This window comes from Halanaerobium salsuginis (assembly GCF_900114545.1).
Taxonomy (GTDB): Bacteria; Bacillota; Halanaerobiia; order Halanaerobiales; family Halanaerobiaceae; genus Halanaerobium; species Halanaerobium salsuginis.
Map to the genome: position 1 here is coordinate 1 of NZ_FOTI01000012.1, position 57,671 is coordinate 57,671.

Sequence of the window (57,671 nt, forward strand, 5' to 3'; positions counted from 1 at the left end):
TTATGAGGGGATTGAAGAATCTTTTGCAGGCAGTAGCATTCCCAGGACCAGCCAGTATTATTGTGATGCATATTGCAGCTGGCAGAGAGGCTCAAATGAGGTAGCTAACAGGTTTATCCGAAGATTCTTACCTAAAGGCACAAGTTTCAGAGGAATCAAAAGAACCCTGGTAAAAAAGATTCAGGAATTCATAAATACTTACCCCAGAAAAATGTTTGATTATGGGAATTCAGATGAAATATTCAGAGAAAAATTAAGTTTTAGTATGTAAAAACATTGAAGGTACAGGTAATTTTAAAAAAATCAAAAAAACCGTGCATTGCAACTTGCAATTCACCTATTTCTGTTAAAACAGATAAATTCCTTTCTTTAAGGACAAATTTTTGTTATAATAATAAAGTAGGTTGTTATTTTACATAGTGTTTCGAAATAGAAGTTTAAATTCAAATTAGGTAATTTATTTGAATAAAAATATTAAATTTAATTAAGGTGGAATTTAGATGCAGCGTAGAGAGAGATTAACTGGATTTTTTATTATCTTTATCTTACTTACTTTTTCTGCTTATAGTAATTCGATGAATGTTGGTGGTGGCATGGGAAATGAAATTAATCAGGCAAAATTTACATATCAGACATCAAACTCAGCAGTTACCACTAATAAAAACTTTGTTACATCTCCAGAAGCTAGAAATATTTCCACAAATAAAAATACTGCTGTTTCTAATTCAGCTGTGCAAGCAACTAAAAAATCTAAGTCTGGCCAGACTTTTAATGGTAACCAGCAGTCTGTAACAGATAATCAGCTGAATAGTTCACGTAATTTTACTACTGATAATAAAACAAGAGAAAAAACAAGGGAAAATGTTTTTCCACAGCAGCAGAAACCTTTGATTGAGCAAATTACAGTCCATAAAGTAAAAAGTGGAGAAACTCTCTGGGAAATAGCTCATCAACATGGTTTGAATATTGATTCTCTAATTGGAGCAAATAACATAAGTAATATGAATAGCATTAAACCAGGTCAGGAATTTAAAATACTGCCTATTAAAGGTATTTTATATCGTGTTTCACCTGGAGAAAGCCTGGCCAGTATAGCTGCTAAATTTAATCTTAAAGTTAGCACAGTAATGAAAGATAATAATATTAGTGATTCTAGTAAATTAAGAATTGATCAGAAGCTAATTCTCAGAAATGCTAAACCAGAATTTAGTTATCAAGATCGTCTTGATCAGAAGTTTATGTATCCAATTCAAAGTAGAATTACATCTTATTATGGACCGCGGTGGGGTAGAATGCATGAAGGCTTAGATTTTGCAGCACCAATGGGTAGTCCGATTAGAGCAGTTAGTTCAGGGAGAGTTGTTTATAGTGGCTGGGCAACTGGCTATGGTAAAGTTGTTATTATTGAACATCAAAAAGGTTTACGGACTTTATATGCTCATAACTCAAAGCTACTTGTTAGAGCAGGACAGTCAGTAGTTAAGGGTCAGACAATTACTCGTTCTGGTAGTACAGGTAATTCAACAGGGCCTCATCTTCACTTCGAAGTTCAGGTTAATGGTAGACCGGAAAATCCACTTAACTACTTAAATAAATAATGAGATATTTAAGATTAGTTGATTTTAAAGCTAACTCAATTGAGTTAGCTTTTTTTATCTTGACAGTGTAAACTATTTAGGGTAAAATGTATTTAACAAACATTTGAATAATTGTTCATACATAACTATAATAACTTATTAGGGAGGTTACAGAATGACAACTGGACTATCAGAAAAAGCTAAAGTAAAAGAAGAATATGAGCTGGAAGGATTAAATTGCTCCAACTGTGCTCTTAAAATTGAGAATAAGGTAAAAGAGTTAGATGGATTAGAAGAAGTTGAACTTAATTTTGCAACATCTACTTTAAAATTAGTTGCACCTGAGACTGAAATTGCTAGTATGGAGCACAAATTACAGAGTATTTCGGACCGAATTGAACCAGGAGTTAAAGTAAAAAAAAGAGGGGATGAGTCTCCTGAAAAAGATTCAGCTGCTTCTAAATTTTCTTTTATCTGGGCTAAAAAAGAAATATTTATTGGGGCAATAATTTTTGCTTTAATAATGTTATTTACAAAAACTAATTTATTTGCAGTCCAACTGCCAACTCCTGTTGTAATAATATCTTTTTTAACTGCTTACATTTTAATTGGCTGGCCAGTTTTAAAAGCTGCATTTTTTAATATTGGCCAGGGTCAAATTTTTGATGAAAATTTTTTAATGGTAATTGCAACTTTTGGCGCTTTTGCAATTCAGGAATATCCAGAAGCGGTAGCAGTTATGTTATTTTATATGATTGGTGAACTTTTTCAGGAAAGAGCTGTTAATAGTTCACGCCGTTCAATCAAAGAGCTTATGGACATTAAAGCTGATTATGCTAATTTATTTGTTGCTGGTCAGACTAAACAAGTTAAGCCGGAAGATTTAGAAATTGATGATTTAATAATTATCAAGGCGGGAGAAAAAGTTCCGGTTGATGGAGAAGTTATCAGTGGAAATTCTGCTCTGGAAACATCTGCTTTAACTGGTGAATCAATCCCAAGAGATGTTGAACCTGGTTCAGCGGTTTTAAGTGGAATGATTAATTTAAATTCTCTATTAAAAGTTAAAGTTAAGCGTCCTTACAAAGATTCTACAGTTAAAAAGATTCTTGATTTAGTAGAAAATGCCAGTTCTAAAAAAGCAAATACTGAGAAATTCATTACTAAATTTGCTCGCTATTATACGCCAGCAGTTGTTGCAGCTGCAGCAGCAGTTTCTGTTTTACCTCCAGTATTTGGTTTAGGAACATTCAGTACCTGGTTTTACCGGGCTTTAATATTTCTAGTAGTTTCTTGTCCCTGTGCACTGGTAGTTTCTATTCCACTTGGCTTTTTTGGTGGAATTGGCTTAGCTTCTCGGAATGGTATTCTAATCAAAGGAGGTAATTATTTAGAAGCTTTAAATTCTGTTACTGGAGTAGTTTTTGATAAAACAGGCACTCTAACTGAAGGAAATTTTGCTGTGCGAGAAATTAAAAGCCTAAGTCAATATTCTCAAGCAGAATTATTAAGTTTAGCTGCTGAGGTAGAACAATTTTCTAATCATCCTATTGCTACTTCTATTTTAGAAAAATCGCAAAAATATCAAAAACATGATCCGGAAAGTAATTATCAAGAAATTTCTGGGGGTGGAATTAAAGCAATTTTAGCTGGAAGAGAGATTTTAGCAGGAAATGAACGTTTAATGAAGAATAATAATATTAAGTTTGAAAAAGTTGATCAGCCTGGAACAGTAGTTTATTTAGCTGAAAATGGCAGCTATCTGGGGTATATCTTAATTTCAGATAAATTAAAAGCAGATGCTGAACAGGCAATTAGCGGTTTAAAGAAATTAGGTTTAAGTAATATCGCAATGCTAACTGGTGATAATAAAAATGCTGCTCATCAAATAGCAGAGCAATTAGGTTTAGATAGCTATTATGCTAATTTATTACCTGACCAGAAAGTAGCTAAAGTAGAAGAATTACTGGCTAATAGTCAGGGAAAGTTAGCTTTTGTTGGTGATGGAATTAATGATGCACCTGTGCTAGCTCGTTCTGATCTCGGGATTGCAATGGGAGGGCTTGGTTCTGATGCTGCTATCGAAGCTGCTGATATAGTTTTGATGACTGATGAACCAAATAAATTAGTAACTGCGCTTGAAATTGCAGCAGAAACTAAAAAACTAATCTGGCAAAATATAGTAATGGCCCTGGGAATTAAGGCAATTGTTATGATTTTATCAATTTTAGGTATGGCTTCTATGTGGCTGGCTGTTTTTGCAGATGTTGGAGTTGCACTGCTAGCTGTCTTTAATGTAATGAGAATTTTAAAGAGATAATTATCAGATATAATTGTCGAAAGAATTGGAGTGTTTTAAAATGGTTAAAGATGCAGGAGCATTGAAAATTTGTGATATTTGTGAAGCTTTTGATCCAGATAATCAGATTGTAGAGATCATGAAAAAAGATAGTCTGGAAGCTGAAGTTGTTTATAATTTAGCTGAACTTTTTAAGACAATTGGTGATCCAACTAGAATTAAGATCCTTTATGCTTTAAAAGAAAGAGAACTTTGTGTCTGTGATCTATCTGAATTACTTGAAATGAGTTCTTCAGCTATTTCGCATCAATTAAGAGTATTAAGAAATAATAAGTTAGTTAAATATAGAAAAGAAGGCCGCTCGGTCTATTATTCTCTAGATGATGATCATGTTCTTTGCTTATTTGGTCAGGGGCTAGAACATGTTCTCGAAGAAAGATAAATACTACAATTAAAGTTCGGCTATAGCCGAACTTTAATTATATAAATCTAATTTATTAAATGAGGAGGTTTTTAATTTGCAAAGTAATTTTAAAAAGTTTTTTAAAAACAATCATATGTTTAATTTAATTTTTATGATAGCAGTACTGTTAATGATTTTATTAGGCAGTATTAATATCTTAGCTGCTGATCTAACTATTCCTGACGTTGATTACCAGAGCTTTGAACTTGGCAATGGTCTGCAGATTATGGTTTTTCCTGATCATAGCATTCCTTCTTTAAAATTAGCTGTTTATTATAAAGTAGGAGCAATTGATGAACAGCAGGGACAAACAGGAATTTCTCATTTTCTGGAACATTCTATGTTTTTAGGAACAGAGTCAGTCCCAGAAGGGAAAATTGATGATTTAATTTCACATGTAGGTGGCCAGCTAAATGCAGCTACTAATTTTGATTATACATATTATTATTATCAAGTTCCGTCATCAATGTTAGAGTTAGTTATGGCTCTTGAAGCAGATAGAATGCGAAACTTAAAATTTGACCCAGCTGAGATTGAACGGGAAAGAAAAGTAGTTATGCAGGAAAGAAGATTACGGACTGAAAATAATATTTTTAGTAATGGTTTTGAAAAAATAAAAGCTTATGCTTTAAAAGATTCCTATCTTGAACATAATGTTGTTGGCTGGATGAAAGATATTAGCAAAATTACAGTACCACAATTAAAATCTTATTATCAAAGTTATTATGCACCTAATAACGCAATTTTAGTTGTTAGTGGTGATGTAAACTATAAACAGGTTAAAAGACTAGCGAAAAAATATTATGGTGATTATCAACCCCAAAAAATTAGTCGGCCGCAATTTAACCTGCCAGTTCAGAAACAGGAAAAAGTTATTAAGCTGCATTTACCGACTAAAATACCTTATGCTTTAATGCTTTATCAGATACCAGCTGGAGATAGCAAAGATCTACCTGCAATTAATATTTTCCTTGATATTCTGGCCAATAATCAAAGTTCTCGCTTAAAAGAAAAGCTTCAACAGCAGGATAAACTAATTTTAGAGAGTGGAGCTTTTTTGTATCAATTAAGAGAGCCTTCTTTTGCTTTAGTTTATTTTATTCCGAGCAGTGAAAATTTAGTAGATCAAGCCCAGCTAGCTTTTGATCAAGAATTAAATAATGTTTTGGAAAATGGAATTACTGAAGCAGAATTTGAATTAGTTAAAAAGCAATATCAAAAATCTTTAATCTTTTCTCAGCGTGATATTGATTCTATTGCAGCTAGTAAAGCACTGGCAAAATTGAGATATAATAAACCTGATTTAGAGAATGAAAAAATTGCTATTATTAATCAATTAACTAAAGAAGATGTAATTAGAATAGCTAAACATTATTTTCAGCCTGAACAGAGAACAAGAGGTTATATTCTACCTGCAAAAGAAGGTGAACAAAAGTGAAAAAAAATAAAAAGTATTTTTTAATTATTTGTTTAATGATTTTATTTTGTTTTATTTTCAAACCTGCTTTAGCTTTTGAATTTAAGCCAGCCTTATTTACTAAATTAGCCAATTCTAAAAATGAAGTACCAGAGATAAACTTTCCTGAGCATTCAATTTTACAGTTAGACAATGGAATGATTGTTTATTTAGCACCAGATCACAGTCTGCCTTTGATTGAAATTAAAGGTTATCTAGCCCGGGGGAAAATTATCGAAAGCAAATCTGAAACAGGTATGACTGATCTAGTAACTAATTTAATGTTAACAGCAAGTGAAAATTATTCCGAACAAGAAATGGCTCGTTATCAAGAAAGTAATGGTCTAGCAGTTAAGCTTAGTGCTGGAATGGATCGAGTGACTATAACAGCTAATGCTCTAAAAAGTGATCAAGGAAGACTAATTGATTTGCTGGCTGAAATTTTGCGCAGACCAAGTTTTAAAGGGCCTCAATTTAATCGTACTGTTGCAGAATATAAGCAGCTTTATCAACAGCAATTTTATGATGATTCTGCTTTGCTTGATATGTATTTCTTTAAAAATATTTATACTAATCATCCTTATGGTTATAATTATGATTATAATTTAAATCTAAAAGTTTTAAAAACAATTACTCCAAAACAGACAGCTGATTTTTACCATAAATTAGTTCAACCTGATCAGCTTGTTCTGGCAATCAGTGGTGATTTCAAAACAAATCAATTAGAGCAGATAATTAAAGCAGATTTTGCTGATTGGAAAAATACTAAGATAAAGTTAAATGAAAAACAGGTTAGTGTTAATCCTACTAATCAAAATAAAATTATCTTAGTTAACAAGCCAGATGCAACTCAAGCCAAGTTAAGAATGGGCTATAATTTTTATACAGATCAATTTGCTAAAAAAGTACCTTTTATGATGGGGAATAGAATTTTTGGCAGTGGCAGCTTTAATAGCCGTTTAATGAAAGAATTACGCAGTAAAAAGGGCTATGTTTATGGTATTAATTCAGTTACTAGTTATCATGACTATGGAGGAGCTTATTATATTAATTTAAGTGTGAAACCAGCAAATACTTTAGCCAGTATCAGAGCAGTAAAAAAAGAAATGCAGCAGGTTAAATCAGGATCTAAACCATTTAGTAAAGCAGAATTATTTGAAAACATTAATCTTTATAATGCTGTTTTTCCCAGAGCTTACCAAAAACAGCTAGATCGGTTAGATCAATTAGTTTATCAGGTAGAAATTATGGGAAGATCTCGTAATTATCTAAAAAATTATATCAAACAATATAATGGGTTAACAGCAGCTGAAGTTCAGGAAATATTTGCTGCTGATCTATATCCCGATATCATGTTAACTGTTATTGTTGGCCCTGAAGCAAAAATATTACCATCACTTAAAGCTGCAGGACTAAAGGTAGAAGTTATTAATTAGTTAGTATTGATTGGGAGATGTTCTTGACAAATAATAGTTAAATAAGATATTATAATAAAAGATTATACAAGTTTATATTTAAAAGCTGAGAAGAGAAGGAGTAATTTTTTAAATCTGCCAGAGAAAAGAATCCAGCGGCTGAAAGATTCTTTCAGATAGAGAAAAATGAAGTCGTCTCTGAGCTTTATCACTGAAATTTAAATTAACTAGGTGATAACGGTTAGCAAATCGTTAACAAATTTGAGTGTTTTTCTGGAAACAGGAAAAAACTAAGGTGGTACCGCGAATTTAAAGCTTTTTCGTCCTTATGCTGACGAAAAAGCTTTTTTTTATTTTAAATAAACATTTATGGAGGGATTAGTTTGGAAAATTTAGCTAAAACATATGATCCAGCTCAAACAGAAGATAAATGGTATGAATATTGGCTGGAAAATAATTATTTTGCACCTCGTTCCGAGTCAGAAGTGGGAAATTTTAGTATTGTAATGCCTCCCCCAAATATTACGGGGCAGCTTCATATGGGACATGCACTTGATAACACTTTACAAGATATTTTGACTCGCTGGAAAAGAATGCAGGGTTATCGTACTCTCTGGCTGCCAGGAACAGATCATGCTAGTATTGCAACCGAAGTTAAAGTTGTTGATAAACTGCGTCAAGCAGGAATTAATAAAGATGAATTAACTCGTGAACAATTTCTGGAAAAAGCCTGGGAATGGAAAGCAGAATATGGTAATCGAATAACTAATCAACTAAAAAAGATGGGATCTTCTTGTGACTGGAGTCGTGAACGTTTTACTCTTGATGAAGGTTGCTCAGAAGCAGTTACTGAAGTATTTATTCGTCTTTACGAAGAAGGGCTAATTTATCAGGGAGATTATATAGTAAACTGGTGTCCCAGCTGTCATACTACCTTAAGTGATATTGAAGTTGAACATCAGGAAACAGCCGGTAAGTTCTATCACTTTAAATATCCTTATAAAAATAAAGATGGTCATATTATAATTGCTACAACCAGACCAGAAACTATGTTAGGAGATACGGCAATTGCTGTTCATCCAGCTGATGAAAGATACAAAGATTTAATTGGTGAAAAAGTAATTGTACCATTGGTTAATCGGGAAATTGAAATTATTGCTGATGAATATGTTGATCGTGAATTTGGAACTGGAATGGTAAAAATTACTCCTGCTCACGATCCAAATGACTTTGAAATTGGCAGACGTAATAATCTAGAAACAATTACTGTAATTGATGAAGACGCTAAAATGACTGAATTGGCCGGAGCAGATTATGCAGGTCTGGATCGCTACCAGGCTAGAAAAAAAGTAGTATCTGCAATGAAAGCAGCTGGTTTATTGGCAGAAATTGAAGATCATCAGCATAACGTTGGTGAATGTTATCGTTGTGGAACAGTAATCGAACCTTTAATATCAAAACAGTGGTTTGTTAAAATGAAACCGTTAGCTGAACCAGCAATTAAAGCAGTTCTTGACCAGGATATAAATTTTGTTCCAGACAGATTTAGTAAAGTCTATATGAACTGGATGAATAATATCAGAGATTGGTGTATTTCCCGTCAGCTCTGGTGGGGACATAGAATACCGGTCTATTATTGTAATGATTGTGCTGAAGTAGTTGTTGCTAAGGAAAAACCTACTAGCTGTCCTGCATGTGGAAGTCATAATTTACATCAGGATGAAGATGTACTTGATACCTGGTTTTCTTCCGGTCTCTGGCCTTTTTCAACTTTGGGATGGCCCGAAAATAATGCCGATCTGGAGAGTTTTTATCCAACAGATGTTTTAGTAACTGGAAGAGATATTATCTTTTTCTGGGTTGCCAGAATGATATTTATGGGATTAAAATTTCAGTCAGAACGTCCTTTTAAAGATGTCTATATTCATGGATTAATTCGTGATGCTCAGGGTAGAAAAATGAGTAAATCTTTAGGAAATGGAATTGATCCCCTTGAAATTATTGAAAAGTATGGTGCAGATGCTCTGCGTTTTACTTTAATTACAGGCAATACACCAGGTAATGATATGCGTTTTCGGGAAGAAAGATTGGAAGCAAGCCGAAATTTTGCCAATAAAATCTGGAATGCAGCTCGCTTTATGTTAATGAATTTGGAAGATTTTGCAGTTGATCAGGTTGTAGAGAAAGATCTGAAACCAACTTTAGCTGATAAATGGATGCAGAGTCGTCTCAACACAGTAGCTGGAGAGATTAAAGCTGCTCTCGAGGATTATAATTTTGGTGAAATGGCAAGTAGTTTATATGATTTTATCTGGAATGAATTTTGTGATTGGTATTTAGAGCTGCTTAAAGCAAGATTTTACCAGGATCAAGATCCAGCTGCTAAATTAACAGCACAATATTATGGTCTGCAGACTTTAGAAAGTTTACTGCGTTTATTACACCCAGTTATGCCTTTTATAACCGAAGAGATCTGGCAAAAACTACCTGGAACTAACGAAACAATTATGCGGGCCAGCTATCCAGTTCAAGATCAAACAAAAATCAATAAAAAAGCTGAAGCAAAAATGGAGCTTTTAATGAATATTATTAAAGCAGTTCGCAATATTAGAAATGAGATGAAAGTTAATCCTGGGAGAAGAATTAAAGCACTGCTGTCCGCTCCAGAAGAAAAAATTGATATTTTACAAGAAGGTAGCGAATATTTAAAAAATCTAGCCCGGATTAAAGAGTTAGAAATAGGGGGCAGTAAGCTTAATAGACCAGCTAAAGTATCTACCACAATTGTTAATGAAGTTGAAGTTATTTTACCCTTAGCTGGTATGATTGATCTTGATAAAGAAGTGGAGCGATTGGCTAAAGAAATTGAAAATGTAGAATTTGAAATTAAAAGGGCTGCTGGCAAACTGGAAAATCAAGGTTTTGTTAATAATGCACCAGCAGATTTAGTTGCTGCTGAACAGGAAAAATTAACTGAATATAAGGCTACCCGGGAAAAACTAATTAGCAGAAAAGCTGAATTAGAAGCTTAACTTGGTTTAACTTACTTGCAAAATATAGCTCTAATCCTCCTGCTTAAAAAGTAGGGGGATTTTTTATTAGAATTTTGTTTTGGTGAAAATATACACAATTAAAAAGGATTTTGTTATTTTTAAGCGAATATGAGTACTAGAGAGTTGCTTATTTTAAATAGTAAAATTATTTAATTATTCAAAGGAGGCAGCAAAATGGAAATGATAGGAGTCAGTGCATCTGCCAGTAAAGCTGGTAAGACGACTTTGATTTCCTTAATGTTAAAAAATAGTCGCTATCGAACTGGGGTTATTAAGACAACTGTCAATAATGAACTAGATCAATATAAGGTAATCAATGATCCCAAAATAATTAATAAAAATGGAACTGATACAGCAAGGGTTGTTGAGCATGGTGCTGATAAAGTTATTTTATTGGAAAGTCCAGCTGCTGAATTACCAAGCGCTTATCAGCTGGCTCAAACTTTATTAGGTGATGGTATTGAAAGGCTATTTATTGAAGGAAACACTATTATTAATTTTTTGAATCCAGACTTATTATTTTATTTAGAGAGTCAATCTGAACCAGAAAAAGAATCTTCTAAAATGGTAAAAAATAGAGCAAATATAAAAATTAAGACTAATCCCTTACTGCAGACTAACCAATTGGCAACAGTCCCTTTCCTTATTCAACCAGATAAAATGACCTGTTATCAAGCTTTTTTATTGGCTGATCTTTTTCAGTTAGATATACGTCAGCTGGGACGAATTATGCGAGAACAGGAAGTGGAACTTGTTAAATGTCAGCTGGGATTATTATAAAAAGATTTGACTATAATTTAGTTGCTTTTAGCAGTAATCTTTTTTAAATAGGAAAGGAGTTAATAAAAGCTCTTTTCTTTTTTTTAGAAAACTTGACTAAGAGTCGAAAAAATGATATAAATTTATATAGACAAACTAAGGAAGGTGAATATATTGCGAAGAGCAACTATAACCGGACTGGGAAAATACCTCCCAGAAAAAATTATGACAAATCATGACTTAGAAAAAATTGTAGATACAAGTGATGAATGGATTAAAACTAGAACTGGAATTGAAAAAAGAAGAATTGCAGCAGATGATCAGGCTGCATCTGATTTAGGTGTTAAGGCAGCTCAAGCTGCTCTGGAAAATGCTAATCTACAGCCGGAAGCTGTTGACTTAATTATTGTCGCCACAATTACTCCGGATATGATGTTTCCAGCAACTGCCTGCTTGATTCAGGATAGAATTGGGGCTAAAAAGGCAGCAGCTTTTGATCTGGAAGCTGGCTGCTCAGGCTTTGTTTACGGAATTAGTGTTGCAAGTAATTTTATTGAATCAGGAATGTATGATACGGTAATGGTAATCGGTACAGAAGTCCTTTCCAAGATCATGAATTGGGAAGATCGAGGAACTTGTGTACTTTTTGGAGATGGAGCAGGTGCTGCAATTTTACAGGCAACTGAGCAGGGAGGTATTTTGGCAACTGATCTTGGTTCAGATGGTTCAGGAGCTGATACTCTTTATATGCCAGCTGGTGGTTCTTTAAAACCTGCCTCACCAACAACAGTAAAAAATAAAGAACATTTTTTATATATGGAAGGTAATCAAGTTTTTAAGTTTGCTGTCAAAACAATGGGAAGAGCTTCATTAAAAGTTTTAAAGAAAGCAGGTTTGAAAAAAGAAGAAGTAGATTTATTGGTACCTCATCAGGCAAATACAAGAATAATTGCTGCTGCTGCTAAGAGATTAAAACTATCAGAGGATAAAGTCTATGTTAATTTACCTGAGTATGGTAATACATCAGCTGCATCTGTTCCAATTGCTCTGGCTGAAGCACAAGAAAAAGGGCTTTTAAAAAATGGTGATAAGATTGTTTTAGTTGCTTTTGGAGCAGGTTTAACCTGGTCATCAGCGGTTATGGAGTGGAATGATCTAAAAGATTAACTGATTTTTAAAACAGCTATCAGATAAGCTATAAATTACTAAATTGGAGGCTTAGCAATGAATAATAAATTAGTTTTTATGTTTTCAGGACAGGGTTCTCAGTATGTAGGAATGGGTAAAGAACTATTTGAAAATTATCCAGCTGCAGCAGAAATTTTAAATCAGGCTCAACAAATATTAAATTTTGATCTGCAAAAATTAATGTTTACTGGTCCAGAAGTAGAACTAAATAATACTAAAAATACTCAACCAGCAATCTATACAGTTAGTGCAATGATTGCTGCTGTATTAGCTGAAAAAGGAATTGAACCGGCTGCAGTAGCAGGTCACAGTCTGGGTGAATACTCTGCCTTACATGCTGCAGAAGTTTTTAGTTTTGCTGATGGTCTTAAACTAGTTAGAAAAAGAGGGGAATTGATGGATCAAGCTGATCCAGATGGTCGAGGAACTATGGCTGCTGTAATTGGATTGGAAGATAAAATTGTAGAGTCTGTTTTAGCAGAAGTTGAGGGGATTTGTCAGGTTGCTAATTATAATTCTCCTGGTCAGGTTGTAATTTCTGGTGAAGTAGCAGCTGTTAAAACAGCCGAAAAAATTCTGGCTGAAAAAGGAGCCAAAAGAGTTATCCCTCTTCAAGTTAGTGGAGCATTTCATTCTGCTTTAATGAAGCCAGCTAAAGCAGAACTTAAAAAGGCAATTGAAGCTACAGAATTTAAAGATGCTAAACTGCCTTTAGTAGCTAATGTAACTGCTGATTATGTTAGTACAAGTTCAGAAATAAAAGCAGCTTTAATTAAACAGCTTGATAATAGTGTACGCTGGGTAGAGAGTATTAAATGTTTAAAATCTGCTGCTTATCAAGATTATGTTGAAGTTGGCCCGGGTCGTGTACTAAAAGGATTAATGCGTAGAATTGATCGTTCCTTAAATGCTTATAATGTCGAAGATGAAAAAAGTCTTAATAAAACATTAAAAAAACTTAGTTAATTATTAAATTAAAATATTTTATCTGTGTTGATTAATAAATCGTTATTTTAATTGTTAAACTAAAATTTGTCTAGGAGGAGATTATTTAAATGGATAGAAGAATTGTGATTACAGGTGCAGGTGTTGTCCATGCGCTGGGAACCGAATTAGAAGAATTCTGGCAGAATATAAAAAGTGGTAAATCAGGTATTTCTAAAATTGAAAAATTTGATGCAGCAGATTATCCAAGTCAAATTGCTGCTGAAATTAAGGATTTTGATCCGGCAGGATACATAGATAAAAAGGAAGCAAAAAGATTGGCTCTTTATAGTCAATATGCAATTGTAGCTGCACTTAAAGCTTTAGAAAACGCTGACTTAAAAATAACAGATGAGCTGGCTGCTCAAACTGGTGTAATAGTTGGTTCAGGAATTGGTGGAATTGAAGTTTTTGAGGAACAGGTTGCTAAACTTAATAAGCGGGGACCAAGGCGGGTCAGCCCTTTCTTTATTCCAATGATGATTTCTAATATGGCAGCTGGTAATGTAGGTATCTATACCAATGCCAAAGGGCCAAATATGAATACAGTTACTGCCTGTGCTTCTGCTACTACAGCTATTGGAGAAGCTTTTGAAATGATTAAAAGAGGGGCTGCAGATATTATGATAGCAGGTGGAACAGAAGCTTCCATAACTCCTAGCGCAATAGCTGGTTTTGGTAATATGAAAGCTCTTTCAACTCGAAATGATGAACCAGAAAAAGCAAGTCGGCCATTTGATAAAGATCGGGATGGCTTTGTTATTGGCGAAGGATCAGGAATTGTTATTTTAGAGACTTTAGCCAATGCTCAGGCTAGAGGAGCTAATATAATTGCTGAAGTAGTTGGCTATGGAGCTTCCGGGGATGCCTATCATATTACTTCACCAGCTCCCGAAGGGGAAGGAGCAGTACGTGCTATGCAGGCTGCTATTGACAGAGCAGAAGTAGATGTAAGTGTAGTTGATTATATTAATGCTCATGGTACTTCAACTTCACTTAATGATCAGTATGAATCAACTGCAATCAAAGCTGTTTTTGCTGATCATGCTCATCAATTAAAAGTTTCATCTTCTAAATCAATGACAGGTCATTTACTTGGAGCAGCTGGTGGAATTGAAGCAATTATCTCAGCAATGGCTATTAAAGAAAATATTATTCCTCCAACTATTAATTTTAATCAGGCTGGAGAGGGTTGTGATCTTGATTATCAAGCAAATAAAGCAGCCGAACAGAAAGTTAATTATGCTTTAAGTAATTCATTTGGTTTTGGTGGCCAAAATGCCTGCTTATTATTAAAGAAATATCAATAAATTGCTAGCTAACTTAAGCTATAATTAATGATTTATCGAGAGAATCCTCATTATAATGGGGATTCTTTTTTATTTTAAAATAATATCTAGTGAGCAGTATTTTAGTAAAATTCTTTACTTATTTTTTAAATAATGATACGATTATTTTAATGGTTAAACAATTTATAATTAAGTTAAATTTATGCTAGCTGTGTTAAGTTTTTAATTATAAATTAAAGCAGCTTGTTAGTTGGAAAGAAGGTGTTTTAATGAAAGTATATTCTTTAGTTGGTCCCAGTGGTAGTGGAAAAAGTCATCGGGCAGTTCTGCTGGCAAATCAGCATCAAATTCCTTTAATAATTGATGATGGTTTGTTAATCCATTCTGGAAAAATTATGGCTGGCAGTTCTGCTAAAAAAGAAGAAAGTAAAATGGGAGCAATTAGGAGAGCTCTTTTTTATGATGAAGAGCAGACAAAGGCTGTAAAAAGAGCTATTAAAGAAATCAAAGCTGATAAAATACTTATTCTGGGGACATCAACTGAGATGGTAGTCAGAATTGTAGATAGATTAGAGCTAGATGGTATAAATCAGGCAATTAATATCAGGGATATTTCTACTCCTGCTGAAATAGAGAAAGCACTTGCTGTTAGAAATAAAGAAGGTAAACATGTTATTCCAGTTCCTACTATTGAAGTAAAAAAAGAATTTACTGGTTATTTAGTCCATTCTCTAGAATTATTTTTTAAAAAAGATGATAGAACAATTAGACATGAAAAAACAATAGTTCGACCTAAATTTAGTTTTTATGGTAACCTGAGTATTAGTAATCGAGTCTTAGTTGATTTAGTTAATTTTTTTATTAAACAGGAAAATGAGATTACTGATTGTAAGCGGATAAAGGTTGAAGAAAAAAGTCATCAATTGTTTATTAATCTGAGTATAGAACTTACTTTTGGAACTATAATTCCAGCTTACTGTAGTAAATTTCGTTTATTGCTCAAAAATAGATTGGAAAAAATAACAGGGCTTGAAGTAAATGAAATAACGGTTGAAATATTTTCTTTAAACTTGAACTGATTTTTTAATTGAGGAGGAATTTGAGTGAGAAAATATCATGCTAAGAAGTTAGAAAAAGAAGCAATTTATCCCTATCAAGATTGGAAAATTACTGAAAATGAATTTTTAGTTGAAAATAATCATCATAATGAATCTATTTTTGCACTTGGAAATGGATATATGGGGATAAGAGGAACTTTTGAAGAAGATTATCCAGGCAGTGAAGATACTACTACGCCGGGTTTTTATATTAATGGGGTTTATGCTTCTGAAAATATAATTTATGGCGAGCAATCGCCTAATTTACCAATGAAGGGCCAGACTATGGTTAACCTGGCAGATTGGAGCGAAATTAATCTCTATATAAATGAGGAAAAGTTGGATTTATTGAAGGGTAATTTAATTGATTATCAGCGAGAACTTAATTTGCAGCAGGGAACTTTATGCAGAAAAATGATCTGGGAAGATCGTCAGAGTAGAAAAATTGAAATTAAAATAACCCGATTTATTTCTTTTAGTAGAGAACATATTGGAGCAATTCGTTATCAATTTAAAGCAATTAATTTTTCAGGTAGGATTACAATTAATTCTGCCCTGAATGGTGATGTTCGTAACCATCATCATTTAAGAAATAAAAAAGCTTTATCTATACTTGCCAGTGAAGTCGATCAAAACACTGGTTATTTAGTTCATAAAGTAAATAGTACTGACTTTAAAATTGCCTATGTAATTGAGCATTTACTTGGAGAAACAGTAAAAGATCACTGTGAAGTTAAAAAAAGAGCCTCTGACAATAGAATTGATTGGGTTTTTGAAATAAATGCAGTTGAAGGACAAGATTATACTATTGATAAATTAGCTGCTATTAATCACAGTCAGGCTGAAGATGAGAATCCGCTGAGTGATGCCAGAGCATTTGTGGCCCGGGCGGCAATTACAGGATTTGAAAACTTATTGGAAGAACAGGCAGAATTCATGGCTGGTTACTGGCAGGATGCTGATATTAAAATTGACGGTGATAATGCTTTACAGCAAGCTTTCAGGTTTAATTCATTCCATATTTTACAGGCTGTTGGGAAAAATGGTCGTACTAGTGTTCCTGCTAAAGGTTTAAGTGGAGAGTATTATGAAGGCCATTATTTTTGGGATACAGAAAGCTATGTTCTGCCATTTTTTGCTTTTCAGAGACCTGAAGTAGCTCGTAATCTGCTTCTTTATCGTTATAACACACTCGATAAAGCTCGTAAGAATGCTAAACGTATGCGTCTGAAAGGAGCCTTATTTCCCTGGCGAACTATTAATGGGGATGAAGCTTCTGGTTTTTTTATGGGATCAACTGTGCAATATCATATTAATGCTGACATTGCTTATGCTCTCAATTTGTATTATCAGGTTAGTAATGACCACGAATTTATTGAAAATTATGGTCTGGAAATTTTAATTGAAACTGCCCGCATGTGGAGTAGTTTAGGCAGCTATATTCCACTGTATAATAATCAATTTTGTTTTAATGAAGTCTGTGGTCCAGATGAATATAAACCAGGTGTAAACAATAATGCTTATACAAATTATATGGCCAAATTCAATCTTGAAATAGCGATTGAAATAGCAGAAAAAATTAAGGAAAATTCTCCTGAAAAATATCAAAGGCTGGCTGAACGAATCAATCTAAATGAACAAGAATTGGAAATGTTTAAAGAAGTAGCTTCTGATATTTACCTACCGTATAATGATAAATTAGAAATTACACCTCAGGATGATTCTTTTTTATATAAGAATCCAATTGAAGTTGATAACATACCAGAAGATGAGCTACCACTGGTTAAAAATTGGCATCCGCTAATTATCTGGCGCTATCAGGTAATTAAACAGGCAGATGTTATGTTATTAATGTTACAGTTAGGAAATAATTTTAGACGAGAATTAAAAATTAAGAATTATGATTACTATGAGCCTAAAACAACCCATGATTCCTCTTTATCACCAGCTATTTATAGTATTTTAGCATCTGAAATTGGTTATAAAGTACAGGCATATAACTACTTTATGCAAACTGCCCGACTTGATCTTGATGATTATAACGAAAATGCTTATCAGGGAATACATGCTGCCTGCATGGGAGGAACCTGGTTAGCTTTAGTACAGGGTTTTGCTGGTATGAGAATGTTTAACGGTAAATTATATTTTCATCCTCATCTGCCGGATGGTTGGCACAAGTATCAGTTCCGTTTGAGATTTAAAGGCAGTCAGATTGAAGTAACAATTGATCAGAAAAAAGCCAATTATTTATTGATCTCTGGTCAGCAAATTCAATTTAAACATTATGATAAAATTATTACCCTTAATCAAAGTAATTTAAATCAGGAAGCAGAGATAAAGCAGGTGTAAAAATGGATTTTAATAAAAAAATATATTTACTTTTAGGAGGGGGAGTCTTTTTTCTCTCACTTTCCGGTATTTTAATAAAAATTGCAGTTGCTCCACCTTTAATTACTGCTTTTTATCGAATGTTGTTTACAGTTATTATTTTAACACCTTATTTTTTAACTAAACATCGACATGAATTTCGTTATTTTTTAGATTATAGGCCTCTTTTAGTAGGCTTTTTACTAGCTGTTCATTTTATTTTATGGATTAGTTCTATTCAGTATACGGCAGTTTCTAATTCAGTTATTTTTGTTGCTTTACAGCCTCTCTTTACTATCATTTTAGAATATTTATTTGCCCGGGAAGATCTTAAAGAAGGAGCAGTAATTGGAATAGCAATGGCTTTAATTGGCAGTTTGATTATTAGCATAGCTGACTTTTATCAGCTGCAGGGGAGATTATTTGGTAATTTTCTGGCTTTAACAGCAGCCTTATTTGCTTCTTCATATTTATTTATCGGGCGAGGTGTGAGAAAAAAAGTTGCTTATTTCCCTTATCTCTATATTTTATATACTTATGCAACTATATTTTTAGGGATAGCTGTTTTTACTGCTAAAATACCTTTTACTGGCTATGGTAGTAAAAATTATCTTATCTTTCTTGGACTGGCGATTGGTCCAACTGTAATTGGGCATTCAATTTTAAATTATTCGGTTAGATATCTTTCGACATCTATTGTCTCACTTTCAATATTAGGTGAACCAATTTTAACAACTTTAATGGCCTGGTTTTTCCTTAAAGAAAAAATCATTTTAACTACAGTTATTGGGGGATGTTTTATTTTAGGAGGAATTTATCTTGCTTCAGTTTATAATTATCAACAGCAGAAGAAGAAAGCAGCTTAAAGTTACTGGACATTTTAAAAAATAACATATAAAATAATAATTGAGATAACTTTATTTGAATTTAGGAGGGATAAATTTGCTAAAAGAAGTTGCAAACACAGTAAGAGGCTTATCAGCAGATATAGTAGAAAAAGCTAATTCCGGTCATCCGGGAATGCCAATTGGGTGTGCAGATATTGGAGCTTTATTATTTGGAGAAGTAATGAATCTAGATGCTTCTAAGTCCGATTGGGCAAATAGAGATCGTTTTGTACTTTCAGCCGGTCACGGTTCAGCTTTTCTATATTCATTTTTGCATTTAAGCGGATATGATATTTCACTGGATGATTTAAAAGAATTTAGACAGCTTAATTCTAAAACACCAGGTCACCCAGAATATGGTGAAACAGATGGTGTAGAAACTACAACAGGTCCTCTGGGGCAAGGCTTTTCGAATGCAGTTGGAATGGCTCTGGCAGAAAAAATGCTGGCTGAAAAATACAATACAGAAGAACAGCAAATTGTTGACCATTATACTTATACAATTATGGGTGATGGCTGTATGATGGAAGGGATTAGCTCAGAAGCAGCTTCCCTGGCCGGACATCTTGGTCTTGACAAATTAATTGCTATTTATGATGATAATAGCATTTCTATTGCTGGAAATACAAATTTAGCATTTACAGAATCAGTTGCTGATCGCTTTAAAGCATATGGCTGGCAGGTAATAGAAAATATTGATGGTCATAATATTAATAAAGTACGTGATGCGATTAATCAGGCTAAATCTGATAAAGAGAGACCTACTCTTATTTTAGCTAAAACTCATATTGCTCTGGGAGCACCAACAAAGCAGGATACCGAAGCAGCACATGGTGCACCACTTGGTGAAGAAGAAATTAAAGGTTTAAAAGAAAAATTTGATCTTCCTGTTGATAAAAAATTCTATATTCCAGATTCAGTTAAAGAGTTTTTCCGCTCTAGAGCTGCTCAAATGCAGGAAGTACGTTTAGAATGGGAAAAAGATTTCGCAGAGTGGGCAGCAGCTAATCCTGAACTGAAATTGGAATGGGACCAGGCAATGAGTCAGGAATTACCAGCTGATTTAAAAGAAGAGCTGATGAGTTTAGACATTAAAGCCCCTGTTGCTACTAGAAAATCAGCAGGTGCAGTTTTAAGTAAGGCTTTTGAATTAGTGCCATATTTAGTTGGTGGCTCAGCTGACCTGGCGCCTTCAACTAAAACTTATCAGGCAGAATATGGTGAAATTCAAAAAGATAGTTATGCTGGCCGCAATTTCCGCTTTGGTGTTAGAGAACATGCTATGGGAGCAATTACAAATGGTATTGCTCTGCACCAGGGATTTCGCCCTTTTGCAGCTACTTTCCTTGTTTTTTCTGATTATATGCGTCCTGCAATTAGGTTAGCTGCTTTAATGAAGCTGCCAGTTGTTTATGTCTTTACTCATGACTCAATTTTTGTGGGAGAAGATGGACCAACTCATCAACCAATTGAACATGTTGAAGCTCTAAGAATTATACCTGGACTAAAAGTATTACGTCCAGCTGATGAGGAAGAAGCAAAAGCTGCCTGGATAGAAGCACTTGAAACTAAAGATCAGCCAACGGCATTGATCTTAACTAGACAAAATTTACCTCATCTTGATAAATCAGCAGGTATCGCTAATTTCAAAAATGGTGGTTATTTTATAACTGACAATAAGGAAGATGCCGATGTATTAATTATGGCAAGTGGTAGTGAAGTTTCTCTAGCAGTAGAAAGTGCTAAGCTGCTCAAAGAAAATAATATCAAGACAGCTGTAATGTCAGTTCCAGAAAGACGAAAATTAGAGGAATATCTGGCTGATAAAGATTTAGCAGATTATAAACTAAAGGTAGCTCTGGAAGCAGGGGTTACTACTGGTTGGTATAAATTGATTGGAAGTAATGGGCTAGCAATTGGTCTTGATCGCTTTGGTATTAGTGGTAAAGGTGAAGAAGTAGGTGCAGCTTTAGGATTTACTCCTGAGAAAGTAGCTGCCAGAATTGAAACAGCTTTGAATTAAATAGCAGGTGAAACTTACTTGAATTCAAATTAATAAATATAGATTAAAATAATAAGGCTGTCTCAAACCTGAGGCAGCCTTTTATCTTATTGAAATTTTAATCTAATAGGTTAAAATATATAAAACCAGTTAATTAAAGCAATTAAAGTTCCCAGCAGAACTCCTGCAAAAACTTCAAAAGGTGTATGACCAATTAATTCTTTTAAATCTTCCTTAATCAAACTTTTATCATTGCTAAAGTTTCTGCCCTCAAGATGATGAATTAGATTATTTAACACATTGGCTTGCTGACCAACTGCTCTTCTTACTCCGCTAGCATCATAAGTTACAATTAAAGCAAAAACAGTTACAATAGCAAAAAGATCAGATTGAAAACCATATTTTAAACCAACACTAATTGCCAGACTAGAAACAAACGCAGAGTGGGAGCTAGGCATACCACCTGAAGTAAAAAATGTATAGATATTTACTGGGCGAATAAAAAATATCTTTAAAAATTGGGCTGTAAATAAAGCAAAAATTGACACTTCAAGTAATGTCATGATTATTAACCCCCTGAATTATATTAGAACTTTAATTACTTTGTTCTTTAAGTCTATTTTATGTATAATATTATTATCAGTAGAATAATTTAATCTAATTTTATTTTAACTCATTCGGACTTGATATTGCAAGTCAGAGTTAAAGGAGGAAATTATGGATCATTATCATTATTTAAATTCCCTGCCTTTATTTGGCAGTCAGGGAGGATATAAGCCGGGGTTAAGTAGAATTGCTAAAATTCTTTTTTATCTTGGTAATCCGGAGCAAAATTTAAAAGTAATTCATTTAGCTGGAACAAATGGCAAAGGATCGACAGCAGCAACTTTAGCAAATATTTATCAGTCTGCAGGTTATAAAGTCGGACTTTATACATCTCCTCATTTTTTTAATTTTAACGAAAGAATTAAGCTGAATGGTAAAGCAGTCACTAGTTCAGAATTAAAAGAATTATTACCTCAGGTAAAGGCAGCAGCACTTAAAGCACACCAGGCTGATGGATTGGCAGCAGCTAGTTTCTTTGAAATAGTTACAGCCCTTGCTTTGTTAGTCTTTAAACATCATGATTTAGATTTGGTTGTTTTAGAAACAGGATTGGGAGGGAGACTTGATGCAACTAATATAATTAAAAATCCTTTGTTATCTATTATAACAACAATTAGTCTGGAACATACAGCTATTCTCGGTGACAGTATTGCTCAAGTCGCTTCTGAGAAAGCTGGAATAATAAAATATAATGTTCCTGTATTAACTGCAGTCACTCAAAAAGCTGCTTTGGAAGTAATTAAAAGAAAAGCAGCTTTAGAAAAAGCAAATTTAATTATCCTTGATCAAGAATATAAAGAAATTGTAAGTGATTCTTCTTTTGAAGATAATTTACTTTATTTAACTAAACAAAATGATCAAAAGTATTGTTATAAGCTTTCTTTATTAGGGAGACATCAGGCAAGAAATACAGCGCTTGCTCTGCGAGCAGTTCAAGAACTTAATCAAAAATATCCAGTTAGAGAAGATCAGATTAGTGATGCTCTAACAAAAATTTATTGGCCAGGGAGAATGCAAAAAATATCTGACAGACCGACTGTTATTCTTGATGCAGCCCATAATCCTGCTGCCTTTCAAGAATTGGTTAATAATTTAACACCAGAATTAGCTAAATTTAAGCGCACTCATTTTATATTTTCTATTTTAAGAGATAAAAATTTAACTGATATTCTGGAAATAATTGCTCCATTAAAAAATAAAGTTAAATTTCATTTAGCTGAAAATCTCTCTTTTAGAACTGTTAAAACTGAAGTTTTAAGTTCAGCTTTTGCAGAAAATGGATTTTCTTATCGGAGTTATCAAAATCTTAGTCAGGCAGCAGCAGTGGTAGCAAAAGAATCTCAAAAAGAAGATTTAATAATTGCTGCTGGTTCTTTTAATACAGTTTTTGAAGTTGGAATTAATTTTTTTGAAAATAATATAAGTTGAGGTGAATTTAATGAGTAAGAAAGACGAAAAAGGGTTTTCATTAATTTTAGTTGTGATTTTTATGTCAATTGCAGCTTTATTTGTTGGCTATTTATTAGGTAGCTGGTTAATTGGTTTTTTGGTAGGTGATTCCTCACAAATGGCAGAAAAGCAGTCTGATTCAGTTGTAACTGAACCGCTCACTTCAACAGCAAATAAGGAACAAATAGAAAGCAGTGAAGTTACTGTTCAAAAAAATAATCAAGCTGAGCAAGAAGATAATAAGCCAGCTGATAAGAAGATCGAATCTACAGTCCAGAATAATTCAAAGCAAAAAACAGCTAGAAATAATTCGGCTGGTAATTATAGTGTTCAGGTAGGAGCTTTTAACAATTATAATAATGCTCTTGCTTTAAAAAATGAATTAGCAGATAAATTTAATTATCAAACTTTAGTTACAGATGACAGTCCTCATCAGGTACAGGTAACTGGTTTTAGTACTAGAGAGGAGGCAGAATCTGCTGAAGCAAAACTAGAATCTGCTGGCTATAATGGATTCATTGTCACTCGTGAATAAAATCTTTTTCTCTAATAGTGTTGTTCTTAACTGACAATTGGTATATAATAATTATGGTTTGCATTCTAAGTTAATTTTTAACAATATTTATTAGCTAATTTAGACAACTAATTTTATTATTTTTTTACTATTTATTATAAGGGGTGAAATTACATAGTGAAAGCTTTGACTTTTAAGCAGGGGATACATCCTGAATATAACAAGGAACTTACCAAGGATAAACCCCTCAAAAATGCTAAGAGACCTGAAGAGGTAATTATTCCTCTCAAACAGCATATTGGAGCACCTTTAAAACCACTTGTTCAAAAAGGTGATCAGGTTGAAATGGGCCAAAAAATTGCAGATAGTGATAGTTTTGTTTGTGCACCAATTCATGCTTCAATTTCTGGTAAAGTTACTGAGCTGAGAAAAGTTTCTGATCCAGCTGGTAATATTGTAGAGGCTGTTGTAATTAAAGCAGCAGCAGAAGATAATTTTAATTCTGGTCTGGAAAAACATGAAAATTTAGAAACACTTGATTCTGCAAAAATTAAAGAGATAATTAGAGAAGCTGGAATAGTTGGAATGGGTGGAGCAATGTTTCCTACTCATGTTAAGGTTTCTATTCCTGATGACAAAAAAGTTGATTATGTTATTTTAAATGGAGCAGAATGCGAACCTTATTTAACAGTTGATCATCGAGTAATGGTAGAAAGACCAAAGAGCATTGTTTTTGGCTTGCAAGCTTTAATGAAAGCATCTGGAGCCGACAAAGGTATTATTGGAATTGAAGAGAATAAACCAGAGGCTATTGCCAGTATGACAGATGCTGTAGCAACAGAAAACAATATTGAAGTTAAATCCCTGGAAACTAAGTATCCTCAGGGTGGAGAAAAAATGTTGATTAATGCAATCATCGGTCGGGAAGTTCCAGCTGGTGGTTTGCCGCTTGATGTTGGGGTAGTTGTTTGTAATACTTCTACAGCAGCAGCTGTAGCTGATGCTATCCGTGATGGTAAACCTCTTTATGAACGTTCAATTACAATTACCGGTAATGGAATTGACTCTCCTCAAAATCTAATTTATCGAATTGGAACAACTATTGGCGAATTAGTAGAACAGGCAGGTGGATTAACTGCAGATGCTGCTAAAGTAATAACAGGTGGACCGATGATGGGAGCTGCTCAGAAGAGTCTCAATGTTCCTGGGGTTAAAGGTACTTCCGGAATATTAGTTTTAACAAAAGATCAGGTTGAAGATTACGAGCCTGAACCATGTATTAAATGTGCCAGGTGTGTTGATGCCTGTCCGATGTTCTTGATGCCAACTCAACTGGTTAATTATGCTAAACATAATATGCTTGAAGAACTGGAAGAATATCAAATACTTAACTGTATAGAATGTGGTTCCTGTTCTTTTGTTTGTCCTGCAAAAATCCCTCTGGTCCATCATCTGCGTCTTGGGAAGGCTCAGGTTATGGCTAAAAAAAGAGAAAATAATTAAGGAGGATAATTAAGAATGAATAATGAATTTATTGTAACATCCTCACCACATGTCAGATCACGAGATACTGTGGCTAAAATAATGTGGTCAGTAGTAATTGCTCTTTTACCTGCAGTTTTTGCTGCAGTATATTTTTTTAAAGCTAGAGCCATTTCTGTTATTCTGGCAGCTGTTGCTGGTGCGGTTTTAACTGAGTATTTATTTCAAAAAATAAGAAATAAAAAGATTAGTATTAAAGATGGTAGTGCTGTTGTAACAGGTCTCTTACTTGCTTTAACTTTACCACCAACTATTCCTCTCTGGACAGCAGTTTTTGGTGCTGTAGTTGCAATTGCAATTGGTAAACAGGTATTTGGTGGGTTGGGTTCAAACCCTTTTAATCCTGCTTTAGTTGGTCGGGCCTTCTTAACTGCTGCCTATCCAGTTTTAATGACAACCTGGAAGTTTGATGGTGTTTCTTCGGCAACACCACTAAGTCATTTGAAAATGGATGGTGTTTCTACAGATACCTGGCAGCTTTTTGTTGGTCATGTTGGGGGTTCTATTGGTGAAACCTCTGCTTTAGCTTTATTATTAGGTTTTGCTTATCTTTTATATAAAGGTTATGTAAATTGGAGAATTCCACTGGCTATGGTGGGAACTGTATTTTTATTGTCATTTGCTTTTGGGGCAGATCCAATTTTCCATTTATTTGCTGGAGGTTTAATGTTAGGAGCTCTTTTTATGGCAACTGATATGGTCTCAACTCCTACTACTAAATTAGGTCGCTGGATATTTGGGATTGGAGCTGGCTTATTAGTAGTTATTATTCGACTCTGGGGTGGATATCCAGAAGGTGTAATGTACAGTATTTTATTGATGAATACAGCAGTGCCTTTGATTAATCGATATACCAGACCTCGCAGTTTGGGAGAGGTGAGATAAATGGAGAAAAATAGTACTAAGAATTTAATTTTGACTTTATCGATAATTGGTATTATTTCTGCTTTATTATTAACTTTTGTTTATCAGTGGACCAGTCCATATATTCAGGCAAATCAAGCTGAAAATCAGCGAAAAGCAATTAATGAAGTTCTTTCGGGAGCAGAGACTATTAAGCAGGTCGAAAAAGATGGCGAAACATTTTATGAAGGATATTCTGCTGACGGACAGAGAATTGGTGTTGCCTACAAGAATAGTGGTGGCGGTTATAATGGTATTATAGAATTAATGATTGGTTTTGATATAGAAAATCAAAAGATCTTTAGAATTAGTGTTCTAAGTCATGAAGAAACACCTGGGTTGGGTGCAAGAATAACTGAGCAAGAATTTAAGTCTAATTTTGTTAATAAACCATTTGGACAATATCAAGTAGTAAAAACTCCTGCTCAAAGTGAGCTTGATGTTGAGGCAATTTCTGGAGCAACAATTTCTTCAGTTAGAACAACTAGAATTATTCAAGATGCCGTTACAAAAATTACCAAAGCATATGGGGGTGGCAAATAATGGCTGTAGATTTTAAAGAATTATTTGGGGACTTTAAAAATGGACTCTGGAATGAGAACCCGATTATTAGGCTGGTTATCGGAATGTGTCCAACTCTTGCTGTTACAAATTCAACTGAAAACGGTTTAGCAATGGGTCTGGCAACTGCTTTTGTTTTAATTATGTCTGAAATTGTAATTTCATTAATTAAAAATTTAATCCCTGCAAATGTAAGGATTCCAAGTTTTATTTTAATAATTGCCAGCTTTGTTACTTTTACAGACTATTTCTTAAAAGCTTTTTTCCCTGCTATAGCAGCTTCTTTAAGTATTTTTATACCGTTGATTGTAGTTAACTGTTTAATCCTGGGCCGTCAAGAAGCCTTTGCTTCTAAAAATCCAGTACATAGAGCAATAGCAGATGGTATCGGTATGGGATTAGGATTTACCTGGGTTTTAACCTTACTGGGAGCAATTAGAGAATTTTTTGGAATGGGTTCTATTATGGGAATTCAATTGTTAGGAGCATGGTATCGCCCTATGGTAATTATGGTGCTGCCTGCTGGAGCATTTTTAACTCTTGGTATTTTAGTCGGTATTATGAACTTAATCAGCAGGGAGGGTTAAGAAAATGGATCAATTTACACAGATTTTATTACTCTTTATAAGTAATGTTTTAATTAATAACTTTATTTTAGTTAGATTTCTTGGCATATGTCCCTTCCTGGGAGTTTCAAAACAAGTAGAAACAGCTTTTAGTATGGGATTAGCAACAACTTTTGTTATGACTCTAACTGCAGCTGCTACCTGGATGATTAATACTTTTATTTTAGAAGCACTTAATCTTCCGTTTTTGCAGTATGTTTCTTTTATAATTGTTATTGCTTCGCTAGTTCAATTTGTTGAGATGTTTATTAAAAAAACAAGTCCTGTTCTATATAAAGCACTTGGTATTTTCTTACCTTTAATTACTACAAACTGTGCAATTATGGGGTTAGCTCTTTTAATTCCTCTGAATGGATATAGTTTTATTGCCAGTGTAGTTTTTGGATTTGGCGCTGGAGTTGGATTTACCCTGGCTATTGTATTAATGGCTGGCTTAAGAGAGGGTTTATCTTTTGGAGATGTTCCTGGTGTTTTAAGAGGGGTACCAGTTACTTTAATTATTGCAGGGATTATGGCTATGGCTTTTATGGGCTTTTCCGGGCTCATTTCGATGTAGTGGGGGTGAGATTAAATTAAATGAATCCAATATATTTATATTCTTTAATTAGTATGGGTGGTATGGGTGCTGTTTTAGCAGCTGGTTTAGGTTTTGCTGCTACTAAATTTAAGGTTGAACAGGATCCAAGAATTGGTAAGGTGGAAGATGCTCTACCCGGCGCAAATTGTGGTGCCTGTGGCTATGCTGGTTGTGCTAGCTTTGCTGAAGCAGTTGTAAATGGAGAAGCACCGGTAGGTGGCTGTCCAGTAGGTGGAGATAAAGTAGCTGCCAATATAGCAGATATAATGGGATCAGAGGCTGATAGTTCAGATAAGGTGATTGCTCAATTACTCTGTGGTGGTGGAATTAAAGAAACCACTAAATCTGGTAAATATCAAGGCATAAAAACTTGCCAGGCAGCTAATGCTGTTAATGGTGGCGAAAAAGAGTGCCAATATAGTTGTCTTGGTTTTGGAGATTGTGAAGTTATCTGTCCTTTTGATGCAATCGTAATCAATGAAAATGGTTTGCCTCAAATTGATCCAGAAAAATGTACAGGTTGTGGCAAATGTGTATCAGAATGTCCGCGCAATATTTTATTACTTGCACCTGTTTCTGCTAAAAATCATATTAGGTGTTCCTCGCATAATACAGGTAAAATTGTTAGAAAAAGTTGTGAGGTTGGCTGTATAGGATGCAGTCTTTGTGCTAAGGTTTGCCCAGTTAATGCAATTGAAATTAAAGATAATCTAGCTGTTATAGACTATGATAAATGTGTTAATTGTGGTAAATGTGCTGAAAAATGTCCAACTGGATCAATTGAATTTAATGGAGACATGATTAAAAAGGTTGAAATTAATGATAATTGTGTTGGCTGTACTCTTTGTGCTAGAGCCTGCCCTGTTGAAGCAATTGATGGTGAATTAAAACAGCAGCATCAGGTAAATCAAGAAAAATGTATCAAATGTGGTTTGTGCTATGAAGCTTGTAATGTAAATGCTGTTGATCTTTTTTATGAAAGTGATCTTGATTAATAGTTTTTGTAATTAATTACCCGGTCTTTTTGACCGGGTTTTTTAATGTCTTGCCAATCTGTTTTTATCACAAAGTTAGTTCTTGATTCCCGGCTGTGGACATATGTGGTAAAAGATGTTAAAATATATATTAATGGTAGTAAAAATATAAACTGTGGTGAGCTTATTTGAAATTAAATGAAATTGTAACATTTTATGATAAATTATTAATAATTTTTCTGATTTTAGTAAGTGTTTTTTTATTAGTTTTGCCATTTCATTTTTTTCATTCAGGTAGAAATAGTGATTTAATTCTTAAAGTTCAACTTGGAGATCAAATTGTAAAAACAATGTCAATTAATGAAAATTATGATAAGGATATAGTTTTTTCTGTTACTGGACCAATTGGCACCCACTTTATTGAGGTTAGTCAGGGTCGAGTTAGAGTTAAAGAAGCTCCAGAAGATGATCCTTTAAAAATCTGTGAAAAGACAGGCTGGATTTCTCAGGTAGGACCAATTATTATTTGTGTTCCTAATAATTTAAGTATCTGGCTGGAAAAATCCGACTCTAAACTTGATGGAATGAGCTGGTAAAATGTCAAAAACTAAACAAACAGTTACTATTGCTCTATTAATTTCGCTTGGTCTTGTTTTACATCTTGTTGAAAATTTTTTCCCATTGAGTGCAATTGTTCCAGGAGCTAAGCTAGGCCTGGCAAATATAGTTTCAATGCTGGCAATTGTTTTACTGAATTTTCCAGCTGCTTTTCAGATAATAATTTTTCGAGTTATTCTGGCCTCTTTAATTGCAGGAACATTTATGACAATAAATTTCTATTTAAGCTTAAGTGGAGCTTTGTTAAGTTTCTTTTTAATGTATCTAACTTATCGTTTAGGCAGAAATAAATTCAGTTTAATTGGCATTAGTATTATTGGAGCAGCAGCTCATAATACTGCTCAAATAATAACTGCTGCTTTTATAATTTCAAATTCTGGTATTTTTTATTATCTACCTTTTTTGCTTTTACTTTCTTTACCAACTGGTCTTGGGGTAGGTTTAGTAAGTTATTTTACACTTAAACATTTACCGTCTTCTTTTAGGGGGTGAAGAAATGGAATCAACCAATAAACTTAAATTAGTTCTGGCTTCGGCTTCGCCGAGACGAGAAGAAATTTTGAAAAACTTGAATCTTAAATTTACAATTGTGCCTGCCAAAATTGATGAGTCAGAATTTACTAGTTCTGATCCGGTTGAAATGGTGGAAAATTTATCAGTCAAAAAAGCAGAGGCTGTAGCTTCTTTAGTTGAAGATGCTCTTGTAATTGCAGCTGATACAATTGTTGTTTTAGGTGATGAAATTTTAGGAAAGCCGGGTAGTCAACCTGCTGCTCGACAAATGCTTAAACAGCTTAGTGATCAGGAACATTATGTTATGACTGGAGTTTCAGTACTAAATTCTCAAACTGGAGAAATAGAGACAGCCCATGAAATTACTAAGGTTAAAATGATGGAATTAAGTCAGCAGGAAATTGAGGAATATGTAAGTACAGGTGAACCAATGGATAAAGCTGGTGCTTATGCTATTCAGGGTTTAGGTGCTTTATTTATAGAAGAAATTATTGGCTCCCATTATTCAGTAGTAGGATTACCAGTTAATCAGCTTTTTAAAATTTTGCGTAAATTTAATTATGGAATCTTATAAGAGAAAGGAGTTTGTTTGATGGCAGGTCTTAAGACCAATTTTACCATCAAAGAATTACCAGAATCAGAGAGGCCAAGAGAAAAATTACTTAAAAAAGGAAGTGCATATTTATCTGATGCAGAATTACTTGCTTTAATTACTAGAACTGGTAGTAAGCAGAGAACTGCAGTAGAGATGGCTCAGGACTTACTTAATTACTTTGGGGGATTAAAGGGATTGCTTGATTTAAGTTGTGAAGAACTAAAAGAAGTTAAAGGAATAGGTACAGCTAAAGCAGCCCAGGTATTAGCTCTAGTTGAATTAAGTAAAAGAATTTCTGTATTAAAAAAACAAAAAGGTGATCAGGTAAGTAATCCTATCCAGGCAGCAAATTTATTGGCACCAGAACTAAAACACCTCAAACAGGAAGTTTTAAAAATTATTTTACTTGATGTGAAGAATAGAGTGATTTCAGTTCCCGAAATTTCGCGGGGAGGATTGGCAAGTTCGATAGTTCATCCCCGGGAAGTATTTAAAGAGGCAATTCGACGTAGTAGTGCTTCTTTAATTTTAGTTCATAATCATCCCAGTGGTGATCCAACACCCAGTCTAGATGATTTAAACATTACTAAAAAACTAGTTAAGACTGGCCAAATAATCGGAATCTCTATTGTTGATCATGTAATTATTGCTGGTGATAAATACTTAAGTTTTAAAGAAAAAGATCTTTTATAGATTGATTTTTATAAATTGAAAGGGGTATTAATTAATGGTATTTAAATTTTTAAGCGCACCATTTTCAAGAGATATGGGAGTTGATCTTGGTACTGCCAATACTCTTGTTTATATTAAGGGGAAAGGAATTTTGATTCGCGAGCCATCAGTAGTTGCCTTAAAAAAAGATAAACAGGAAGTCCTTGCAGTTGGTGATGAAGCTAAGCGGATGATTGGCCGTACACCTGGTAATATTATTGCAGTTAGACCGATGAAAGATGGAGTTATAGCTGATTTTGACGTAACTGAGTCTATGCTGCGTTATTTTATAACTAAAGCACACAAGCGGAGTAGAATGGTTAGACCACGTATAATTATTTGTGTTCCTTCTGGAGTAACAGAAGTTGAAAAAAGAGCAGTCATTGATGCTGCAGTTCATGCAGGTGCCAGAGAAGCTTATTTAATTGAAGAACCAATGGCAGCAGCAATTGGGGCTGGGTTACCAGTTCATGAACCGACTGGTAATATGATTGTTGATATCGGTGGTGGTACAACAGAAGTAGCAGTTATCTCTTTAGGGGGAATTGTAACTAGTCGTTCAATTAGAATTGGTGGAGATGATATGGACTCTGCGATTGTACAGTATGTTAAGCGCAAATACAATCTAATGATTGGAGAGAGAACCGCTGAAGAAATAAAAATAGAGATTGGAGCGGCTCTAAGTGAGAATCCTGAAAAAAGCAAAGAAATTAGAGGTAGAGATTTAGTTAGTGGTCTGCCTAAAACAATAGAAATTACCGGTGCAGAAATTCAAAAGGCACTGGAAGAGCCAGTAGTAAATATTATTGATGCAGTAAAAATGACCCTGGAAAAAACACCTCCTGAACTTGCTTCTGATGTCATGGATAGAGGTATTATTTTGACAGGTGGAGGAGCTTTATTACAGGGGCTTGATAAATTGCTAATTGACGAAACACAGATGCCTGTTCATATTGCTGATGAACCACTTGATTGTGTAGTTAAAGGAACTGGAATTGCCTTAGAAGAAATTGATTCTTTGAAAAAGATTTTAATTACTCCTAAAAAGCTTTCTTAGGAGGTGCTGCCTGTTGTTTAAGTTTAACAGGAATTCACTTTTGATTTTTTTGCTGTTTCTTTTAATTATTTCAGGACTATTCTTTTTTCAGTTAAATAGTATTAATTTGCCTTTTTTGAATTGGTTGCGTGAACTTTTTTATAATTTGATAACTCCTGTTTTGAATTTAATAAATAATGTTTTAGATAAAATAAAAGGTTTTTTTATTACACTTTTTTCTATAGATGATATACAGGAGGAAGTAAAACAATTACGCAGAAAAAATAATACTTTAGAAAGACAAATCTTATTTTTGGAAAATATTAATCGTGAGAATGAAAGACTGCGTGAATTGCTAAATTTTAAAGAAAATGTTGATTATCAGCTAGTTGGAGCAAAAGTTATTGCTAATTCTCCTTCTATTTGGGAGAAAGTAATTACTGTTAATAGAGGTAGTAATGACGGTGTAGAAAAAAGGATGCCTGTTATTACTTATCGCGGCTATCTAGTAGGTAGAGTAGAAGCAGTAGGTACAAATTCTGCTCAGGTAAGATTATTGACGGATAAAGATTTTGTAGTCGGTGGGATAGTAGCCAGAACTGATTCGCGTGCAATAGGATTATTACATGGTTCAGGTAGAAAAGATCAATCTAATATTATGGATAATATTGCCTGGGATGCTGATATTACAAAAGGAGATATTATTTTAACTTCTGGTTTATCAAATAATTTTCCTGCTGGTATAAAAATTGGTCAAGTTCAAAAGGTAGAAGCCGATAATTATGGCCTTTCTCAAAAAGCAGATATTGGCTTATTTATTAATTCATTAACACTGGAAGAAGTTATGATTATTAAAAACTTTCCTCAGGCGGCAGAAGATATTCCTGCCCCGGATAGTGAAGAAAATTCTGAAGCTAATTCAGGCCAGAGTCAGGAAGAATAAATTTATTAACTGGAGAGCTTAAATTGAAGTTATATTTCAAAAATTTAATAATAATGGTATTCCTGCTGATCTGTCAGCTGTCGATTGCTATAATTTTTCCAGATTTAAAATTTGTTCCGGATTTTATTTTGATTTTTATTGTTTTAAAAGCAATTATAGTCGGTCCAAGACAGGCAATGATTTATGGATTAATTGGGGGATTAATGCAGGATTGTTTTTTGGATTCTTTTATTGGGATTTTTACTCCTACGAAGACTTTTGTTGCTTTTTTAGCTGGCTTTTTATCAGGTAGATTTTTCCCGGAAAATTTATTAATTCCACCTCTGGGAGTTTTTATTGCTACTATTATCCAAGAGATGATTTATCTTTCTTTAAAAGAAAGTTATTTGTTTTCTGCTAATTATTTAATTTTAGTTAAAGAATTAATTTTACCACTGGCTTTAATCAATTCAGTAATTGCTTTTTTAGTCTATAGCATTTACTTTTTCTGGCAGAGGTGGGATTTGAATGGATAGACATCGTCTTTTAAAACTTTTATTGTTATTTATTTTTACTGCTTTAATTGCCAGGGCAGCTTATTTACAGATATTAAATGGAGATTATTATTACCAATTATCTGAGGGAAACAGAACATCAGTTAGACCAATCAATGCCCCCCGGGGAAAGATTTATGATAGTAGGGGTGAAGTCATTGTTTCAAATAGATTGACTTATAATCTTTATTTGATGCAAAATGAAATTCCTCCAGCTAGTTCTGTTAAAAATATTTTAGCTAAACTTGCTTCTTTAAGCAGCCTTTCTGAAAATAGACTACTTTCTAATCTTAGTAGTTCAGCTCAGCAGTCTGTAGCTGAACCAGTACTATTAGCTCGACATCTTCAAAAAAAAGATATGGTTATTATCGCTGAAAATAAGGATATTTTGCCTGGACTGCTGGTTAAAGAATCTTCACTGCGAGATTATATATATCCAGAGTACCTTGTTCATGCTACTGGTTATATTGGTGAGATTAATCGAAATGAATTAGTATCTTTTACTAAACAGGGCTATGATTACAGTGGGGGAGATTTTGTTGGCAAAAGTGGTCTTGAAAAAGAATATGAATTTTATCTTGACGGTAAAAATGGTGCTGAACAGATAGAAGTTAATAGCTTAGGAGAAAAAATTAAAACTATCGGGATTAAACAGCCAATTTCTGGTGATAGTTTAGTTTTAAATGTTAATTTCAAATTACAAAAGTCTGCTGAAGAAATATTACAGAAAAACTATCAGGCTTTGCGAAAAGCAGCAGCTGCAGATGAAGATAGACCAATGCCAACTGGGGCAGCTGCCGTTGTTTTGAATGTGAAAAATGGGGCAGTACTTGCAGCAGCAAGTTTGCCGGATTATAATCTTAATCTTTTTGCAAAAGGAATCTCGAATGCTGATTATAAAAAATTAATTAATGATCCTTTACGACCAATGGTTAATCGCTACATAATGTCTGCTGTTCCACCAGGATCTATTTTTAAATTAGTAACTGGAACTGCCGCTATGAAAGAGCTGGGAGTTAAGGGTGATACAACTTTTTATGATTCTAATGGTAGATTTTATATTCCAAACTGGTCACGACCATTTCGTAATTGGAATCCTTATGGAGAAGGTAAGCTTGATTTTATTAAATCAATTGCCCGTTCCAATAATATAGTTTTTTATGAATTGGGTTATGAATTATACAAAGAGTTTAAAGGAGAAAAATTAGCTGAATATGCCCAAAAATATGGATTAGGTAGTAAAGCAGGAATTGATTTACCTGGTGAGAAAAGTGGTCTTGTTCCGACTGATCAGTGGAAGAAAAATAACTTAGATCAAGGTTGGTATCCAGGTGACTCAGTTAATCTTTCAATTGGGCAGGGAAGTTTGCTTACCACGCCTATTCAAATTGCAGATCTAATTGCTACTGTTGCTAATGAAGGTAAAAGTTATCAACCTCAATTAGTAGATAAAATTATTGATAGTCAAGGTAATTTAGTTAAAGATATAAAACCTCTGCTAAATATTGATCTCAGTCAAGAAATTGATCAAAATATTTTTAAAACTTTAAAACAGGGAATGCACGATGTAGTTAATAAAAATTATGGTACAGCTTACCGTCATTTTAAAAAATTCCCGATAACTGTTGCTGGTAAAACTGGAACTGCTCAAACTTCTGGTTCAGCAAACCATGGCTGGTTTGGTGGATTTGCTCCTTATCAAAATCCAGAAATAGCTGTGGTAGTTTTAATTGAAAACTCTGGTTCTAGCGCTTATTCAATTCCAATTGCCCGTGAAATTATGGCTTATTATTTTGGACTGCGAAATTATAATAATTCTGCGGCTAAAGTTTATTATTATAGTCAGCAGGAAGATATTTATCAACCTGAGTGAATTAAGTCTTTTTTTAAGCAGGATTTTTTAATAAATTAAAGAATATTAAACATTAAGTACTTTTTAAGATTGAGGAGAGATTTTATGAGTTCTGTTTTTTCATTTCAAGCAGTATCTGATGGAATAGTAATGAATTTTAGAAAAGGAAGTACTTTTGGCAGTATTAAAAAAGCTGTTGCTTTACATACTTCCGAGGCTGCTAATTTTTTTACTGGGGTTAATTTATATTTGAATTTAAGTGGACTTGAGTTTGCAATAGAGCAGCTCGAAGAATTAATTGAGTTAGTTAAAGGTTATAATAAAGTTAATAAAATTTATTTTACAGCCCGTAAAATAAAAAATGATAAAAAGGAAGAAAGTTATTCGGATGCAGTTATTATAAATCGTACTTTACGATCTGGCCAGATAGTTAAACATCAGGCTAATATTGTTATTGTTGGTGACGTTAATCCTGGCGCAGAAGTGGTTGCTGGGGGAGATGTTATTGTTTTTGGTAAACTAAGGGGAGTTGTTCATGCAGGAGCAGGTGGGAGCAAAACTGCACAGGTAGCTGCTCTTGATCTTAATCCTACTCAACTTAGAATAGCTTCGTTAATTGCCAGATCTCCTGATGATGAAATGTCTTCTGATTCACAGGCTGAGCGGGCTTTTATTAAAGAGAATTCAATTATGGTCGAAAAAATTTAGAATAATTTCAGGGGGGATAAATTTGGCAGGTAAAACTATTGTTATTACTTCCGGCAAAGGAGGAGTTGGTAAAACAACTTCTTCAGCAAATATTGGTACTGCTTTAGCAATGAATGGAAATAAGGTTTGTTTAATTGATGCTGATATTGGATTGCGTAATTTAGATGTAGTAATGGGATTAGAAAACAGAATTGTTTATGATATTGTAGATGTAGTAGAAAATAATTGCCGACTTGAACAGGCAATGATTCGTGATAAAAGATATGAAGGACTTTACTTGTTACCAGCGGCTCAAACAAGAGACAAAACTTCTGTTAATCCTTTTCAGATGAAAGAGTTAGTTGATAAATTAAAAGAAGAAATGGATTATATTATTGTTGATTCACCAGCTGGAATAGAACAGGGTTTTAAAAATGCTATAGCTGGTGCGGATAGAGCTATTATTGTTACAACACCAGAAATTTCTGCAGTTAGAGATGCAGATCGAATTATTGGTCTGCTGGAAGCAGAAGGCTTGAGAGATCCCGAGGTAATAATTAATCGAATTAGAGCAGATATGGTTGATAGAGGAGATATGATGGGTATTGAAGACATGATTGAAATTTTGGCTATTGATCTTTTAGGGATTGTGCCTGAAGATGAAGGGATTGTTGTTTCCACTAATAAAGGTGAACCAATTGCTTTAAATCAGAGTGCAAAAGCCGGACAGGCCTATCGTAATATTGCCCGGAGAATTATGGGAGAAGAACTTCCAATTATGAAACTTGAAAAAGATAGTTTACTTACTAAATTCAAAAAATTAGTTGGCTTATCTTAAGATAAGGGGGGGAGTAAAATCGATATTCTAAAATGGCTTGGCTTAAAAAGCGATGATAAAAAAAGTAAAAGTGTAGCAAAAGAGAGACTCCAATTTGTTCTGGTTCAGGATAGAGTGAAATTAACTCCAGATGAAATGGATGCCATGCGGGACGAATTAATTGAGGTTTTGAGTAAATATATAGATGTTGATTCTCAGAAAATAGAGATGGATGTTAAAAGAGAAGATGATATGACAGCTTTAGTAGCAAATTTCCCCCTTAAAGGATCAAAGTAGAGGGGTAAATTTTATGAATTGGAATCGAAAATTTTTAAGGAATTTAAATGTAAATGTACCCCTGTTAGTTATTGCTTTAATAATTATTGGGTTTCTTGCTATTAGTTCCGCTGTTGAAATTAATCATAATAGTCCAGGAGCAATGGCATTTTTGAAAAAACAGGCAGTCTCAATTGGGTTGGGACTGCTGGTTATTTTTATTCTGCAGGCTTTTGATTACAGAATTTTTAAAGAATATGCCGCCTTTATTTATGTTTTTATGCTGCTATTATTAAGTAGTACTCTGTTTTTGGGAAGGACTGTTGCTGGTGGTAAACGTTGGCTTAGTTTAGGATCTTTTAATTTGCAAACTGCAGAATTAGCTAAAATAATGTTGGTTTTAGTTTTAGCTGCTGTTATTGATAGCTATTCTGATGATATGGGATATCTTAAAGTAATGTTTTTACCTTCAATTATTGCTTTTATACCATTTTGTTTAGTTATCTTGCAAAATGATTTAGGAACAGCCTTAGTTTTATTTTTTATTTATTTAATTATGTTGTTTGCTGGTGGTGGGAATTTAAAATATATGTTAATTTTATTTGGTGGTGGTTTTCTGATAGTAGTTTTAATTATTGCTGCCCACTTAGTAATTGACACTCCCTTACCCTATTTGCAGGAATATCAATTAAATAGATTAATTGTTTTTATTAATCCTAATATTGATCCCCATGGTAGTGGTTATAACATTATTCAGTCTAAAATTGCACTTGGCTCAGGCAGAGTAATTGGGAAAGGACTTTTTGCTGGCACTCAAAATCAACTTAACTTCTTACCTGAAAAACATACTGATTTTATATTTTCTGTAATCGGAGAGGAATTTGGATTTATTGGTACTTTTTTTGTAATAACTTTATTTTTACTTCTTTTGTGGCAGTTTTTAAAAATAGCTGAAAATGCCCGTGACCGTTATGGATATTTAGTAGTAGTGGGAATCATGGCTATGTTTTTATTTCATATTTTAGAGAATATTGGTATGACAATGGGCATTATGCCAATTACAGGAATTCCATTACCTTTTATTAGTTATGGAGGAACTTTTATGTTAACCTCTTTAATTGCTGTTGGAGTTGTAATTAATATAAACTTGAGAAAAAAGAAATTGATGTTTTAATTATGAGGTGGTTTTTTGCAGTTTAAAAGAAAAATTAATGAAAATTTATATAAAATATCGAGTCCAGAACGCTATACTGGAAATGAGTGGAATATTATTCAGAAAAAGTGGACTGACGATAAATTAAAAGTGGCATTGGCTTTTCCAGATGTTTATGAAATTGGTATGTCACACTTGGGATTGAAAATTTTGTATCATTTAATAAACAAAGAGGAGGATATGCTTGCTGAGCGCGTTTATGCCCCCTGGGCAGATATGGAAGAATTGCTAAGAAAAGAGTCTATACCGCTTTATACTTTAGAATCATATCATGAAATCAAAGATTTAGATATTTTAGGTTTTACTCTTCAATATGAAATGAGCTATACTAATATTCTTAATATGATTGATTTAAGTGGTTTAGAACTTTTAGCTGCTGATCGTGAGGAAAATGATCCCTTAATAATAGCTGGCGGTGCTACAGTATTTAATCCTGAACCACTGGCTGAATTTATTGATTTATTTTTCATTGGTGAAGCAGAAGCAATAATTATTGATCTGCTGAGAGAATATAAAAATTTAAAAAATTTAGGTCTGAAAAAAGACGTTATTTTAAAAAAATTAAATAAATTACCAGGTATTTATGTTCCTGCTCTTTATCAAGAAATTTATAATGACGATGGCAGTATTAAAGAGCTGATAGCAGCTGATGGCTGCAAAGCAACTATTAAAAAACAAGTTGTTAAAAATCTTGATCAAAGTTTTTATCCGGTTGACTTTATTGTCCCATATCGTGATACGGTTCATGAGCGTGTAGTTTTAGAAATTTCGAGAGGATGTACGAGAAGCTGCCGTTTTTGTGCAGCTGGAATGGCTTATCGGCCTGTTCGGGAGAGAAGTATTCCAAAGCTCATTGATCTGGCAGAAAAGGCATTAAAATCAACTGGTTATGATGAAATATCTTTAACTTCACTAAGTACAATGGATTACACTGCAGCTAAAGAGCTAGTTAAAACTATGAGTGATCATTTTAGTGATAGGAAAATAAGCGTATCCCTCTCTTCACTGCGGGTAGATAAATTTTCGGTTGAATTAGCTGAAGAAGTTCATAAAGTTAGGAAAACTGGTTTAACTTTTGCGCCAGAGGCAGGAACCCAACGTTTGAGAGATGTAATTAATAAAAATGTTACAGAAGAAGACATTTTTCAGGCTGCCAGTTCAGCCTTTAAAAATGGTTGGTCTAAAATAAAATTATATTTTATGATTGGACTGCCAACTGAAACTATGGATGATATTGCTGGCATTGCTAAATTAGCTAAAGATATTCGTGATCTTGGTCAAAAAATTAGAAGAAACAGTAAAAAAAGAATGCGTAGGATTGAAGTTTCTGTTAGTGTATCTACTTTTGTACCTAAAGTATTTACTCCTTTTCAGTGGGTTAAGATGGACGATATCGCAACTATTATAAAAAAACATGATTATCTCCGGGAAAATATTGTTGGGCGTGGGTTTAATTTTAGCTGGAATGATCCCCAACTTTCTAAACTGGAAGGTGTAATTGCCCGAGGTGATCGAAGATTAAGTAAAGTGATTCGATCTGCCTGGGAGAAAGGTAGTCGTTTTGAAGGCTGGTACGAATGTTTTGATTCTGATTTATGGGAAGAGGCATTTGCGGAACATAATATTTCTCCAGCTGATTATTTAAGAAAAAGAAGTGAATCAGAAATTTTTGCCTGGGAAAAAATTGATATTGGGATTCCTAAAAAGTTTTTACTTGCTGAATATAAAAAAGCTAAACTAGAAGAATTAACTCAAGACTGCCGATTTGACAATTGTCAGGGTTGTGCAATTTGTGGTAATTTTGCTGTTAAGCTTGAGCTGGTAGGTGATGGTAAAAATGATGTACAGAGTTAAATTTGCTAAACTGGAGAAGCTAATGTACATTTCTCATCTGGAAGTAATTAAAACTTTGCGGAGAATTTTTCGCCGGGCAGAACTGCCAGTTGCTTTTAGCCAGGGATATAATCCCAGAATTAATCTTGCTGTCGGTCCTCCGCTGGCAGTTGGTTTAATTAGTCAGGGAGAATATTTTGATCTTGAATTAACAGCAGAGATCTTACCAGCTGAATTAATAAAACGCTTAAATAAAGTTTCACCAACTGATCTAAAATTTATTAAAGCTGTTCAGATTGCTGACAATATTAAATCACTTTCTTCATTATTAGATACTGCAATTTATCAAATTACTTTTAGTTATAGTAACTCACCCAGTCTGGCTGAAGAAAAAGAGATGCTGGCTGATTTCATGAATTCAAAAGAGATTATGATAATTAGGCACAGGAGAAAGAAATCTGATAGGGAAATTGATCTTAAACAGAGAATTTTTGCAGCAGAAGTTTTAAGTGCAGGAAAGTGGGAATTTTCTGTTGTAACTGGTAGTAGAGGAAATGTAAGGCCAGAAGAATTGCACAGAGCTTTACAAAATAAATATCCAGAAATCAAAGATTTTTCTCCGCTTCAGGTAGTTAGAGAAGGGGTATATGTAAATACTGGAAAAGAATTTTATCCTCCCTACGCAGAAAAAATTATTGGGAGTTGAGCTAGATGAGTAGACAAATTATAATTAACTCAGAATATAGAGAAAGAAGAGCTGCTTTATTAAATAATAACTCTTTAGAAGATTTATTTTTTGAAAGAGATACTTATCATAAAATAGCAGGCAATGTTTATCGGGGTCGAGTACAGGATGTTTTACCTGGTATGCAGGCTGCTTTTATAGATATTGGAATTGCCCGGAATGCTTTTATTCACTTAAATGATTTATATCCAATTTTAAATAATGATCAAAAGAAAAGATTAAGTCAGAAAACTTTAAATATAAAACATGTTTTACAGCCAGGCCAGTGGCTTATGGTTCAGGTTGTTAAAGAGCCAATGGGAACTAAAGGAGCTAAAGTTACCTGTAAAATTTCATTGCCGGGTCGGTTTTTTGTTTATATTCCTTCTGACAATAAAATTGGAATTTCCAGAAGAATTAATAATGAAGAAGAAAGAGATCGTTTGAAATCAATTGCTCAAGATTTAAAAAGTGGTAAAGAAGGATTAATCATTAGAACTAATGCTCATAATGAAAGTTATAATAAATTAGAGAATGACTATAAATTTCTTTCTGGTACCTGGAAACAGATTAGAAATAGTTTTTTTCAGAAAAATAATATTGATATTTTATATCAGGAAGAAGATCTTTTAAAAAATTTAATTCGTGATTATCTAGATGAAAATATTGATCGAGTAGTTGTTGATGATAAAAATGATTATCAGAGACTAATTGATTTAACCTCAACTTTTGCTCCTGATTTAAAAAATAGAATTGCTCTTTATCAGAGAAATATTCCTATTTTAGCTGCCTATAATATTGAAAAAGAAATCGAGAGTTTACTCCAGAGAAAAGTCTGGCTTAAGTCTGGTGGCTATCTAGTAATTGACCAAACTGAAGCTCTTGTTTCAATTGATATAAATACAGGTAAATTTACTGGCAAAAAAAATCTGCAGGATACAATTGTTAAAACTAATAAAGAAGCAGTTGCTGAAATAGCAAGGCAGATTAAATTAAGAGATATTGGTGGTATTATAATTATTGATTTTATTGATATGAATAATCCTTCTGATCAGCAGTCTGTAACTGATTTATTTGCCAATGAACTTGCAAAAGATAGAACTAAGACATCTATTCTTGGATTTACACAGCTTGGCTTATTGGAAATGACTAGAAAAAAAGTTAGAGAAGGCTTTGGTTCATTGATGCAAAAAGACTGCCCTGTTTGTGGTGGAACAGGTAAAGTATTATCTGAATCAACTGTAGCAATGAAGGTAATTAGAAAAATTGATGAAATAATAAGTAGAAAACGCTATCCGGCTGTTTCATTAGAATTACATCCTGAAGTAGCAGCTGTCTTAATTGGCTCTGGAGGAGAAAAATTACAGGAACTAGAGAATAAATTTGGACTTGATATTTTTATTAGTGGTAATGCTGAATTGAGATATGAGGATATAATTATTGAAAAAGGCAGCAAAGAAGATCTCCAGCCGGATGTACTTGATCTTGATGCTGGGGATAGAATTACTGTAAAAATTGAAGATAGGCACGCAAGTAATGAAAGTGCTGGTATAGCAAGAATTGATGGTTATATTATTATTGTAAACGGTGCTGGTAATATGGTTGATAATCAGGTGGAAATTATAATTGATGATATGCACCGAACTTACGCCAGAGCACATTTAGCATAAAAACTTGACTGGAGAAGTTATTTATGCTAAAATTTATATTTGGAGCTATCCAGTCTTCCGAATAGGAAGACGCCAAAACCGCACGGTACAGGTTGCAAATCTCTTTAGTTAAAAAAGAGTACCTTATCCGGCGAGTCTGAGGTGAGGGAGGTGTATTTAAACTATGTATGCAATTATTAAAACTGGTGGTAAACAATATAAAGTTGAAGAAGATCAGATTATAAAAATTGAAAAGCTTTCTGCTGAGGAAGGTGAAAATGTAGAGTTTGATCAAGTTTTAGCTGTAGCTGATGATAATGGCTTAACAGCAGGCTCTCCTTTGATTGAAGGAGCTACTGTAAAAGGAAAAGTAATTGAACAAGGTAAAGATAAGAAAATTATTGTTTTCAAATATAAGCCAAAAGTTAGATATCGTAAAAAAACTGGTCATAGACAGCCTTACACTAGAGTTTTAATTGAAGAAATTAATGCTTAATTAAAATATAATTGGATAAACAGCCTGTTAAGACTGGTTTATCTGCTGAATATATAAAATCTTAACTGAGGGGGTGGAGTAGATGTCCCAGAAAAAAGGTGTTGGTAGTTCACGGAATGGTCGTGATAGTGAGTCTAAACGGCTTGGTGTAAAGGAGTTTGACGGTGAATTTGTTTCTGCTGGCAGTATTTTAGTACGTCAAAGAGGTACTAAATTTAAAGCTGGTTTAAATGTTGGCCGTGGTAGTGATGATACATTATTCTCCAAGGTTGACGGTTATGTTAAATTTGAAAGAAAAGGCAGGAAAAATCGTCAAATTAGTGTTTATACAGAAGATCAAGTAGCTGTATTAGCTAATTAATTTGTTTTAAAAAACCCTCAGCCCTTTTGGTGCTGAGGGTTTTTTTAACTGTAATTGATAAAAATAATTTAAATGGAGGTGAAAATTATGTTTATAGATGAAGTAGAGTTTAAAGTTAAGGCTGGAGATGGTGGGAATGGTGTTGTCAGTTTTCGTCGCGAAAAATACATTGATCAGGGTGGTCCTGATGGTGGTGATGGTGGTGATGGTGGTAGTATTATTTTGCAGGTTAATGAAGGTCTTAACACTCTAGCTGATTTAAGATATAATAATATTTATCAGGCAGATAAAGGGCAAAATGGGTCTGGTAAAAATCAACACGGTAAAAATGGGAATGACTTTTATTTAGAAGTTCCACCAGGAACAATGGTTTATGATGCAGATAAAAATGATTTTTTAGCTGATTTAAAAGAAAGTGGAGCTGAGTATGTAGTTGCTAAAGGTGGTAAAGGCGGACGGGGAAATACAAGATTTAAAAAATCAACTCGTAAAGCTCCTCGTTTTTCTGAAAAAGGTGGTAAAGGTGAATTTAAAAAGATAAGATTAGAATTAAAAGTATTAGCTGATGTAGGTCTGGTTGGTTATCCTAATGTTGGTAAATCAACTTTAATTTCTCAAGTATCTCAGGCTAAACCAAAGATTGCTTCTTATCATTTTACAACTCTACATCCAAATTTAGGAGTAGTTAAATATGGAGATTACAAGTCATTTGTAATGGCTGATATCCCTGGTATAATTGAAGGAGCTCATCAGGGAATAGGACTAGGGGATGAATTTTTAAAGCATCTTGAAAGAACTAAATTATTAGTTCATGTTATTGATGCCGCCGGGATTGAAGGCCGAAATCCTCTAGAAGACTTTGAAAAAATAAATTATGAAATTGAGCAGTATAATGATTATCTTGCTTCACTTACTCAGATAATAGCTTTAAATAAAATTGATCTAATTGTTGATGAAAAAAAATTACAGCAGCTTAAAGAGAAGCTGACTGAAAAAGGTTATCAGGTATTTACGATTTCTGCTGCAACAGGATCAGGCTGTCAGGAATTAATGTATTATCTTGGTGAAGCATTAGCTGAAATTCCTGACCGAGAAATTATTCAGGCAGAAGAAATAATTATTAGGCCTGATTTTGTTGATGAACTATATCTAGATAAGTTGGCAGCAGATAAATTTGAACTAAAGGGCAGTTTGCTTGATAATTATCTTGAAAAAACTGATTTTAATAATGAGGCTGCTGTCAAGAGATTGATGCGAGTTTTAAAGCATCATGGATTAAATGACTTATTGGATAAAAATGAAGTCCAGGAAGGTGATACAGTAGTTATTGGCCCTCTGGAGTTTGACTATATTGAGTAATTAATATTTTAGCTTATTAATAAGTTTTTTACAGAAAGGAGATTAAATTATGTTATCAGGTAAAGAAAGAAGTTATCTCAGAGCAGAAGCTAATCGGCTTAATCCCATTGTCCATGTTGGAAAAGACGGAGTTAGTGAATCTGTTATTGAACAGCTGGATCAAGCTTTAACTGATCATGAATTATTAAAAGTAAGAATACTGGAAACTACAGGTCGTACTACAAAATCTTGTGCTCAAGAACTAGCTACTGCGACAGCAGCGGAAGTTGTTCAGGTTATTGGTGGTATTGCTGTGCTTTTTAGACAGAGTGATGAAGATTCTGAATTTAATATTTAGTTAATATTTTTTAGATAGAAGATAAAATAGATATTAAAGATAACTCCGGGAAAGTTGATCAGGGAGGAATTTCTATGCAAAAAATAAAAATAATTACCGATAGCTGCTCTGATTTACCGGCAGAAATAGTTAAAAAATATAATATTAGCTTATTAAATATCCCGGTAAATATTGAAAACCAGGTGTATTATGATCGCCTAGATTTGATGCCAGCAGATTTCTATAAAATTTTATCAACCAAAAATGTTTTACCAAAAACATCGCGTGTAACTCCAAAAAAATTTAAAGAGACATATCAAAAATATCTTGATTCTTATGACCATATTTTAGTGTTTGCATTTTCTTCAAAGTTAAGTGGTATTTTAGAATCGGCAGTAATGGCCAAACAAGAGCTTGCAACAGATAGAGTGACTGTTATTGATACCAAGGCTGCTTCTGTCGGACAGGGCTTATTGGTTTGTCAAGCCGCCCAAATGTTAGAAAAGGAAATTGAATTAGAAAAAGTAATTACTAAAACAATAAATAGTGCTTCTCATTTAGAACATGTTTTTGCAGTTGGAGACTTGGAAATGTTAAAAAAAGGTGGCCGAATTTCTAAAGCACAAGCTTTTATGGCAGGTGTGTTAAATATTAAGCCCATTCTTCATATTATTGATGGTGAGATTTTACCTTATGATAAAGTAAGAGGTAAAAGAAAAATGTTTTCTTATTTAATAAATGAGATTGAAAAAAAAGCTGATAATCCGGCTGAGCAAACTTTAGCTATAACATATTCACAGATAAAAGAGGATGCTATAAACTTAAAACATGAATTGGAAAAAAGATTTGCTCCCCAGAATATTTTAATGAGTGAAATTGGTTCTGCAATTGGCTCTCATGCTGGTCCTGGTACTTTAGCTGTAGTTTATCAAAACTCAGAAAAAATTGCTGATGCTGTAGTTTATTAATCTGTATCACTTTATATTATTTTAGGGAATGTGTGATAAAAATGTCTATTTTAAATATAAGTAAACTAAAAAAAGAATATGGAATTGAAGTAATCTTAAAGGATTTTTCACTTAATATTAACCAGGGTGAATCGGTAGCTTTAATTGGACCTAATGGTTCTGGAAAAACTACCTTGTTTAAGATAATAACTGGGCAGGAAGGATATTCCGCTGGTAATATTTCACTCAGGAATGATATAGAAGTTGCTTATTTAGATCAGCTGCCTGATTTTGATGATCAAGCTACAATTTATCAAGAATTAGAAGAAGTTTTTCTTGAAGTTAAAGCACAGATTAAGCAATTGCAGTTTTTAGAAAATAAAATTGCTAATCAGGGTAAAGATGTTGATAGTGGCAAAATAAAAACTGAGCTTTTAGAAAAGACCATGCTAGAATACAGCAAATTACAGCATGAATTTGAGCAAGGAATTGGTTATGAATATCAAAGTAAAATTAGGCAGGTTGCAGCTGGACTTGGTTTTAGTGAAACAGAAATTAATTCGCGCCGGCTAGTTAACTTAAGTGGAGGAGAAAAGACTAGAGTTGGTTTAATAAAATTATTATTGATGGAACCGGATTTATTATTACTTGATGAACCAACTAATCATCTTGACTTAAAATCTGTTGAGTGGCTGGAAGATTACTTGAATTCTTATCAGGGAAGTTTATTGATTATCTCTCATGATAGATATTTTCTTGACCATACAGTAGATAGAATAATAGAAATTAATCAGGGTAAAAATGAAAATTACGCTGGTAATTACAGCTATTATCTGACTGAAAGAGAAAAACGTTATCAGCAGCGTTTAAACGAATACAAAAATCAGCAAAAAAAGATTGCTGATTTAGAAGAAGCAATTGAGAGACTATATATCTGGGGACGGTCTCGAGATAGTGAAAAAATGTTTAAAAGAGCTAAAGCTATGCAGAAAAGACTTGATAAAATTGAGAGAATTGAAAAGCCACGACTGCAAGGCGCAAAAATGAAACTTGATTTAGCTGCTGAAACCCGTGGTGGGAATGATGTTCTGGAAATTAAAAAACTTGCTAAGTCTTTTTCTGATAACCAGCTCTTTTCGGAATTAAATATTTTTTTACAACGCGGGGAAAAAGCTGCAATTATCGGTGACAATGGAACTGGCAAATCAACTATTTTAAAGTTAATTATGGGTGAATTAAATCCTGATCAGGGTGAAATTAAAATTGGAAGTAATATTTATCCTGCCTTTTATCGACAGGAATTTGAAGGATTTAATCCAGAAGATGATTTAATTACAGCCCTCCAGCGAGAAACAGCTGTAACAAATTCTACTGCCAGAAATATGTTAGCTTCTTTTCTATTTACTGGTGATGATGTGTTTAAAAAAGTTAAGCAGTTAAGTGGAGGCGAAAAAAGTCGTTTAAGATTATTACAATTAATGAGTGGTAATTATAATTTTTTGATTTTAGATGAGCCTACAAACCATCTTGACTTACCATCACGAGAAGTTCTTGAAATAGCTTTACAGGAATATCAAGGAACAGTTTTAATAGTTTCCCATGACCGTTATTTTTTAAATAAAGTTATTGATTACATTTATGAATTAGAGTCAGGTCAACTAACAAAATATTTTGGTGATTATAGTTATTATAAAAATAAAAAAGCACAGCAAGTAGCTGATAATTCAACTGCAGAAAATGAAGCTACAGAAAATGAAGCTGCAGGTAAACTTGCTTATGAAGCCCAAAAAGAAGCTCGCAGCCAGGAAATGCAAAGGGTAAAGAGAATTTCTGAAATTGAAGCAAAAATTAATCAGCTGGAAAAAGATTTAAAAGAAATAGAAAAAGAGATGACTGCTGAAGATAATCTTGATGATTATCAATTACTGCATGATTTAAAATCAGACTATGATTCAAAAAATAACTTATTGGATCAACTTTATCTTGAATGGGAAGAGTTAGTATAAATTTTATTTAAGTCAATTTGAAAGGTAAACAAATGGACAAAATTATTGAGCAATTAAATATGAAACCAGTTGAAATATTGATTCCAGATTATATAATCGAACAGTGGCAGCAGTTACTTGAAATGATGCTTAGTTCAAACTTTAGTGATATAGTTTTATTAAATAAATTGAAATCAGCTGATTACAAATACCTGGGGCGTGCTTTTCAAGATCAGCAGGAAATAGCAATAGATGAATTAACTATAATTACGCAACAGTTTTCTGACTGTCTTGAGCAAGAAGATCAAAGAATAAAAAAGAAAATAGCTGAAAAAGTTTATATTAATTCAGATTTAGCTGCTGATGATATTTTTTACCTTGGTTTACCTGTAAGATGGCCGCAGGGCAAAATTTTTGCTGTGCTTTCATTTTATAGTCGAGACTGTTCACTCTGGAAAACCAGTAATTTAAATCAAATAGAATTTGCAATTAACTTAATTGAGAGTAATCTTAAGCTTATTTATCAGAATAATTTCAATAGTAATTTAAATGATTACTATTCTAAACTGATCGATATTTTGCCAGTGGGTGTTTTAATAGAAAATGAACAGGGAATTATTTTAAAAGCTAATGAAGAACTTGAACAAATAACTGGATTTACTAAAAGTGAATTAATTGGAAGTAGTATTTTTGAAACTCTGGTTCCTGAAAACAATAGTGCTAATGCTCGTCAAGATATTAAAAAAATTTTAGCTGATAATATTTTAAGCCAGAGAATTTTTTCTCAAGATAAATTTTCGACAGAAAAGTATCTTTATTTACAGGAACAAAAAATTAATCTGCCTGATAATAGTATTGGTATAGTCTCAATTCAGACTGATATAACAGATAAGGTTATGATTGAAAAACAGGTCGTAGATCTATTGAATAAGCAAAAAATTTTGCTTGATAGTATAGATATTCAAATTTGGTTTGCTGATGATATTAATCATTATGGTATTGTAAATGAAGCAAGAGCAGAGTTTTTAGGATTAGCCAAAGAAGAGATTCGAGGTAAAAAAATTACCGAAGTTATGCAAGAAGATAAATCTATTCAAAGTTGTTTAGCCAGTAATCGTTTTGTTTTTGAAACAAAACAAAAATATCATGTTGAAGAAAAAATAAAAAATCATACAGGTGATTTACGAACTCTTGCTGTGACTAAAACTCCAATTTTAAATGAAGACAATAAAGTTGATGCGATTGTCTGTACGGCTGTAGATATTACAGAGCAGAGAAGACAAGAGGCAAAAATAAAGTATGCTAGTTATCATGATAGCTTAACAGAGCTTTATAATCGTTCTTTTATGGAAAAAGAGATTAATGACTTTGATTGTAAAGATAATTTGCCAATATCAGTAATTATGATTGATTTGAATGGTTTAAAATTAGTTAATGATACTTATGGGCATCTAGCTGGCGATAATTTACTGCAAAAGATGGCAGCTATTTTAAAAAATAGCTGTAGGAATAGTGACATAGTTGTGCGCTGGGGTGGAGATGAATTTGTTATTCTTCTGCCTAAAACAAAACAGAAAAATTTAGAAGAAGTAATTTCTAGAATCAATACTAAACTTGCTGATAATTATTTATTGGAAGCCGGTAGTAAAATTCCTTTATCAGCTGCAATAGGTTCTGCCATTAAAAGTGAAGTTTATCAAAATATTTTTGATATTTTAGATCAGGCGGAAGAGATTATGTATAAAAATAAGCTTACCGAGAGTAAGAGTGTTAAAAGCAATATTGTTAATTCACTTTTAAGAACACTTAGTGAAAAAAGTCAGGAAACAGGTCAGCACTCAACTAGAATGGCTAAACTAGCAATTAAAATAGCTAAAAAAATGCAGCTATCTACTATTGAAATAAATAAACTAATTTTGATTGCGAAACTACATGATATTGGTAAGACTGTTATTCCTGAATCTATCTTGAATAAAAAAACTGAGTTAACTGAGGAAGAGTGGAGAATAATTCGTAATCATCCTGCAGTTGGTCATAGAATTTTAAATGCTACTGAAGAATTTTCTCATATTTCAGGAGAAGTTTTGTCACATCATGAGTTTTGGGATGGCAGCGGCTACCCGAGAGGTTTAAAAGGAGAAGAAATCCCCCTTTTAGCCAGGATAATTGCAATTGTTGATGCTTACGATGTAATGACTAATAAGCAGAGTTATAAAGCTCCTTTAAGTAAATCTGCTGCTTTGGCAGAAATAGAATCTTGTTCTGGCAGCCAGTTTGATCCTGAGTTAGTCGAATTATTTATTAAAATAATGAAAAATGTAGTTAAAATAAAATAAAAACCCTGCCAGGAGAGAAGGAAAATCACTGAGGCAGGGTTTTATTATAATCTTATTTTATTTATTTGAATTTAATAATATTATCTGTAATTATATTAAAGAGCTGTTGTACCTTCTTCCCCGGTTCTGATTCTGATAGCATTTTCTATTTCAGAGATAAATATTTTGCCATCACCAACTTCACCAGTTTGAGCAGCCTCTTTGATAGCTTTGACAACTTCAGTTAACTTTTCAGCTTCTACAATTGTTTCTACTTTAATTTTTTTGCGCAGTCTAATGCGATAGGTAACTCCCCGGTACATTTCTGTTTGACCTTTCTGAGAACCATAGCCCTGTACTTCTGTAATATTTAAACCATTAATTCCAATTGCTTCTAAACTGTCAATTAATCTGTCGGTTTTATCTGGACGAATAATCGCTTCTACCTTTTTCATTATTAATCACCTCTGGTTTTGATTTATTTTTGGAGTTTTATCTTTATTTCAAAACAATTGACTCCACTTAGATTTTATCATTAAAATTACTACTTGTCTGCTTTGGCATTGATCATAAAATCTGGATAAGAATGAGTGCCATGTTCAGAGAAGTCAAGCCCTTCAATCTCATCAGCTTCAGATACTCTAAGCCCGATTGCAGCATCGATAGCTTTAAAGAGAATAAGTCCTAGACCAAAAGCCCAGATGAAAACAGTAACAACTCCAATAATTTGAGTTAATAATAAATCAAATCCACCGCCAAATAATAGTCCTCCATCAGTGGCCAGAAAACCAACAGCAAGAGTTCCAAAAGCTCCACAAACACCGTGTACAGACACAGCACCTACTGGATCATCAATCTGTAATTTATCGAAAAATTCTACAGCATAAATAACAATTATTCCTGCTAAAGCACCTATTATAATAGCAGCAAAGTTACCAACACTGGCACAACCAGCTGTAATAGCAACCAGACCTGCTAAAGCACCGTTTAAAGTCATACTTACATCTGCCTTACCATATTTAATCCAGCTCACAGCCATAGAAAGAGTAGCACCAGCCGCTGCAGCCAGGTTAGTAGTCACAGCAATAGAAGCAATGCTTAAGTCAGTACCAGCTACAGTAGAACCAGGGTTAAATCCAAACCAGCCAAACCAGAGAATAAAGACACCAAGAGCAGCCATTAGTAAGTTATGACCTGGTAAAGCATTTGCACTACCATCTTTATTATATTTACCAATTCTTGGTCCTAAAACAATAGCTCCTGCTAGAGCAGCCCAGCCACCAACAGAGTGAACAACAGTAGAGCCAGCAAAATCAACCATTCCCATATTTGCTAACCAGCCTCCACCCCAGATCCAGTGACCAACAACAGGATAAACAAAAGCACTGATCACCACACTATAGGCTAGATAACCAGAAAAATTAGTTCTTTCAGCCATAGCTCCCGAAACAATAGTGGCAGCAGTAGCTGCAAAAACTGTCTGGAAAATAAAAAATGCTGCTACAGGAATATCAAGTCCTAGATTAGCAAAAGTATCATGTAGAAAAAACCCTGTCTGGCCAATAAAGCCATTACCAGCCCCAAACATAAAGGCAAAGCCGCAGATCCAGTAAACCAAAGAACCAGAAGCAAAGTCCATCATATTTTTCATAATGATATTCCCTGCATTTTTAGCTCTGGTAAAACCTGCTTCAACCATAGCAAAACCGGCCTGCATAAAGAAAACCAGAAAAGCTGCAATTAAAGTCCAGATTGTATCAATAGCAACTGAATTAGCAGCCGCCAGATCGTCCTGTGCCAGGGCAAAACCGCTAAATAAGATAACCATTATTATTGCTGTTAAACATGTTTTAAAAAATTTACTCCTCATTTCTCTCATACTCATAGAAAGTCCTCCTTGTGTTAGGTTTGCGTTAACTATGAGTTATTATATAAAACTTTTTATTAAGAAAGCAAGCGATTTGGTCGTAATATAGTTGTATACATTATATTTATTTATAATTATTGAAAAATTAATAGATAACTAAAAGTTTGGAGTAAGTGGAGGAGAAGATTTATGTTTGTTTTTAATTTGTATTTTTTGGATTTTGTTTTTTACTTCTGCTTTTGCTTCTCCATTCGCAAAATAATAATCAGTATCTCGATAGCTTAAAAAATCTTGTTCAGAGATTGTTTGGGGCCAGATTGCATTTGTAGGAGTTTTAGCAATTATTTTACTATCTATCTCCATGCTTCTAGCCATTCCTTTAACTTCTAATTTTACCAAAGTAGCCAGGGGATCAATATCAAAAGCGCCATCACCATATTTTGTGAAATAGCCAAGCTTTATTTCACTTTGATCATTATTACCAACTACCAGATAATTGTTAAGATTGGCGTAGTAGTAAAGACTTGTCATTCTGAGACGAGCTATAATATTTTTTAAAGCAGATGTTTTTCTGTCCGTAAAATTTTTTTCTTTTTCAGTTGAATTTTTATCTAGTTTAGATTGTGCGATTTGTTCAAATTTAAGTTCATCATCTTTATTAAGTGAGCTAATTAGAGATAGATAGGTATTTTTTAAATTAAGATCTTTATAATTAAGATGATGTTTTTCAGCATGGGTTATTGCATCAATTCTTTTTTCAGAAGCATTATCAATTGAGATTATAATAGTTAAATTATTAGCAGGACAGGCTTTTTGACAGAGAAGAGAAGTAACTGCAGAATTTATTTGACCATCAAGACTGCTCACTACACCATCTGCACCAGATTTTTCAACCTTATCTTTAATCCAACCGCTTAACTTGCTGGCAATTTTATTATAATTTTTATCTAACATTTTCTTCATCCTTTCTTAATTAATAAGTATTTTTTAAAACAAGTGTAGTTTTCCCAATCTAATTTTTTAATTATAAGAATTATATATCAAAGCCAAAAAACAAAAACCTCCCAATCGGAATTGGAAGGTTTATAAATTCAGGTCATAAATTTAACTACTAAAAAATATTTTCAGCACTAAATTTAAGCTAGTTTAGTTTTATTCTACTTTAATTATTCAGCAGTAAAATTCAAATTAAATAGGGGAGTAATCTGAATTTTAAATGAGTTTTAGAATGTATTTAAGTAACTATCTAACTCCCATTGACTAACCTGAGTTCTGTAGCTATCCCATTCAGCTTTCTTAGCAGCTACAAAGTGTTCCAGAACATGATCACCTAAAACACTAGTAATAACTTCATCTTCTAATAATAAGTCAACTGCTTCGTTAATATTAGCAGGCAAACTTTCAATATCTAACTCATTTTTGCGATCTGCAGACATTTCATAAATATTTTCCAGTACTTCTTTAGGTGGTTCAATTTCATTTTTAATTCCATCAAGACCTGCTTTTAACATAACAGCTATTGCCAGATATGGATTTGCAGTTGGGTCAGGATTTCTTAATTCTAATCTAGTTCCATTACCACGAGCAGCAGGAATTCTAATTAAAGCACTTCTATTAGCACTTGACCAGGCAACATACACAGGAGCTTCATAACCAGGTACAAGACGTTTGTATGAGTTAACAGATGGGTTAGTGATAGCTGCAATAGCTTTAGCATGTTTTAATAAACCGCCAATATAGTAATAAGCAGCCTGGCTTAAACCTAATTTATCACTTTCATCATAAAAAATATTTTCTCCATCTTTGAATAAAGATTGATGGACATGCATTCCAGAACCATTCTCACCAAAAATAGGTTTGGGCATAAAAGTAGCATGTAAGCCATGTTCATTAGCCAGTGATTTAGTAACGAATTTAAAAGTACCAATATTATCAGCAGTTTTTAAAGCAGGAGCATATTTGAAGTCAATTTCATGCTGACCAGGAGCAACTTCATGATGAGAAGCTTCAACTTCAAAACCCATTTCTTCTAAAGCAAGTACTATATCTCTTCTTGCATTGATTCCTTTATCAATAGGACCTAAATCAAAATATCCACCATCATCTTGAGTGATAGTAGTTGCTTCACCAGTTTCATCTTGTTGAAATAGGAAAAATTCTGGTTCAGGACCAACATTCATATCAAAGCCCATTTCTTCGGCTTCTTTTAAAGCTTTTTTAAGTACATTTCTTGGGCAACCAGAGAATGGTTTTCCATCTGGAGTATAAACATCGCAAATTAAACGAGCAACAGCTCCACCCTCAGCTGGACGCCAGGGGAAAATAGTAAAGGTATCATAATCTGGTCTTAAGTACATATCTGATTCCTGAATTCTGGTAAAACCATCTATTGAAGAACCATCAAACATTATTTTGTTATCAAGAGCATCTTCAAGTTGTTTAACTGTGATAGCTACATTTTTAACTATACCCAGAATATCAGTAAATTGCATTCTAATAAATTTAACATTTTTTTCTTCAGCCAGTTTTAAAATATCTTCCTTAGTATAATTTGACATAATAAAAATCACTCTCCTATAAAATTTTCATTTTGATTACTGATTATCAGTATAAATTCTTTTTCTGACTCAGTCAATAGATAAAAAAAATAAATATAAATAGTCATTAAGCCTGTCATTTAAGCAACTATACTAATAATATCATAAAATCAACTTAATTTAAATACTTGTATACAGATATAATATAACTTATTTATTTAATCAATTAACAAGAAGAAAATAAGGGTTGGTCTATGAAATATCAAGAAAAAGAGAGTTAATTTAATTTAAAGGCTTTTTATAATGTGAATTTATACACTTTAAGATTTGTGTTAAGTAAATAACTCTGATATTCTATTGATAGTGATTAAATAAAAGAGCATATTTGCCGTTTTAAAGCTAATAATATTGCTCTTAATTTTATTGTAAAGAGGAAAAATATTTTTTTAAAGAAGTTTGTTATAATCTTCACAATAAACTTATAAGCTATCCAAAAGGAGGATAATAAATGAAGATTAAAAAAGTAAGTAATGTAGAAGAATTAAATCAGTTGATTGATGCTGTAGAAAAATCTCAGCGAAAATATTCTCGCTATAGTCAAGCACAAGTTGATGAGATATTTAGAAGAGCAGCTATTGCTGCCAATGACAGAAGAATTGAATTAGCTAAAATAGCTGTTGCAGATACTGGAATGGGAATTATGGAAGACAAAGTAATTAAAAATCATTTTTCTTCAGAATATATTTATAATAAATATAGAGATGAAGTGACATGTGGTGTAGTTGAAGAAGATCATGCTTATGGAATTAAGAAAATTGCTGAACCAATTGGAATTTTAGCTGGTATTGTTCCTGTTACTAATCCAACTTCAACCACTATTTTTAAATCATTAATTTCACTAAAAACTAGAAATGCAATTATCTTCTCCCCTCATCCAAATGCTAAAAATTGTACAATTGAAGCAGCTAAGACTGTTCTTGAAGCAGCTATTGAAGCAGGTGCTCCAGAAAATATTATTGGCTGGATAGATAAACCATCTATTGAATTGTCGCAGCATTTGATGCAGCATCCTAAAATTAATCTTATCCTGGCAACCGGTGGACCAGGTATGGTTAAGGCCGCTTATTCGTCTGGTAAACCTGCCCTTGGGGTTGGTGCTGGTAATACACCGGCAATTATTGACGAAACAGCTCATTTAAAAATGGCAGTTAGTTCAATTTTAATGAGTAAGACTTTCGATAATGGAGTAATCTGTGCTTCTGAACAATCTGTAACAGTTTTAGCAGATGTATATGAGCAAGTAAAGAAAGAGTTTATCGATCGAGGAGCATATATATTAAGCGAAAAAGAGCATAAAAAATTGGCAGATATCCTTTTAATAGATGGACATATTAATGCAAAAGTTGTTGGCCAAAGTGCTGCTAAAATTGCAGCAATGGCTGGTATAAAAGTAGCTCCAGAAACTAAGATATTAATTGCAGAAGTTAATAAAGTTGGTGCAGCAGAGCCATTTTCTTATGAAAAATTATCTCCAACCCTTGCTTTATATAAAGCAAATAATTTTAAAGCAGCTGTTAAAAATGCAGTTGAATTAGTTAGATTTGGTGGGATTGGTCATACTTCAGTTCTTTATACTGATCCAATCAATGAAGACAAAAAAGATTATTTTAGCAGGGAAATGAAAACTGGTAGAATTCTGGTTAATATGCCAGCCTCTCAGGGAGCAATTGGTGATATCTATAATTTTAAATTAGAGCCATCACTTACTTTAGGTTGTGGATCCTGGGGAGGAAATTCAGTTAGCGAAAATGTGGGGGTAAAACATCTAATGAATATCAAAACAACTGCTGAAAGAAAAGAGAACATGCTCTGGTTTAGAGTTCCAGAAAAAATTTACTTTAAATATGGTGCTCTGCCAACTGCTTTAGCTGAACTAAAAGATAAAAAACGTGCTTTTATTATGACAGATAAACCACTTGCCAAATTAGGTTATACAGATCGAGTAACAGATGTATTAGATAAACATGGTGTTAATTATCGAGTTTTTTCTGATGTAGAACCTGATCCAGAAATTTCTATGGTTAGAAAAGCAGTTAAACAGATGAATAGTTTTGATCCAGACTTAATTATTGCACTTGGTGGAGGTTCTCCGATGGATGCTGCTAAAATAGCCTGGCTGCTTTATGAGCATCCAGAAGCAGAGTTTAAGGAATTATCAATGACTTTTATGGATATTAGAAAAAGAATTTATAAATTTCCTGAACTTGGTAACAAAGCTCAATTAGTAGCAATCCCAACTACTTCCGGAACTGGTTCTGAAGTTACTCCTTTTGCAGTAGTAACTGATGACAGTACTGGAGTTAAATATCCAATTGCTGATTATGAATTAACTCCTAATATGGCAATTGTTGACCCCGATCTTGTTTTGTCGATGCCTAAAACCTTAACAGCTCATTCTGGAATTGATGCACTTGTACATGCAATTGAAGCATATGTATCTGTTCTTTCAAGTGAATATACTAGAGGATTGGCCCTTGAAGCAATTAGACTGATCTTTAAATATTTACCAGAATCTTATCATGGCGGTTCTGAAGCTAGAAAAGCTAAAGAGAAAATTCATTATGCTGCAACAACAGCTGGGATGGCTTTTGCTAATGCCTTTTTAGGTATTTGCCACTCAATGGCTCATAAGTTGGGATCAGCTTTCCATATTTCTCATGGTTTAGCGAATGCTTTGCTGATAAATCAGGTAATTAAATATAATTCTAGTGATCGACCTGTAAAACAGGCAGCTTTTCCTCAATATAAATATCCACTAACTAAAACTAATTATGCCAAAATAGCTGATCATTTAAATCTTGGTGGTAATAGTGATGAAGAAAAAGTTGATCTTTTAATTC

At 33.4% G+C, this 57,671-nt stretch carries 51 protein-coding genes and 2 other annotated features (1 of these 53 running past the window's edge); of the genes, 46 read left to right on the forward strand and 5 right to left on the reverse strand.

The window, feature by feature from the left end:
- The 15 genes from BMZ74_RS05530 to tkt form a co-directional block, all read left to right on the forward strand.
- The coding region (locus tag BMZ74_RS05530; protein WP_143070148.1) for an IS30 family transposase at positions 1-271 on the forward strand (271 nt) is incomplete at its 5' end.
- A gap of 229 nt (positions 272-500) precedes the next feature.
- Positions 501-1,598, forward strand: coding sequence for a peptidoglycan DD-metalloendopeptidase family protein (locus BMZ74_RS05535; protein WP_089860859.1), 1,098 nt, complete (start codon positions 501-503; stop codon positions 1,596-1,598).
- Positions 1,599-1,752: 154 nt separating this feature from the next.
- Positions 1,753-3,897, forward strand: coding sequence for a heavy metal translocating P-type ATPase (locus tag BMZ74_RS05540; protein WP_089860861.1), 2,145 nt, complete (start codon positions 1,753-1,755; stop codon positions 3,895-3,897).
- Positions 3,898-3,937: 40 nt separating this feature from the next.
- A complete protein-coding gene (locus tag BMZ74_RS05545; RefSeq protein ID WP_089860863.1) occupies positions 3,938-4,318 on the forward strand; it encodes an ArsR/SmtB family transcription factor in 381 nt (126 codons plus the stop codon).
- Positions 4,319-4,394: 76 nt separating this feature from the next.
- Entirely contained in the window at positions 4,395-5,777 is a 1,383-nt protein-coding gene (locus BMZ74_RS05550) for a M16 family metallopeptidase (RefSeq protein ID WP_245750828.1), read from the forward strand.
- The gene (locus tag BMZ74_RS05555; protein WP_089860865.1) at positions 5,774-7,231 is read left to right on the forward strand and encodes a M16 family metallopeptidase; all 1,458 of its coding nucleotides are present in this window, start codon (positions 5,774-5,776) and stop codon (positions 7,229-7,231) included. Before BMZ74_RS05550 ends, BMZ74_RS05555 begins: the two co-directional genes overlap by 4 nt.
- 78 nt (positions 7,232-7,309) lie before the next feature.
- Positions 7,310-7,541, forward strand: a binding site (T-box leader).
- Between the two features lie 52 nt (positions 7,542-7,593).
- Complete coding sequence (locus tag BMZ74_RS05560) at positions 7,594-10,242, forward strand: valine--tRNA ligase (protein ID WP_089860867.1); 2,649 nt, start codon at positions 7,594-7,596, stop codon at positions 10,240-10,242.
- A 195-nt stretch (positions 10,243-10,437) separates the two neighbouring features.
- Positions 10,438-11,043: a P-loop NTPase family protein gene (locus BMZ74_RS05565; RefSeq protein ID WP_089860869.1), complete on the forward strand. Its 606-nt coding sequence runs from the start codon at positions 10,438-10,440 to the stop codon at positions 11,041-11,043.
- Between the two features lie 153 nt (positions 11,044-11,196).
- Positions 11,197-12,189 carry a beta-ketoacyl-ACP synthase III gene (locus tag BMZ74_RS05570; RefSeq protein WP_089860870.1) on the forward strand — a complete coding sequence of 331 codons (993 nt, stop codon included), beginning with the start codon at positions 11,197-11,199 and terminating at the stop codon, positions 12,187-12,189.
- 57 nt (positions 12,190-12,246) lie between these two features.
- Positions 12,247-13,176, forward strand: coding sequence for an ACP S-malonyltransferase (fabD, locus tag BMZ74_RS05575; RefSeq protein ID WP_089860872.1), 930 nt, complete (start codon positions 12,247-12,249; stop codon positions 13,174-13,176).
- Positions 13,177-13,265: 89 nt separating this feature from the next.
- Positions 13,266-14,504: a beta-ketoacyl-ACP synthase II gene (gene fabF, locus BMZ74_RS05580; protein WP_089860874.1), complete on the forward strand. Its 1,239-nt coding sequence runs from the start codon at positions 13,266-13,268 to the stop codon at positions 14,502-14,504.
- 248 nt (positions 14,505-14,752) lie between these two features.
- Positions 14,753-15,562, forward strand: a complete 810-nt coding sequence (locus BMZ74_RS05585) for an Asp23/Gls24 family envelope stress response protein (protein ID WP_089860876.1) — start codon at positions 14,753-14,755, stop codon at positions 15,560-15,562.
- 24 nt (positions 15,563-15,586) lie between these two features.
- On the forward strand, positions 15,587-17,929 hold the full coding sequence (locus BMZ74_RS05590; RefSeq protein ID WP_089860878.1) for a glycoside hydrolase family 65 protein: 2,343 nt from the start codon (positions 15,587-15,589) through the stop codon (positions 17,927-17,929).
- Positions 17,930-17,931: 2 nt separating this feature from the next.
- Positions 17,932-18,813 (forward strand): DMT family transporter, encoded by an 882-nt coding sequence (locus BMZ74_RS05595; protein WP_089860880.1) that lies wholly within the window; start codon positions 17,932-17,934, stop codon positions 18,811-18,813.
- 76 nt (positions 18,814-18,889) lie between these two features.
- On the forward strand, positions 18,890-20,857 hold the full coding sequence (tkt, locus tag BMZ74_RS05600) for a transketolase (protein WP_089860882.1): 1,968 nt from the start codon (positions 18,890-18,892) through the stop codon (positions 20,855-20,857).
- Between the two features lie 110 nt (positions 20,858-20,967).
- Here tkt and BMZ74_RS05605 read toward each other — a convergent pair whose 3' ends face one another.
- Positions 20,968-21,399 carry a divergent PAP2 family protein gene (locus tag BMZ74_RS05605; protein WP_089860885.1) on the reverse strand — a complete coding sequence of 144 codons (432 nt, stop codon included), beginning with the start codon at positions 21,397-21,399 and terminating at the stop codon, positions 20,968-20,970.
- A 154-nt stretch (positions 21,400-21,553) separates the two neighbouring features.
- On the opposite strand from BMZ74_RS05605, the gene BMZ74_RS05610 reads away from it, so the two are divergent.
- From BMZ74_RS05610 to BMZ74_RS05755, 30 genes are all read left to right on the forward strand, one after another.
- Positions 21,554-22,870 (forward strand): bifunctional folylpolyglutamate synthase/dihydrofolate synthase, encoded by a 1,317-nt coding sequence (locus tag BMZ74_RS05610; RefSeq protein WP_089860887.1) that lies wholly within the window; start codon positions 21,554-21,556, stop codon positions 22,868-22,870.
- Between the two features lie 10 nt (positions 22,871-22,880).
- Entirely contained in the window at positions 22,881-23,426 is a 546-nt protein-coding gene (locus BMZ74_RS05615; protein ID WP_089860890.1) for an SPOR domain-containing protein, read from the forward strand.
- A 156-nt stretch (positions 23,427-23,582) separates the two neighbouring features.
- Entirely contained in the window at positions 23,583-24,908 is a 1,326-nt protein-coding gene (gene rsxC / locus BMZ74_RS05620; protein WP_089860891.1) for an electron transport complex subunit RsxC, read from the forward strand.
- Between the two features lie 15 nt (positions 24,909-24,923).
- Positions 24,924-25,832, forward strand: coding sequence for an RnfABCDGE type electron transport complex subunit D (locus tag BMZ74_RS05625; protein ID WP_089860893.1), 909 nt, complete (start codon positions 24,924-24,926; stop codon positions 25,830-25,832).
- Entirely contained in the window at positions 25,833-26,393 is a 561-nt protein-coding gene (locus tag BMZ74_RS05630; protein ID WP_089860895.1) for an RnfABCDGE type electron transport complex subunit G, read from the forward strand.
- Positions 26,393-26,998: an electron transport complex subunit RsxE gene (gene rsxE / locus BMZ74_RS05635; RefSeq protein ID WP_089860897.1), complete on the forward strand. Its 606-nt coding sequence runs from the start codon at positions 26,393-26,395 to the stop codon at positions 26,996-26,998. Before BMZ74_RS05630 ends, rsxE begins: the two co-directional genes overlap by 1 nt.
- Before the next feature lie 4 nt (positions 26,999-27,002).
- The gene (gene rsxA, locus BMZ74_RS05640; RefSeq protein WP_089860899.1) at positions 27,003-27,593 is read left to right on the forward strand and encodes an electron transport complex subunit RsxA; all 591 of its coding nucleotides are present in this window, start codon (positions 27,003-27,005) and stop codon (positions 27,591-27,593) included.
- A gap of 20 nt (positions 27,594-27,613) precedes the next feature.
- The gene (locus BMZ74_RS05645; protein ID WP_089860901.1) at positions 27,614-28,609 is read left to right on the forward strand and encodes an RnfABCDGE type electron transport complex subunit B; all 996 of its coding nucleotides are present in this window, start codon (positions 27,614-27,616) and stop codon (positions 28,607-28,609) included.
- A gap of 167 nt (positions 28,610-28,776) precedes the next feature.
- Entirely contained in the window at positions 28,777-29,184 is a 408-nt protein-coding gene (locus tag BMZ74_RS05650) for a NusG domain II-containing protein (RefSeq protein WP_089860903.1), read from the forward strand.
- Position 29,185: 1 nt separating this feature from the next.
- Positions 29,186-29,698: a Gx transporter family protein gene (locus BMZ74_RS05655; protein ID WP_089860905.1), complete on the forward strand. Its 513-nt coding sequence runs from the start codon at positions 29,186-29,188 to the stop codon at positions 29,696-29,698.
- Between the two features lie 4 nt (positions 29,699-29,702).
- Positions 29,703-30,293 carry a Maf family protein gene (locus tag BMZ74_RS05660; RefSeq protein WP_089860907.1) on the forward strand — a complete coding sequence of 197 codons (591 nt, stop codon included), beginning with the start codon at positions 29,703-29,705 and terminating at the stop codon, positions 30,291-30,293.
- A gap of 18 nt (positions 30,294-30,311) precedes the next feature.
- Complete coding sequence (radC, locus tag BMZ74_RS05665; protein WP_089860909.1) at positions 30,312-31,007, forward strand: RadC family protein; 696 nt, start codon at positions 30,312-30,314, stop codon at positions 31,005-31,007.
- A 34-nt stretch (positions 31,008-31,041) separates the two neighbouring features.
- The gene (locus BMZ74_RS05670) at positions 31,042-32,082 is read left to right on the forward strand and encodes a rod shape-determining protein (protein WP_089860913.1); all 1,041 of its coding nucleotides are present in this window, start codon (positions 31,042-31,044) and stop codon (positions 32,080-32,082) included.
- Positions 32,083-32,095: 13 nt separating this feature from the next.
- Positions 32,096-33,004: a rod shape-determining protein MreC gene (gene mreC / locus BMZ74_RS05675; protein WP_089860915.1), complete on the forward strand. Its 909-nt coding sequence runs from the start codon at positions 32,096-32,098 to the stop codon at positions 33,002-33,004.
- Between the two features lie 23 nt (positions 33,005-33,027).
- On the forward strand, positions 33,028-33,519 hold the full coding sequence (mreD, locus tag BMZ74_RS05680; RefSeq protein WP_089860917.1) for a rod shape-determining protein MreD: 492 nt from the start codon (positions 33,028-33,030) through the stop codon (positions 33,517-33,519).
- Positions 33,512-35,410 carry a penicillin-binding protein 2 gene (mrdA, locus tag BMZ74_RS05685; protein WP_089860919.1) on the forward strand — a complete coding sequence of 633 codons (1,899 nt, stop codon included), beginning with the start codon at positions 33,512-33,514 and terminating at the stop codon, positions 35,408-35,410. Before mreD ends, mrdA begins: the two co-directional genes overlap by 8 nt.
- A gap of 84 nt (positions 35,411-35,494) precedes the next feature.
- Positions 35,495-36,097 (forward strand): septum site-determining protein MinC, encoded by a 603-nt coding sequence (minC, locus tag BMZ74_RS05690; RefSeq protein ID WP_089860921.1) that lies wholly within the window; start codon positions 35,495-35,497, stop codon positions 36,095-36,097.
- Between the two features lie 22 nt (positions 36,098-36,119).
- Positions 36,120-36,914, forward strand: a complete 795-nt coding sequence (gene minD / locus BMZ74_RS05695; protein WP_089860923.1) for a septum site-determining protein MinD — start codon at positions 36,120-36,122, stop codon at positions 36,912-36,914.
- 24 nt (positions 36,915-36,938) lie between these two features.
- Positions 36,939-37,190 carry a cell division topological specificity factor MinE gene (gene minE, locus BMZ74_RS05700; RefSeq protein WP_281244078.1) on the forward strand — a complete coding sequence of 84 codons (252 nt, stop codon included), beginning with the start codon at positions 36,939-36,941 and terminating at the stop codon, positions 37,188-37,190.
- Between the two features lie 13 nt (positions 37,191-37,203).
- Positions 37,204-38,343, forward strand: a complete 1,140-nt coding sequence (gene rodA / locus BMZ74_RS05705; protein ID WP_089860926.1) for a rod shape-determining protein RodA — start codon at positions 37,204-37,206, stop codon at positions 38,341-38,343.
- Positions 38,344-38,358: 15 nt separating this feature from the next.
- Positions 38,359-40,236: a TIGR03960 family B12-binding radical SAM protein gene (locus BMZ74_RS05710; protein WP_089860928.1), complete on the forward strand. Its 1,878-nt coding sequence runs from the start codon at positions 38,359-38,361 to the stop codon at positions 40,234-40,236.
- A complete protein-coding gene (locus tag BMZ74_RS05715) occupies positions 40,223-40,921 on the forward strand; it encodes a TIGR03936 family radical SAM-associated protein (protein ID WP_245750829.1) in 699 nt (232 codons plus the stop codon). The genes BMZ74_RS05710 and BMZ74_RS05715 overlap by 14 nt, the downstream gene beginning before the upstream one ends.
- 5 nt (positions 40,922-40,926) lie before the next feature.
- On the forward strand, positions 40,927-42,609 hold the full coding sequence (locus BMZ74_RS05720) for an Rne/Rng family ribonuclease (protein ID WP_089860932.1): 1,683 nt from the start codon (positions 40,927-40,929) through the stop codon (positions 42,607-42,609).
- Positions 42,610-42,675: 66 nt separating this feature from the next.
- Positions 42,676-42,757: a sequence feature (ribosomal protein L21 leader region), on the forward strand.
- 15 nt (positions 42,758-42,772) lie between these two features.
- The gene (gene rplU / locus BMZ74_RS05725; protein ID WP_089860933.1) at positions 42,773-43,084 is read left to right on the forward strand and encodes a 50S ribosomal protein L21; all 312 of its coding nucleotides are present in this window, start codon (positions 42,773-42,775) and stop codon (positions 43,082-43,084) included.
- 82 nt (positions 43,085-43,166) lie between these two features.
- Positions 43,167-43,445, forward strand: coding sequence for a 50S ribosomal protein L27 (gene rpmA, locus BMZ74_RS05730; protein WP_089860935.1), 279 nt, complete (start codon positions 43,167-43,169; stop codon positions 43,443-43,445).
- A gap of 87 nt (positions 43,446-43,532) precedes the next feature.
- The gene (obgE, locus tag BMZ74_RS05735; RefSeq protein WP_089860937.1) at positions 43,533-44,804 is read left to right on the forward strand and encodes a GTPase ObgE; all 1,272 of its coding nucleotides are present in this window, start codon (positions 43,533-43,535) and stop codon (positions 44,802-44,804) included.
- Between the two features lie 49 nt (positions 44,805-44,853).
- Complete coding sequence (yhbY, locus tag BMZ74_RS05740) at positions 44,854-45,141, forward strand: ribosome assembly RNA-binding protein YhbY (protein WP_089860939.1); 288 nt, start codon at positions 44,854-44,856, stop codon at positions 45,139-45,141.
- Between the two features lie 74 nt (positions 45,142-45,215).
- Positions 45,216-46,088 (forward strand): DegV family protein, encoded by an 873-nt coding sequence (locus BMZ74_RS05745; RefSeq protein ID WP_089860941.1) that lies wholly within the window; start codon positions 45,216-45,218, stop codon positions 46,086-46,088.
- A 41-nt stretch (positions 46,089-46,129) separates the two neighbouring features.
- Entirely contained in the window at positions 46,130-48,073 is a 1,944-nt protein-coding gene (abc-f, locus tag BMZ74_RS05750) for a ribosomal protection-like ABC-F family protein (RefSeq protein ID WP_089860943.1), read from the forward strand.
- 17 nt (positions 48,074-48,090) lie between these two features.
- Positions 48,091-50,388 carry a diguanylate cyclase domain-containing protein gene (locus BMZ74_RS05755; RefSeq protein WP_089860945.1) on the forward strand — a complete coding sequence of 766 codons (2,298 nt, stop codon included), beginning with the start codon at positions 48,091-48,093 and terminating at the stop codon, positions 50,386-50,388.
- Positions 50,389-50,483: 95 nt separating this feature from the next.
- On the opposite strand, the gene BMZ74_RS05760 is transcribed toward BMZ74_RS05755, so the two are convergent.
- From BMZ74_RS05760 to glnA, 4 genes are all read right to left on the reverse strand, one after another.
- Entirely contained in the window at positions 50,484-50,822 is a 339-nt protein-coding gene (locus BMZ74_RS05760; protein WP_089860947.1) for a P-II family nitrogen regulator, read from the reverse strand.
- An 89-nt stretch (positions 50,823-50,911) separates the two neighbouring features.
- Positions 50,912-52,252 carry an ammonium transporter gene (locus BMZ74_RS05765; RefSeq protein WP_089860949.1) on the reverse strand — a complete coding sequence of 447 codons (1,341 nt, stop codon included), beginning with the start codon at positions 52,250-52,252 and terminating at the stop codon, positions 50,912-50,914.
- Positions 52,253-52,390: 138 nt separating this feature from the next.
- A complete protein-coding gene (nadE, locus tag BMZ74_RS05770) occupies positions 52,391-53,188 on the reverse strand; it encodes an NAD(+) synthase (RefSeq protein ID WP_089860951.1) in 798 nt (265 codons plus the stop codon).
- A gap of 269 nt (positions 53,189-53,457) precedes the next feature.
- A complete protein-coding gene (gene glnA / locus BMZ74_RS05775; protein ID WP_089860953.1) occupies positions 53,458-54,792 on the reverse strand; it encodes a type I glutamate--ammonia ligase in 1,335 nt (444 codons plus the stop codon).
- A 487-nt stretch (positions 54,793-55,279) separates the two neighbouring features.
- On the opposite strand from glnA, the gene adhE reads away from it, so the two are divergent.
- On the forward strand, positions 55,280-57,671 hold the 5' portion of the coding sequence (adhE, locus tag BMZ74_RS05780; RefSeq protein ID WP_089860955.1) for a bifunctional acetaldehyde-CoA/alcohol dehydrogenase. Its footprint extends 203 nt past the window's final position; 2,392 of the gene's 2,595 nt are visible here — the first part of the coding sequence; its start codon is at positions 55,280-55,282; its stop codon lies beyond the right edge, outside the window.

Coding starts and splice junctions, on each gene's coding strand:
- fabD (WP_089860872.1), top strand. CDS start 12,247: ATGAATAATAAATTAGTTTTTATGTTTTCAGGACAGGGTTCTCAGTAT.
- abc-f (WP_089860943.1), top strand. CDS start 46,130: ATGTCTATTTTAAATATAAGTAAACTAAAAAAAGAATATGGAATTGAA.
- BMZ74_RS05715 (WP_245750829.1), top strand. CDS start 40,223: ATGTACAGAGTTAAATTTGCTAAACTGGAGAAGCTAATGTACATTTCT.
- minC (WP_089860921.1), top strand. CDS start 35,495: ATGAGTTCTGTTTTTTCATTTCAAGCAGTATCTGATGGAATAGTAATG.
- BMZ74_RS05535 (WP_089860859.1), top strand. CDS start 501: ATGCAGCGTAGAGAGAGATTAACTGGATTTTTTATTATCTTTATCTTA.
- BMZ74_RS05670 (WP_089860913.1), top strand. CDS start 31,042: ATGGTATTTAAATTTTTAAGCGCACCATTTTCAAGAGATATGGGAGTT.
- BMZ74_RS05565 (WP_089860869.1), top strand. CDS start 10,438: ATGGAAATGATAGGAGTCAGTGCATCTGCCAGTAAAGCTGGTAAGACG.
- rsxA (WP_089860899.1), top strand. CDS start 27,003: ATGGATCAATTTACACAGATTTTATTACTCTTTATAAGTAATGTTTTA.
- BMZ74_RS05595 (WP_089860880.1), top strand. CDS start 17,932: ATGGATTTTAATAAAAAAATATATTTACTTTTAGGAGGGGGAGTCTTT.
- BMZ74_RS05540 (WP_089860861.1), top strand. CDS start 1,753: ATGACAACTGGACTATCAGAAAAAGCTAAAGTAAAAGAAGAATATGAG.
- BMZ74_RS05720 (WP_089860932.1), top strand. CDS start 40,927: ATGAGTAGACAAATTATAATTAACTCAGAATATAGAGAAAGAAGAGCT.
- BMZ74_RS05585 (WP_089860876.1), top strand. CDS start 14,753: ATGAAAGTATATTCTTTAGTTGGTCCCAGTGGTAGTGGAAAAAGTCAT.
- BMZ74_RS05745 (WP_089860941.1), top strand. CDS start 45,216: ATGCAAAAAATAAAAATAATTACCGATAGCTGCTCTGATTTACCGGCA.
- BMZ74_RS05655 (WP_089860905.1), top strand. CDS start 29,186: ATGTCAAAAACTAAACAAACAGTTACTATTGCTCTATTAATTTCGCTT.
- BMZ74_RS05625 (WP_089860893.1), top strand. CDS start 24,924: ATGAATAATGAATTTATTGTAACATCCTCACCACATGTCAGATCACGA.
- BMZ74_RS05645 (WP_089860901.1), top strand. CDS start 27,614: ATGAATCCAATATATTTATATTCTTTAATTAGTATGGGTGGTATGGGT.
- BMZ74_RS05660 (WP_089860907.1), top strand. CDS start 29,703: ATGGAATCAACCAATAAACTTAAATTAGTTCTGGCTTCGGCTTCGCCG.
- yhbY (WP_089860939.1), top strand. CDS start 44,854: ATGTTATCAGGTAAAGAAAGAAGTTATCTCAGAGCAGAAGCTAATCGG.
- BMZ74_RS05610 (WP_089860887.1), top strand. CDS start 21,554: ATGGATCATTATCATTATTTAAATTCCCTGCCTTTATTTGGCAGTCAG.
- obgE (WP_089860937.1), top strand. CDS start 43,533: ATGTTTATAGATGAAGTAGAGTTTAAAGTTAAGGCTGGAGATGGTGGG.
- rplU (WP_089860933.1), top strand. CDS start 42,773: ATGTATGCAATTATTAAAACTGGTGGTAAACAATATAAAGTTGAAGAA.
- nadE (WP_089860951.1), bottom strand. CDS start 53,188: ATGTTAGATAAAAATTATAATAAAATTGCCAGCAAGTTAAGCGGTTGG.
- BMZ74_RS05545 (WP_089860863.1), top strand. CDS start 3,938: ATGGTTAAAGATGCAGGAGCATTGAAAATTTGTGATATTTGTGAAGCT.
- BMZ74_RS05630 (WP_089860895.1), top strand. CDS start 25,833: ATGGAGAAAAATAGTACTAAGAATTTAATTTTGACTTTATCGATAATT.
- glnA (WP_089860953.1), bottom strand. CDS start 54,792: ATGTCAAATTATACTAAGGAAGATATTTTAAAACTGGCTGAAGAAAAA.
- rodA (WP_089860926.1), top strand. CDS start 37,204: ATGAATTGGAATCGAAAATTTTTAAGGAATTTAAATGTAAATGTACCC.
- BMZ74_RS05605 (WP_089860885.1), bottom strand. CDS start 21,399: ATGACATTACTTGAAGTGTCAATTTTTGCTTTATTTACAGCCCAATTT.
- BMZ74_RS05765 (WP_089860949.1), bottom strand. CDS start 52,252: ATGAGTATGAGAGAAATGAGGAGTAAATTTTTTAAAACATGTTTAACA.
- BMZ74_RS05760 (WP_089860947.1), bottom strand. CDS start 50,822: ATGAAAAAGGTAGAAGCGATTATTCGTCCAGATAAAACCGACAGATTA.
- radC (WP_089860909.1), top strand. CDS start 30,312: ATGGCAGGTCTTAAGACCAATTTTACCATCAAAGAATTACCAGAATCA.
- mrdA (WP_089860919.1), top strand. CDS start 33,512: ATGGATAGACATCGTCTTTTAAAACTTTTATTGTTATTTATTTTTACT.
- BMZ74_RS05615 (WP_089860890.1), top strand. CDS start 22,881: ATGAGTAAGAAAGACGAAAAAGGGTTTTCATTAATTTTAGTTGTGATT.
- fabF (WP_089860874.1), top strand. CDS start 13,266: ATGGATAGAAGAATTGTGATTACAGGTGCAGGTGTTGTCCATGCGCTG.
- rpmA (WP_089860935.1), top strand. CDS start 43,167: ATGTCCCAGAAAAAAGGTGTTGGTAGTTCACGGAATGGTCGTGATAGT.
- rsxE (WP_089860897.1), top strand. CDS start 26,393: ATGGCTGTAGATTTTAAAGAATTATTTGGGGACTTTAAAAATGGACTC.